The 55565-nt window shown below is 68.5% G+C and carries 52 protein-coding genes (1 of these 52 running past the window's edge); 19 read left to right on the forward strand and 33 right to left on the reverse strand.

The window, feature by feature from the left end:
• The 3 genes from U5771_RS06070 to U5771_RS06080 form a co-directional block, all read right to left on the reverse strand.
• On the reverse strand, positions 1–883 hold an 883-nt coding region (locus U5771_RS06070), incomplete at its 3' end, for a glutamine synthetase family protein (protein WP_322023153.1).
• Between the two features lie 29 nt (positions 884–912).
• Positions 913–1698, reverse strand: a complete 786-nt coding sequence (locus tag U5771_RS06075; RefSeq protein ID WP_322023154.1) for a gamma-glutamyl-gamma-aminobutyrate hydrolase family protein — start codon at positions 1696–1698, stop codon at positions 913–915.
• Positions 1699–1993: 295 nt separating this feature from the next.
• Positions 1994–2176 carry a hypothetical protein gene (locus U5771_RS06080; protein ID WP_006402789.1) on the reverse strand — a complete coding sequence of 61 codons (183 nt, stop codon included), beginning with the start codon at positions 2174–2176 and terminating at the stop codon, positions 1994–1996.
• Between the two features lie 479 nt (positions 2177–2655).
• Between U5771_RS06080 and U5771_RS06085 the strand changes: the two genes are divergently transcribed.
• Positions 2656–3207 (forward strand): cupin domain-containing protein, encoded by a 552-nt coding sequence (locus U5771_RS06085; RefSeq protein WP_014895828.1) that lies wholly within the window; start codon positions 2656–2658, stop codon positions 3205–3207.
• A gap of 86 nt (positions 3208–3293) precedes the next feature.
• Positions 3294–4784 (forward strand): aldehyde dehydrogenase, encoded by a 1491-nt coding sequence (locus tag U5771_RS06090; RefSeq protein ID WP_322023155.1) that lies wholly within the window; start codon positions 3294–3296, stop codon positions 4782–4784.
• A 49-nt stretch (positions 4785–4833) separates the two neighbouring features.
• Here U5771_RS06090 and U5771_RS06095 read toward each other — a convergent pair whose 3' ends face one another.
• Positions 4834–5034, reverse strand: coding sequence for a heavy-metal-associated domain-containing protein (locus tag U5771_RS06095; protein ID WP_322023317.1), 201 nt, complete (start codon positions 5032–5034; stop codon positions 4834–4836).
• Between the two features lie 333 nt (positions 5035–5367).
• Between U5771_RS06095 and U5771_RS06100 the strand changes: the two genes are divergently transcribed.
• Entirely contained in the window at positions 5368–5700 is a 333-nt protein-coding gene (locus tag U5771_RS06100) for a cupredoxin domain-containing protein (protein WP_011353437.1), read from the forward strand.
• 12 nt (positions 5701–5712) lie between these two features.
• Positions 5713–6549: an FTR1 family iron permease gene (locus tag U5771_RS06105; RefSeq protein WP_322023156.1), complete on the forward strand. Its 837-nt coding sequence runs from the start codon at positions 5713–5715 to the stop codon at positions 6547–6549.
• An 86-nt stretch (positions 6550–6635) separates the two neighbouring features.
• Here the strand turns inward: U5771_RS06105 and U5771_RS06110 are convergent, their stop codons facing one another.
• The 7 genes from U5771_RS06110 to U5771_RS06140 all read right to left on the reverse strand — a co-directional run bounded on the left by U5771_RS06110 (position 6636) and on the right by U5771_RS06140 (position 12970).
• Positions 6636–6854 carry a hypothetical protein gene (locus tag U5771_RS06110; RefSeq protein WP_321806723.1) on the reverse strand — a complete coding sequence of 73 codons (219 nt, stop codon included), beginning with the start codon at positions 6852–6854 and terminating at the stop codon, positions 6636–6638.
• Complete coding sequence (locus U5771_RS06115; protein WP_322023157.1) at positions 6854–7336, reverse strand: hypothetical protein; 483 nt, start codon at positions 7334–7336, stop codon at positions 6854–6856. The genes U5771_RS06110 and U5771_RS06115 overlap by 1 nt, the downstream gene beginning before the upstream one ends.
• A 50-nt stretch (positions 7337–7386) precedes the next feature.
• A complete protein-coding gene (gene glmS, locus U5771_RS06120; RefSeq protein WP_322023158.1) occupies positions 7387–9204 on the reverse strand; it encodes a glutamine--fructose-6-phosphate transaminase (isomerizing) in 1818 nt (605 codons plus the stop codon).
• Between the two features lie 51 nt (positions 9205–9255).
• Complete coding sequence (gene glmU / locus U5771_RS06125) at positions 9256–10617, reverse strand: bifunctional UDP-N-acetylglucosamine diphosphorylase/glucosamine-1-phosphate N-acetyltransferase GlmU (RefSeq protein WP_322023159.1); 1362 nt, start codon at positions 10615–10617, stop codon at positions 9256–9258.
• A 134-nt stretch (positions 10618–10751) separates the two neighbouring features.
• The gene (gene ttcA / locus U5771_RS06130) at positions 10752–11747 is read right to left on the reverse strand and encodes a tRNA 2-thiocytidine(32) synthetase TtcA (protein ID WP_322023160.1); all 996 of its coding nucleotides are present in this window, start codon (positions 11745–11747) and stop codon (positions 10752–10754) included.
• On the reverse strand, positions 11744–12148 hold the full coding sequence (locus U5771_RS06135; RefSeq protein ID WP_059450683.1) for a dihydroneopterin aldolase: 405 nt from the start codon (positions 12146–12148) through the stop codon (positions 11744–11746). Before U5771_RS06135 ends, ttcA begins: the two co-directional genes overlap by 4 nt.
• Positions 12149–12226: 78 nt before the next feature.
• The gene (locus tag U5771_RS06140) at positions 12227–12970 is read right to left on the reverse strand and encodes an SDR family oxidoreductase (protein WP_322023161.1); all 744 of its coding nucleotides are present in this window, start codon (positions 12968–12970) and stop codon (positions 12227–12229) included.
• 13 nt (positions 12971–12983) lie between these two features.
• On the opposite strand from U5771_RS06140, the gene U5771_RS06145 reads away from it, so the two are divergent.
• Together U5771_RS06145 and U5771_RS06150 are read left to right on the forward strand one after the other, a co-directional pair.
• On the forward strand, positions 12984–14174 hold the full coding sequence (locus U5771_RS06145; RefSeq protein ID WP_322023162.1) for a class I SAM-dependent methyltransferase: 1191 nt from the start codon (positions 12984–12986) through the stop codon (positions 14172–14174).
• Positions 14175–14186: 12 nt separating this feature from the next.
• Entirely contained in the window at positions 14187–14381 is a 195-nt protein-coding gene (locus U5771_RS06150) for a DUF2905 domain-containing protein (protein ID WP_057928625.1), read from the forward strand.
• Between the two features lie 79 nt (positions 14382–14460).
• On the opposite strand, the gene U5771_RS06155 is transcribed toward U5771_RS06150, so the two are convergent.
• The 6 genes from U5771_RS06155 to U5771_RS06180 form a co-directional block, all read right to left on the reverse strand.
• Entirely contained in the window at positions 14461–14682 is a 222-nt protein-coding gene (locus tag U5771_RS06155; protein WP_027785622.1) for a hypothetical protein, read from the reverse strand.
• A gap of 98 nt (positions 14683–14780) precedes the next feature.
• Entirely contained in the window at positions 14781–15689 is a 909-nt protein-coding gene (locus tag U5771_RS06160) for a carbohydrate kinase (protein WP_322023163.1), read from the reverse strand.
• Positions 15686–16966, reverse strand: coding sequence for an AGE family epimerase/isomerase (locus U5771_RS06165; protein ID WP_322023164.1), 1281 nt, complete (start codon positions 16964–16966; stop codon positions 15686–15688). The genes U5771_RS06160 and U5771_RS06165 overlap by 4 nt, the downstream gene beginning before the upstream one ends.
• Positions 16963–17982 (reverse strand): LacI family DNA-binding transcriptional regulator, encoded by a 1020-nt coding sequence (locus tag U5771_RS06170; RefSeq protein ID WP_322023165.1) that lies wholly within the window; start codon positions 17980–17982, stop codon positions 16963–16965. The genes U5771_RS06165 and U5771_RS06170 overlap by 4 nt, the downstream gene beginning before the upstream one ends.
• A gap of 357 nt (positions 17983–18339) precedes the next feature.
• On the reverse strand, positions 18340–20178 hold the full coding sequence (locus U5771_RS06175; protein ID WP_322023166.1) for an EAL domain-containing protein: 1839 nt from the start codon (positions 20176–20178) through the stop codon (positions 18340–18342).
• 312 nt (positions 20179–20490) lie between these two features.
• Entirely contained in the window at positions 20491–21534 is a 1044-nt protein-coding gene (locus tag U5771_RS06180) for a bile acid:sodium symporter family protein (RefSeq protein WP_322023167.1), read from the reverse strand.
• Positions 21535–21892: 358 nt separating this feature from the next.
• Between U5771_RS06180 and U5771_RS06185 the strand changes: the two genes are divergently transcribed.
• From U5771_RS06185 to U5771_RS06195, 3 genes are all read left to right on the forward strand, one after another.
• On the forward strand, positions 21893–22390 hold the full coding sequence (locus U5771_RS06185; protein WP_322023318.1) for a peptide-binding protein: 498 nt from the start codon (positions 21893–21895) through the stop codon (positions 22388–22390).
• A gap of 368 nt (positions 22391–22758) precedes the next feature.
• A complete protein-coding gene (locus U5771_RS06190; RefSeq protein WP_059465836.1) occupies positions 22759–23835 on the forward strand; it encodes a porin in 1077 nt (358 codons plus the stop codon).
• A 173-nt stretch (positions 23836–24008) separates the two neighbouring features.
• On the forward strand, positions 24009–24971 hold the full coding sequence (locus tag U5771_RS06195) for a LysR family transcriptional regulator (RefSeq protein WP_098550411.1): 963 nt from the start codon (positions 24009–24011) through the stop codon (positions 24969–24971).
• A gap of 113 nt (positions 24972–25084) precedes the next feature.
• Here the strand turns inward: U5771_RS06195 and U5771_RS06200 are convergent, their stop codons facing one another.
• Positions 25085–26044 carry a nitronate monooxygenase family protein gene (locus U5771_RS06200; RefSeq protein WP_322023168.1) on the reverse strand — a complete coding sequence of 320 codons (960 nt, stop codon included), beginning with the start codon at positions 26042–26044 and terminating at the stop codon, positions 25085–25087.
• Between the two features lie 279 nt (positions 26045–26323).
• Between U5771_RS06200 and U5771_RS06205 the strand changes: the two genes are divergently transcribed.
• Complete coding sequence (locus U5771_RS06205; RefSeq protein WP_322023169.1) at positions 26324–27220, forward strand: alpha/beta hydrolase; 897 nt, start codon at positions 26324–26326, stop codon at positions 27218–27220.
• Positions 27221–27298: 78 nt separating this feature from the next.
• Here U5771_RS06205 and U5771_RS06210 read toward each other — a convergent pair whose 3' ends face one another.
• Complete coding sequence (locus tag U5771_RS06210) at positions 27299–27790, reverse strand: Lrp/AsnC family transcriptional regulator (protein WP_034177375.1); 492 nt, start codon at positions 27788–27790, stop codon at positions 27299–27301.
• A gap of 113 nt (positions 27791–27903) precedes the next feature.
• On the opposite strand from U5771_RS06210, the gene U5771_RS06215 reads away from it, so the two are divergent.
• The gene (locus U5771_RS06215; protein WP_322023170.1) at positions 27904–28806 is read left to right on the forward strand and encodes a DMT family transporter; all 903 of its coding nucleotides are present in this window, start codon (positions 27904–27906) and stop codon (positions 28804–28806) included.
• A gap of 284 nt (positions 28807–29090) precedes the next feature.
• Here the strand turns inward: U5771_RS06215 and U5771_RS06220 are convergent, their stop codons facing one another.
• From U5771_RS06220 to U5771_RS06250, 7 genes are all read right to left on the reverse strand, one after another.
• Positions 29091–29576 carry a hypothetical protein gene (locus U5771_RS06220; protein ID WP_322023171.1) on the reverse strand — a complete coding sequence of 162 codons (486 nt, stop codon included), beginning with the start codon at positions 29574–29576 and terminating at the stop codon, positions 29091–29093.
• Entirely contained in the window at positions 29576–30328 is a 753-nt protein-coding gene (locus U5771_RS06225; protein WP_322023172.1) for a hypothetical protein, read from the reverse strand. The genes U5771_RS06220 and U5771_RS06225 overlap by 1 nt, the downstream gene beginning before the upstream one ends.
• 295 nt (positions 30329–30623) lie before the next feature.
• Complete coding sequence (locus U5771_RS06230; RefSeq protein ID WP_322023173.1) at positions 30624–30830, reverse strand: DUF1289 domain-containing protein; 207 nt, start codon at positions 30828–30830, stop codon at positions 30624–30626.
• Positions 30827–31333 (reverse strand): YbaK/EbsC family protein, encoded by a 507-nt coding sequence (locus U5771_RS06235; RefSeq protein ID WP_322023174.1) that lies wholly within the window; start codon positions 31331–31333, stop codon positions 30827–30829. Before U5771_RS06235 ends, U5771_RS06230 begins: the two co-directional genes overlap by 4 nt.
• Positions 31334–31355: 22 nt before the next feature.
• The gene (locus U5771_RS06240; RefSeq protein ID WP_322023175.1) at positions 31356–32288 is read right to left on the reverse strand and encodes a hydroxymethylglutaryl-CoA lyase; all 933 of its coding nucleotides are present in this window, start codon (positions 32286–32288) and stop codon (positions 31356–31358) included.
• Positions 32289–32318: 30 nt separating this feature from the next.
• Positions 32319–33260, reverse strand: a complete 942-nt coding sequence (locus U5771_RS06245; protein ID WP_322023176.1) for a glyoxylate/hydroxypyruvate reductase A — start codon at positions 33258–33260, stop codon at positions 32319–32321.
• A gap of 4 nt (positions 33261–33264) precedes the next feature.
• Positions 33265–33702, reverse strand: coding sequence for a VOC family protein (locus tag U5771_RS06250; RefSeq protein ID WP_322023177.1), 438 nt, complete (start codon positions 33700–33702; stop codon positions 33265–33267).
• A 245-nt stretch (positions 33703–33947) separates the two neighbouring features.
• Here U5771_RS06250 and U5771_RS06255 point away from each other — a divergent pair, with 245 nt between their 5' ends.
• The gene (locus tag U5771_RS06255; RefSeq protein ID WP_322023178.1) at positions 33948–34571 is read left to right on the forward strand and encodes an alpha/beta hydrolase; all 624 of its coding nucleotides are present in this window, start codon (positions 33948–33950) and stop codon (positions 34569–34571) included.
• A gap of 54 nt (positions 34572–34625) precedes the next feature.
• Here the strand turns inward: U5771_RS06255 and U5771_RS06260 are convergent, their stop codons facing one another.
• From U5771_RS06260 to U5771_RS06270, 3 genes are all read right to left on the reverse strand, one after another.
• Positions 34626–36746 (reverse strand): phosphocholine-specific phospholipase C, encoded by a 2121-nt coding sequence (locus tag U5771_RS06260; RefSeq protein WP_322023179.1) that lies wholly within the window; start codon positions 36744–36746, stop codon positions 34626–34628.
• Between the two features lie 51 nt (positions 36747–36797).
• Positions 36798–37079 carry a hypothetical protein gene (locus tag U5771_RS06265; protein WP_322023180.1) on the reverse strand — a complete coding sequence of 94 codons (282 nt, stop codon included), beginning with the start codon at positions 37077–37079 and terminating at the stop codon, positions 36798–36800.
• 160 nt (positions 37080–37239) lie between these two features.
• On the reverse strand, positions 37240–38160 hold the full coding sequence (locus U5771_RS06270) for a LysR substrate-binding domain-containing protein (protein WP_322023319.1): 921 nt from the start codon (positions 38158–38160) through the stop codon (positions 37240–37242).
• A 112-nt stretch (positions 38161–38272) separates the two neighbouring features.
• Between U5771_RS06270 and U5771_RS06275 the strand changes: the two genes are divergently transcribed.
• Positions 38273–38911, forward strand: coding sequence for a glutathione S-transferase (locus tag U5771_RS06275; protein ID WP_322023181.1), 639 nt, complete (start codon positions 38273–38275; stop codon positions 38909–38911).
• 76 nt (positions 38912–38987) lie between these two features.
• Here U5771_RS06275 and U5771_RS06280 read toward each other — a convergent pair whose 3' ends face one another.
• Complete coding sequence (locus tag U5771_RS06280) at positions 38988–40244, reverse strand: MFS transporter (protein WP_322023182.1); 1257 nt, start codon at positions 40242–40244, stop codon at positions 38988–38990.
• 107 nt (positions 40245–40351) lie between these two features.
• On the opposite strand from U5771_RS06280, the gene U5771_RS06285 reads away from it, so the two are divergent.
• Positions 40352–41398, forward strand: coding sequence for a LysR substrate-binding domain-containing protein (locus tag U5771_RS06285; RefSeq protein ID WP_322023183.1), 1047 nt, complete (start codon positions 40352–40354; stop codon positions 41396–41398).
• Between the two features lie 67 nt (positions 41399–41465).
• On the opposite strand, the gene dapA is transcribed toward U5771_RS06285, so the two are convergent.
• Positions 41466–42359, reverse strand: coding sequence for a 4-hydroxy-tetrahydrodipicolinate synthase (dapA, locus tag U5771_RS06290; RefSeq protein ID WP_322023184.1), 894 nt, complete (start codon positions 42357–42359; stop codon positions 41466–41468).
• A 452-nt stretch (positions 42360–42811) separates the two neighbouring features.
• On the opposite strand from dapA, the gene U5771_RS06295 reads away from it, so the two are divergent.
• Together U5771_RS06295 and U5771_RS06300 are read left to right on the forward strand one after the other, a co-directional pair.
• Positions 42812–43831, forward strand: coding sequence for a sulfate ABC transporter substrate-binding protein (locus U5771_RS06295; protein ID WP_322023185.1), 1020 nt, complete (start codon positions 42812–42814; stop codon positions 43829–43831).
• Positions 43832–44019: 188 nt separating this feature from the next.
• A complete protein-coding gene (locus U5771_RS06300; RefSeq protein ID WP_322023186.1) occupies positions 44020–44988 on the forward strand; it encodes an ion channel in 969 nt (322 codons plus the stop codon).
• A 74-nt stretch (positions 44989–45062) separates the two neighbouring features.
• Here the strand turns inward: U5771_RS06300 and U5771_RS06305 are convergent, their stop codons facing one another.
• On the reverse strand, positions 45063–45677 hold the full coding sequence (locus tag U5771_RS06305) for a glutathione S-transferase (RefSeq protein WP_322023187.1): 615 nt from the start codon (positions 45675–45677) through the stop codon (positions 45063–45065).
• Positions 45678–46149: 472 nt separating this feature from the next.
• Between U5771_RS06305 and U5771_RS06310 the strand changes: the two genes are divergently transcribed.
• Positions 46150–46707, forward strand: coding sequence for a sugar O-acetyltransferase (locus tag U5771_RS06310; protein WP_322023188.1), 558 nt, complete (start codon positions 46150–46152; stop codon positions 46705–46707).
• 2098 nt (positions 46708–48805) lie between these two features.
• Complete coding sequence (locus tag U5771_RS06315; protein WP_322023189.1) at positions 48806–52378, forward strand: indolepyruvate ferredoxin oxidoreductase family protein; 3573 nt, start codon at positions 48806–48808, stop codon at positions 52376–52378.
• Between the two features lie 90 nt (positions 52379–52468).
• On the opposite strand, the gene U5771_RS06320 is transcribed toward U5771_RS06315, so the two are convergent.
• The gene (locus U5771_RS06320) at positions 52469–54136 is read right to left on the reverse strand and encodes a Na+/H+ antiporter (RefSeq protein ID WP_322023190.1); all 1668 of its coding nucleotides are present in this window, start codon (positions 54134–54136) and stop codon (positions 52469–52471) included.
• A 292-nt stretch (positions 54137–54428) separates the two neighbouring features.
• Here U5771_RS06320 and U5771_RS06325 point away from each other — a divergent pair, with 292 nt between their 5' ends.
• Positions 54429–55565, forward strand: the 5' portion of a protein-coding gene (locus tag U5771_RS06325) for an EAL domain-containing protein (protein ID WP_322023191.1). The gene runs 150 nt beyond the window's last position; the window shows 1137 of its 1287 coding nt (coding positions 1–1137); its start codon is at positions 54429–54431; the stop codon falls past the right edge of the window.

Below are 55565 nucleotides of genomic sequence, written 5' to 3' on the forward strand. Positions count from 1 at the left end.
ACGCGGGCGTGTACTTCTGCAGCCCCGCGAGGTAGTTGTAGAACATCGACGTCGCACCGCCCGTTTCCGGCGACGTGAACAGGTTCTGGCCGGTTTCCTCGTCGACGATGCTCTGGTGCACGTGCATCGCGGAACCCGGCTCGTCTTCCATCGGCTTGGCCATGAAGGTCGAGTACATGTTGTGGCGCAGCGCGGCCTCGCGCACCGTGCGCTTGAACAGGAACACCTGGTCGGCCAGCGACAGCGCGTCGCCGTGCATGAAGTTGATCTCCATCTGCGCGGCGCCGACTTCGTGGATCAGCGTGTCGATGTCGAGGTTCTGCGCTTCGCAGTACGCGTAGATGTCCTCGAACAGCGGGTCGAACTCGTTGACCGCCTCGATCGAATACGACTGGCGGCCCGTCTCCGGGCGGCCCGTGCGGCCGACCGGCGGCCGCAGCGGCAGGTCCGGGTCCTTGTTCATGTCGACCAGGTAGAACTCGAGCTCCGGCGCGACCACGGGTTTCCAGCCCTTCGCCTTGTACAGGTCGAGCACGCGGCGCAGCACGTAGCGCGGCGAGATCTCGACCGGCGAGCCGTCGAAGTGCACGCAGTCGTGGATCACCTGCGCGGTCGGATCGACGGCCCACGGGATCAGGCGGATGGTCGACGTGTCGGGCACGCACACCATGTCGGGATCGGTCACGCCGGTCAGCGAGCCGTCTTCCGGATACTCGCCGGTGACGGTCTGCACCATCACGGCTTGCGGCAGGCGCATCGATTCGCCGGACGTGAACTTGTTGCGCGGCGTGATCTTGCCGCGCGCGATGCCGGCCATGTCGGGAATGATCGCTTCGATCTCGGTGATCCGGTGCTGCTTCAGAAAGTCTTCGATGTCTTGCATGTCTGTTCTCGTTATGTGGGTCGGCGCGCTCAGGCGAGCGCGGCGGCGGCCGCGGCACGCGTGCGGGCGTTGCGGCGCGCACGGCATGCGTCGCCGAAGGCGCGGAAGATCGCGCTCGACAGCGGGTCATGTGCATGGCGCCATTCCGGGTGCCATTGCACGGCGACGGCGAAGGCCGGGGCATCGACGACGCTGACGGCCTCGATCAGGCCATCCGGCGCGACGGCTTCGACGGCGAGGCCGGAACCGAGCTGCGCGAGGCCCTGCTTGTGCAGCGAGTTCACCTGCACGTCGTCGCGGCCGCCGGCGAGCGTGTGCAGCACGCCGCCGGGCGTCAGGCGCACGACGTGCGCGGGGCCGTATTGCGTGTCCATCGGCGCGTCGTCGTCCTCGCGGTGATCGGCGAGGCCCGGCACTTCGTGCACGCGCTGGTGCAGCGTGCCGCCGCAGACGACGTTCAGCTCCTGGAAGCCGCGGCACACGGCCAGCACGGGCACGCCCGCGACGATCGCCGCGCGCAGCAGCGGCAGCGTCGTCGCGTCGCGTGCGGGATCGTGCTTCGTGCCGGGCGCGCTCGGCTCGCCGCCGTACAGGTGCGGCTCGACGTTCGAGTAGCTGCCGGTGAACAACAGGCCGTCGACCGTATCGAGCACGTCGTCGACCGACTGGCGATCGCCGAGCGCGGGCAGCACCATCGCGAGCGCGTGTGCGCCGTCGACGATCGCCGCGACGTACTTGTCGCCGACCGTGTGCGACGCATGTGCGCCGATTTGCGTGAAGTCGGCGGTGATGCCGACGAGGGGTTTCCTTTCCATGACATCAATCAGTTGTCCGTAGGGATGTGTCATGCGTTGCGCAGGAAAACCGCAAAACGCAGGCGCGACACGGCCCCGCAGCCTGGCGAAAAGCGCCAGGGCCGCTGGTGAATGGGCGCAACGGGTTCGCAAGGCGATCCGCGCTGCGCGCGACGGTCAGGCCGTCGTTCGTTTCGTTGCGCTGCGTCGCGTTGTATTGCGCGGCAATGGATACGCGAACGCGTTCCGTCACCGCGCGGACGACGCGGCTAACGAGCAGGCAGCTGAAACGAACGACGAGAAAGGGGGAGAGGCGCTATGGCAGCAGCGACGCGACTTCGTCGGTATCGACGGCCACGAACGCGCGTGCGGAAACGGCGTTGTGACGCCGAACGGAACGACGGGACAGGATGGTGTAGATCGACAGATGCAGCAGGCGAGGACTATGCCAGCCGCAACTGCCATCGGAAGCGGGAGCAGCGCTGCGCAAACTTCGCACATCGCCTCGATCCCACCTCACCAGAGGGCCACGGACTCTCACGATTACACTCGACTGGTTTGTTGAAAGTATTGAACACCTGATCGTTTCGGCGCATGGGGCGTTTAAAATAATCAAGGTGCCGGGCCTGCGTCATTTACATCGATGGGCATCAATTTTTACGTTGCATTAACGTTTTTCGGTGCCGATGAATGGCCAATGACGCTGACCTGAGAGCCAGCATATACGAGCCAAAAACGGCGTCAAATGTTTTTTGACGCTGTCGTGTCAGGGCTTTCCCGAGGCACTGCGAACAAAAGATTCTCAAATGGAATGGCGCGCGGGGTGTTCATTATTTCGATCGCCTTTCAGGGTTTTCCCCGCTGATGCGCGGCATAAAGTGATTAGAATATTCAACGGCTGCCTAATGCTGTCGAACGGCTGTCCACCGCGTCGTTTCACTTTTTCACCGCACTCCTATCGTGTCCGAAACCGAATCGATGTCCACCGAAGTCGCCGAGCGCCTGCGTTTCGTGCGCAACAAGCATGGTCTGTCGCAGCGTGAACTCGCGAAGCGGGCCGGCGTGACCAACGGCACGATCTCGCTGATCGAACAGGGGCGCGTGAGCCCGTCGGTCGGCTCGCTGAAGAAACTGCTCGAATGCATCCCGATGAGTCTCGCGGAGTTCTTCACGTTCGAGCTGGTCGAATCGCGCTCGGTCGTGTCGCGACGTGACGAGATGCCGAACCTCGGCAACGACGCGCTCGCGTTTCACCTCGTCGGCGCGGGCGTGAAGGACCGCAACATGTGCATCATGCGCGAGATCTACCAGCCGCTCGCCGATACGGGGCCCGAGATGCTCGTGCACGCGGGGCACGAGGGGGGCGTGGTCGTGTCGGGCCGGCTCGAGCTCACCGTCGACGGCGCGACCTGGCTGCTCGACCCCGGAGACGGCTACTACTTCGAAAGCCGTTTGCCGCACCGTTTTCGCAATCCCAGCGCGGAACAGCTCTGCGAGGTCGTGTCGGCCAATTCGCCGGCCACCTTCTGACCGCGCATCACCGCATTCGCCGCCGGCCGTGTTGCCGTTGTGCGGCGTGCCATCGCGCGAATGCCACAACCATTGAGGCATCCTGAATGAACAAGTTGACTTTGGCTGACTGGCAGGACAAGGCGGCGTCGCTCGCGATCGAAGGGCGTGCATTCATCGACGGCGCGTCGCGCGACGCGCACGGCGGCAAGACGTTCGACTGCGTGAGCCCGATCGACGGCCGCGTGCTCGCGAAGGTGGCCGATTGCGGCGAGGCCGACGTGAATGCCGCCGTCGCGGCCGCACGCCGCGCGTTCGACGCGGGCGTGTGGGCCGGGCTGAACCCGCGCGCGCGCAAGGCCGTGCTGCTGCGCTGGGCCGCGCTGATGCGCGAGCATCTCGACGAACTGTCGCTGCTCGAGACGCTCGACGCGGGCAAGCCGATCGGCGACACGACGACGGTCGATGTGCCGGGCGCCGCGTATTGCGTCGAATGGTTCGCCGAAGCGATCGACAAGGTCGGCGGCGAAGTCGCGCCGGCCGATCATCATCTCGTCGGTCTCGTCACGCGCGAGCCGGTCGGCGTGGTCGCGGCCGTGGTGCCGTGGAACTTCCCGATCCTGATGGCGGCATGGAAGTTCGGCCCGGCGCTCGCGGCCGGCAACAGCGTCGTGCTGAAGCCGTCGGAGAAATCGCCGCTGACCGCGATCCGCGTCGCGCAGCTCGCCTACGAGGCCGGCATCCCGGCCGGCGTGTTCAACGTCGTGCCCGGCGCGGGCGAACCGGGCAAGCTGCTCGCGCTGCATCGCGACGTCGACTGCATCGCGTTCACCGGTTCCACCGCGGTCGGCAAGCTGATCATGCAGTACGCCGCGCAGTCGAACCTGAAGCGCGCGTGGCTCGAGCTCGGCGGCAAGTCGCCGAACATCGTGCTGCCCGATTGTCCGGATCTCGACCGCGCCGCGCAGGCCGCGGCCGGCGCGATCTTCTACAACATGGGCGAGATGTGCACGGCCGGCTCGCGCCTGCTCGTGCATCGCGACATCAAGGACGCGTTCATCGAGAAGCTGGTCGCGGCCGCGCGTGCGTACGTGCCGGGCAACCCGCTCGATCCGTCGGTCTCGATGGGCGCGATCGTCGACGGGATCCAGCTCGAGCGCGTGCTCGGCTACATCGACGCCGGGCGCAAGGAAGGCACGCTCGTCACGGGCGGCGCACGCGTGAAGGAGGAGACGGGCGGCTTCTATGTCGAGCCGACGGTGTTCGAGGTGAAGCCCGATGCGAAGATCGCGCGCGAGGAGATCTTCGGTCCGGTGCTGTCGGTGATCGTGTTCGACGATGTCGACGAGGCGGTGCGGATCGCGAACGACACCGAGTATGGGCTGGCCGCGGCCGTGTGGACGTCGGACCTGACGACCGCGCACGACGTGTCGCGCCGGCTGCGGGCGGGCACGGTGTGGGTGAACTGCTACGACGAGGGCGGCGACATGAACTTTCCGTTCGGCGGCTACAAGCAGTCGGGCAACGGCCGCGACAAGTCGCTGCACGCGCTCGAGAAGTACACCGAGCTGAAGTCGACGCTGATCCGGCTGCGCTGACGCGGCCGGGGTGCGGGCGCGGTGCCGACGGGCGCCGCGCCCGCGCGCGTCAGGCCGAGCGCAGCGCCGGGTGGAAGCCCGCGGCTTCGATGATCGATTGCACGCGTTCGGCGCCTTGCGACGATTCGACCTTGACCGTCTTCGCGGCCACGTCGATGTCGAGCTTCGCGGCGGGGTCGGCTGCGGTCACGGCGCGCGTGATGGCATTGGCGCAGCCGCCGCAGGTCATGTCCTGGACTTCGAATTCCATCGTGTTCTCCTGGGTTGATTGGCGATTCACAAGCATCGCCAGCATGAAGCTTGCCATGGTGGGAAGGTCAAGCCCGTTCGCAGCGTTCGGCATTGCGAAAGAAATTTGTAAAGATGAAGTCAGACGAATCGTAATCCGCTTGTGCGCGTCAGTCCGAATTTTTCCCGATTGACGGTTGTGCATTGTCGGCGAAATCTGGCGGAGCCTTGCAGGACAAGGTGCGTGTCACATCGATGGCGCATGATGTCCATATCCGGAGTAAGGGTACTCCGAGGTGATAATGCGAATCGATCTTACTATCGGTTCCCTTCGATATTTCATTTCGTTACCCATATGAATCGTTTCGCTTTCGGCTTCGCGCTCGCCCTGCTCGGCGCATCGGCAACGTCCGCATTCGCTGCCGACGACGTCGTCAACCTGACCCTGAAGGACCACAAGTTTTCGCCCGACGGCGTGACGATTCCGGCCGGCAAGAAGGTGAAGTTCGTCGTGAAGAACCTCGATGCAACGCCCGCGGAATTCGAAAGCGACGATTTCAAGGCCGAGAAGGTCGTGCCGGCCGGCAAGTCGGTCGAGATCCTGGTCGGGCCGCTGAAGGCCGGCACCTACGAGTTCCACGACGAGTATCACGAAGCGCAGTCGAAGACGCACCTGACCGTCAAGTAAGCGGATATCGCCATGCTGTCTACCGCCCTGATCGTCTTTCGTGAAGTGCTCGAGGCCGCGCTGGTGGTCTCGATCGTGATGGCCGCCACGAAGGGCGTGCCGCGGCGCGGCTGGTGGGTCGGCGGCGGGCTCGTCGGCGGTGTGATCGGCGCCGGCCTGATCGCCGCGTTCGCCGACGTGATTTCGCAGTGGGCGTCCGGCATGGGGCAGGAAGTCTTCAACGCCGGCGTGATGTTCGTCGCGACGCTGATGCTCGCGTGGCACTGCATCTGGATGAGCCGCCACGGCCGCGAGATGGCGCTGCACATGGGCGAGGTCGGGCGGGCCGTCGCGGCCGGCAGCCGGCCGCTGACGGGGCTCGCGATCGTGGTCGGTGTCGCGGTCCTGCGCGAAGGCTCCGAGGCCGTGCTGTTCCTGTACGGCATCGCGGCGGGCGATCCGGGACAGACGCCGCAGATGATCGTCGGCGGGCTGCTCGGCGTGCTCGGCGGCGCCGGGCTCGGCTATGCGATGTATGCGGGCCTGCTGCAGATTCCGCTCAAGCGCCTGTTCTCCGTCACCAACGCACTGATCGTGCTGCTCGCGGCGGGGATGGCGAGCCAGTGCGTCGGCTTCCTGCTGGCCGCCGGCCTCGTGCCGTCGTGGGGCGATGCGGTCTGGGATACCTCGTGGCTGCTCAAGGAAACGAGCATCGTCGGCAAGGCGCTGCATACGCTGATCGGCTATACCGCGCGTCCGGCGGGGATCCAGATCGTCGCGTACGTCGTCACGCTGGTCGCGATCGTCGTGCTCGCGCGGTTCGTCGGCCGGCCCCGGACGGCCGTGCCGCCGCCGCGGCCCGTCGCCTGAGCGGGCGGGGGCCGAATGCAAGAAGGGGCGTCGTGGACGCCCCTTTTTCTTTGCATTGACGGTTCGCGCGCAGCCGCGCGGCCCGTTCAGCGATGGCTGTCGATCCACGCGCGGGCCCATTCGAGCCCCGCGTCGCGCGCTTCGTCCTCGGTATCGAACACGCCGAGCACGCCCGACGCTTCGACGAGCCGGTTGTTCTGCGTGATCGTGCCGCTCGCCGCGAAGCGCTCGGGCTGCAGGATCTCGTCCTGCTGCAGGATCGAATGGCCCCAGATCTGGTAGCCGTGATAGGTCTGCGCTTCCATTATCGCGTCACCTCCGCGGAACGGCGGCTCGTGCCGACGCGCAGCACGTTGCCGTCCGGCGTGTATTGCCGCGGGATGTTGGAGAAACCGAGCGTGCGCGGCGTGTCGGGCTCGGCCGGCTGCATCACCGTGAGCCGGCCCGGCGCGGGTTGCGCGACCGGGTGCGGTGCGGCCGGCGCATCGACCGTCGCGGCGGGCGGACGATGCGGAGCGGCTTTCACGGTTTGCACGACGCGGCGCTTGTGCGGCTTGACCGCAGCCTTCGGTTGCACGCTCGCGTGCTTTTCCGCGGACTTGCCGGCGTGCGCGTCGGCGCCCGTGCGCGCGGCCGGCATACGGGCATCCGGCGTACGGGCATCCGGCGTGCGTGCCGCGGGCGTGCGCGCCTCGGGCGGGTTCCAGACTTCGACGTAGTGCTCGGCCGCCCAACCCGTCGACGCGAAGGTCAGCGCCAGCAATCCGCATCCAAACAGTCTTACCATGGTCTCTCCGTCAGTCTCGTCGGCGCGCCGGACTGCGCTGCGCCGATTGCTTACTCCACTGTCACCGACTTCGCGAGGTTGCGCGGCTTGTCGACATCGGTGCCGCGCGCGCACGCGGTGTGATACGCGAGCAACTGCAGCGGCACGACGTGCAGGATCGGCGACAACTGCCCGTAGTGTTCCGGCATCCGGATCACGTGCAGGCCGTCGTCGTTGACGATCTGCGTGTCGGCATCCGCGAACACGTACAGCTCGCCGCCGCGCGCGCGCACTTCCTGCATGTTCGACTTCAGCTTCTCGAGCAGCGTGTCGTTCGGCGCGACCGTGACGACCGGCATCGCTTCCGTGACGAGCGCGAGCGGCCCGTGCTTCAGTTCGCCGGCCGGATAGGCCTCCGCGTGGATGTACGAGATTTCCTTCAGCTTCAGCGCGCCTTCGAGCGCGATCGGGTAGTGCAGGCCGCGGCCGAGGAACAGCGCGTTTTCCTTGCGTGCGAATTCCTCCGACCACGCGATGATCTGCGGCTCGAGCGCGAGCACGCTGTTCAGCGCGGCCGGCAGGTGGCGCAGTTCCTTCAGGAATTGCGCTTCCAGCGCGGCGTCGACGTGCCCGCGCAGTTTGCCGAGCGTCGCGGCCAGCACGAACAGCGCGACGAGCTGGGTCGTGAACGCCTTGGTCGACGCGACGCCGATCTCGGTGCCCGCGTGCGTCAGGAACTGCATCTCGGTGAGGCGCACCATCGCGCTCGTTGCGACGTTGCACACCGCGAGCGTATGCGTGTGGCCGAGCGACTGCGCGTGCTTGAGCGCGGCGAGCGTGTCGGCCGTCTCGCCCGACTGCGAGATCACCAGCACGAGCTGGCGCGGGTTCGGCACCGACTCGCGATAGCGGTATTCGCTTGCGATCTCGACCTGGGTCGGGATCTTCGCAATCGATTCGAGCCAGTATTTCGCGGTGAGGCCCGAGTAGTAGCTCGTGCCGCACGCGAGGATCAGCAGGCTGTCGATGTCCGCGAACGCGGCGGGGGCCGCATCGCCGAACAGCGTCGCGTCGAACGCTTCGGTTTGCGGCACCGTGTCGCTGATCGCGCGCGGCTGCTCGAAGATTTCCTTCTGCATGAAGTGGCGATACGGGCCCAGCTCGACCGCGCCGCCGTACGCGCTGACCACGCGGATCTCGCGTTGCGCGAGCGCGCCGTGACGGTCGACGATCTTCACGCCGTCGAGCGACAGCTCGCACACGTCGCCTTCCTCGAGGAAGGTGAAGCGGTCGGTGCTGCCGGCCAGTGCCAGTGCGTCGGAGGCGAGGAAGTTCTCGCCGTCGCCGTGGCCGACGACGAGCGGCGAACCCTGGCGCGCGCCGACGACGGTGTGCGGCTGGTCCTTGTGGGTCACCGCGATCGCATACGCGCCGTGCAGCTGCTGCACGGCTTCGCGCACGGCCTCGAACAGGTCGCCGCGATACAGGCTGTGCACGAGGTGCGCGATCACCTCGGTGTCGGTCTGCGACACGAATTCGTAGCCCTTCGCGCGCAGCGCTTCGCGCAGCGTCTCGAAGTTCTCGATGATGCCGTTGTGCACCAGCGCGAGCGCGTTCGACGAGAAGATCGGGTGTGCGTTGTGCGTGACGGGCGCGCCGTGCGTCGCCCAGCGCGTGTGTGCGACGCCGGTCGCGCCTTCGAGATGCGATTCGCGCACCTGCGCGTCGAGATCGGCGACGCGCGCGACGCTGCGCGCGCGCTTCGGCGCGTCCGGCTCGAGCACGGCGACGCCGCACGAATCGTAGCCACGGTATTCGAGGCGCCGCAATCCTTCGATCAGCACCGGAACGATATTACGCTGCGCAACTGCGCCGACAATGCCGCACATGAAAATCTACCCTCTATGTGGATGCGGGCGCCGCGCGGCGCCCGCATGATGTTAATTTTTCTTCTTGACCGGGCGGACGTAGCCGCTCTTGGCGGTCTGCGTCTTCTCGTTCAATGCGAGGACGCCCTCGGCGACGTCCTTCCAGATCGTCGTGCCGGCCGCGATCGTTACGCCGCGGCCGATGCGCACCGGCGCGACGAGCTGCGTGTCCGAACCGACGAACACGTCGTCCTCGATCACGGTGCGGAACTTGTTCGCGCCGTCGTAGTTGCAGGTGATCGTGCCCGCACCGATGTTCACGCGCGCGCCGATGTCGGCGTCGCCGATGTACGTCAGGTGGTTCGCCTTCGAGCCGTGGCCGATCACCGCGTTCTTCACCTCGACGAAGTTGCCGACGTGCGCTTCGTCCGCGAGCTGCGCACCCGGGCGCAGCCGCGCGTACGGGCCGATCACGGTGTTCGCGCCGAGCTCGGCGCCGTCGATGTGCGTGAACGCGTCGATGCGCGTGCCCGCGCCGACCGACGCATTGCGGATCACGCAGTTCGCGCCGATCGTCACATTGTCGGCGAGTGTTACGTTTCCTTCGAACACGCAGTTCACGTCGATCGACACGTCGCGTCCGCAGCGCAGCGTGCCGCGCACGTCGAGGCGCGCCGGATCGGCGAGCGTGACGCCGTCGACGAGCAGCGCATCGGCGACGTTGCGCTGATGGATGCGCTCGAGTTCCGCGAGCTGCGCCTTGCTGTTCACGCCGAGCGTTTCCCATTCCTCGTCGGGCTGCGCGGTGACGATCTCGAAGCCGGCCTCGATCGCGAGTTCGACGACGTCGGTCAGGTAGTACTCGCCCTGCGCGTTCTCGTTCTTCAGCGCGCCGAGCCACATCGACAGCTGTGCCGTGGGCGTGACGATGATGCCGGTGTTGATCTCGGCGATCTTCAGCTGCTCGGGCGACGCGTCCTTCTGCTCGACGATGCGCGTGACGAAGCCGGACGCGTCGCGCACGATGCGGCCGTAACCGGTCGGATCGTCGAGCGTGACGGTCAGAATCCCGTAGCGGCCCTCGCGCGCGGCGTCGACGAGACGCCGCAGCGTCGACGCGCGGGTGAGCGGCACGTCGCCGTACAGCACCAGCGTCGGTTGCGCGGGATCGAGCAGCGGCAGCGCCTGGCGTACCGCGTGGCCGGTGCCGAGCTGTTCGGCCTGCACCGCGAACTGCACGTCGGGCGCGGCGACGGCGGCCTGGACCTGCTCGGCGCCATGACCGACCACGACGACGAGCCGCGACGGCTGCAGCGTGCGCGCGGTGGCGATGACGTGGGAGAGGAGCGGCCTGCCGGCCAGGGGATGGAGCACTTTCGGCAGCGCGGAACGCATGCGCTTGCCGGTGCCTGCCGCCAAAATCACGATATTCATGGCGCCAGCTTGTCAGAGGAGTTCGAAGCCGTCCATTTTAGCATGCGGCCCCTGGCGTTCCGGGCCTGTCGCGGCGGGGCGACAGCGCCGGAAAGGGGGCTTGCGCCCCGCTCCGGCGGGTGTTCCGGCCCTGCTTAAAGGTCGTCGAACTGGACGATCGAGATCGGTTTCGCGGCGCCCGGTGCGGCGGTGCCTTCGCCGGATGCGCACGGCTCCTCGTCGAACGCGATGTCGCCCTGCGGATCGGCTTCGCCTGTCGCGCGCAGCGACGCGAACGGGAACTGGGTCGTGTCCATCAGGTGCGACGGCACGACGTTCGCGAGCGCGCTGAACATGTTGTCGACGCGGCCCGGGAAGCGCTTGTCCCATTCGCGGATCAGCGCCTTCATTTCCGCGCGCTTCAGGTTCGGCTGGCTGCCGCACAGGTTGCACGGGATGATCGGGAATTCGCGCAGCTCCGCGAATTTCTCGAGATCGGTTTCCTTCACGTACGCGAGCGGGCGGATCACGACGTTCCTGCCGTCGTCCGACTGCAGCTTCGGCGGCATCCCCTTCAGCTTGCCGCCGTAGAACATGTTCAGCAACAGCGTCTGCAGGATGTCGTCGCGGTGGTGGCCGAGCGCGATCTTGGTCGCGCCGAGCTCGCCGGCCACGCGGTACAGGATCCCGCGGCGCAGCCGCGAGCACAGCGAGCAGGTCGTCTTGCCCTCGGGCACGAGCCGCTTGACGATGCTGTAGGTGTCCTGGTTCTCGATGTGGAACGGCACGCCGATCTGCGTCAGGTACTCGGGCAGCACGTGCTCGGGGAAGCCCGGCTGCTTCTGGTCGAGGTTGACCGCGACGATGTCGAAGTCGATCGGCGCGCGCTCGCGCAGGCGCAGCAGCACGTCGAGCATCGCGTAGCTGTCCTTGCCGCCCGACAGGCACACCATCACCTTGTCGCCCTGCTCGATCATGTTGTAGTCGCCGATCGCCTGGCCGACCTGGCGCACGATCCGCTTGAACAGCTTGTTATTCTCGTACGCTTCCTTCTGCTCGCGGCGCGTCAGCGCGCGGCGGCCGGTGTCGGCGACGGTGGCTTCGATGGCGGCGCCATCGGCCGCCGCGTCATTCATGTGGGGGGCGTTCATGCGCGCTCCTCGTCCTTGATGCGAAAGACTTCGACGCCGACGGCGTCGCAGTCCGGATAGGCGTCCGGTTTCTCGGTACAGACGCGTACCGCGCGCACGGCGTCGTGCGCCAGCAGGTTCGCGGCGATCGCGTCGCACAGCGTTTCCTGCAGGTGGATGTGGCCGCGCGCCACGCACTGCGCGACGCTCTGCTTCATCAGGTCGTAGTCGACGACTTCATGCAGCCGGTCGTCGACGGGGGTGGACAGCGCGAGCGGCACGAACAGGTCGACGTTGATGACGACGCGCTGCTCGCCGCGCTTCTCGTGTTCGAAGGCCCCGATGTTGATGTGCACCTCGTAGTCGCGCAGGTAGAGCCTGCGGCAGTCCGCGAGGCGGGGGTGCAGGAGAGCGGAAAACATGGTCGTCCCAGTCAAATTGGCGTGCGCGCACGCAAAGCGGCGCGGGCGGCGGCAATCAGGCCGCGCGATCCGCGCAGTTCATTCATTCGGGCCGGCGGCGGGCGGCACCAGGTGCTCGCCGCCGTCGACGGTCAGCGTCGCGCCCGTGACGCCGGGCGCGCTCGCGAGATAGCAGGCCGCCGCCGCGATGTCGTCGGCGTGCGGTGCGTGGCCGCGCACGAGCGCCGCGACCCGCACCTTCGGCGCGAGAGACAGCGCCAGCGCGGACGTCGCGCGGTTCAGCGCGGCCTGCATCAGCGCGTGCGACAACCGGGCCGGCGCCGGGTGAAACAGGGCCTGATCCAGCACGTGGATCGCGCAGGCGCGCAGCGATTCGTCGTCGCGCGCGGCGTCGGGCGTCGCGTCGGCGAGCGCGCGGGCCAGCGCGAGCGGCGCCGTCACGTTGCGCGCGAGCGCGCCGGCGAGCGACGCGCCGTCCACGGTGTGCGCGTCGTCGGTGCCGGCGCATGCGCTCACGAACACCACGCAGGCGGGCCGGCCGAGCGCCGCGCCGCACGCGGCGACGAGCGCGGCTGCGTCGGCTTCCAGGGCCAGATCGGCGTCGAGCACGGCCGCGCGGCGGCCGTGTGCGGCGACTTCGGCGACGAGCGCGTCGGCGGCCGCGCGCGGCGCGCCGGGGCTGCGCTGCAGCGCGACGTCCCAGCCGCGCTGCGCGAATCCGGTCGCGAGCGCGCGACCGAGCGACGCGGCGTCGGCCGCGCTGCCCAGCGCGCCGGCGACGAGCGCGATGCGCGGGGGCGACGTATCGGTTGAAACGGTCATTTACAATGCCGGGATGAACCCGAAAGCTCACGAACCCGCTAGTTTACCTGCTCCCGGCCCTGACGCGCTCGCGCAGTCCGAAACCCTCGCCGCGCAACTGCGCGACGAGATCGCGGCGGCCGGCGGCTGGCTGCCGTTCGACCGCTTCATGGAGCGTGCGCTGTACGCGCCCGGCCTCGGCTATTACAGCGGCGGCGCGCGCAAGTTCGGGCGCCGCGCCGACGACGGCAGCGACTTCGTGACGGCTCCCGAGCTGTCGCCGCTGTTCGCGCGGACGCTCGCGAATCCCGTCGCCGACGCGCTCGCGGCGAGCGGCACGCGCCGCGTGATGGAATTCGGCGCGGGTACGGGCAAGCTCGCGGCCGGGCTGCTCGCCGCGCTCGATGCGCTCGGCGTCGAACTCGACGAATACCTGATCGTCGACCTGTCCGGCGAGCTGCGCGAACGGCAGCGCGACACGATCGCGGCGGCCGCGCCGGCCCTCGCCGGGAAGGTGCGCTGGCTCGACGCGCTGCCCGAGCGCTTCGACGGCGTCGTGGTCGGCAACGAGGTGCTCGACGCGATGCCGGTGCGCCTTTTCGCGAAGGCGGGCGGCGCGTGGCTCGAGCGCGGCGTCGCGCTCGACGCGCGGCACGCGTTCGTGTTCGACGACCGGCCCGCCGGCGCGGCCGGCCTGCCGCCGGTGCTCGCGACACTCGGCGTCGACGACGGCTACCTGACCGAGACGCACGAAGCCGCGCTGGCGTTCACGCGCACAGTGTGCACGATGCTCGGGCGCGGCGCGGTGCTGCTGGTCGACTACGGCTTTCCCGCGCACGAGTACTACCACCCGCAGCGCGACCGCGGCACGCTCATGTGCCACTATCGCCACCATGCGCACGACGACGCTTTCCTGTACCCGGGGCTGCAGGACATCACCGCGCACGTCGAATTCACCGGCATCCACGACGCGGGCGTCGCGACCGGCGCGGACCTGCTCGGCTACACGTCGCAGGCGCGCTTCCTGTTGAACGCGGGCATCACCGACGCGCTGGCCGCGATCGATCCGTCCGACGTCCATCAGTTCCTGCCGGCCGCGAACGCGGTGCAGAAGCTGATCTCCGAAGCCGAGATGGGCGAACTGTTCAAGGTGATCGCGTTCTCGCGCGGCATCGACGGCACGCTCGACGCGTTCGCGCGCGGCGACCGCTCGCACGCGCTCTGACGGGAGCCTAGGATGCTGCGCTGGCTGATGGCGTCGTTCGTCGCGGTGATGATCCTGACGCGCTGCTGGCCGTGGCTCGGCAAGTTCGGCATCGGGCGGATGCCGGGCGACGTCACGCTGACGCTCGGCGGGCGGCGCTACCCGTTCCCGTTCATGTCGACGCTGGTGCTGACGATGCTGGTGTCGATGGTGGCGCGGCTGCTCTGAGTCGTGCCGAATGCGGCGGCGCGTCGCGGTCCGGCCGCGGCGCGTGCGTGATGGTTCGGCGCATTACGGGGTTCGCGCATCACAGCTCGATTTCGCCGAGGATCCGGTGCGCGAGCGCCTTCGCCTCGTCGAACGCCTCTTCCTCGCTCGGGCTCGTCGAGTGGACGTCGTAGCGCATGTTCTCCGTGTCGTCGCCGTCGTCCCGCGCGAGGATCACGTAGCCCTGGAACTGGCCGTTGCCCGCGTGCTGCGTATGCGCCTTGGCCGTGTAGATGCCTTTCGTGAACGTGTTCGTGTCCATCGTGCCTCTCCCGCAAAAGGACACTTCATCGTAGCACTGCGGCGCAGCATGTACAGCGCCGCTTATCGGCGACCGATCAGCGCGCCGTCATCCTCCCGTCACCGTTCGAGCAGCGCGACGACCTCGTCGAGCGTCGGCGCGTGCGCGCCCGTATGCCGGCACGCGGCGGCGCCCGCCGCGAGCGCGAACGCGAGATGGTCGCGCCACGACCGCTGCGGCGCGGCCATCAGGCTGAACAGCATGCCGCCGATCGACGCGTCGCCCGCGCCGACGGTGTCGACCACCTCGACACGCGGCGGGCTGGCCTCGAGCACGTCGCCGTCCGCGTGGAGCGTTGCCGCCTGCGCGCCGCGCGTGACGAGCACGGCCGCCCGCGGATTCAGCGCGCGCACCGCCGCGACCGCGTCGGGGCCGTCGCCGCCGAACAGGTGGCGCAGGTCCTCGTCGGACACCTTGATCAGGTCGGCGAGCGCGGCCATCTTCTCCAGCGTCGGCCGGTACGCGGCCGTCATCAGGTTCCGGTAGTTCGGATCGAAGCTGATCTTCACGCCGCGCGCGTGCAGGTCGGCCGCGAGCGCGACGAGCGTGCCCGCGAGGGGTTCGCGCACCAGGCTGATGCAGCCGAAGTGCGCCCATTTCACGTGGTCGGCCCAGCCGGCCGGCAGCCGCGCCGGGTCGAACGCGAGATCCGCGCTCGCTTCGCCGATGAAGAAGTACGCGGGCGGCCGCGTCTCGTGGACGATCGCGAGCAGCGGCGCACGCGGCACGCGCTGCAGGAAGCGCAGGTCGAGCCCGGCGGCCTCGCTGGTGCGCCACAGCACGTCGGAGAAGCAGTCCTCGCCGATCGCGCCCGCGAGCGCGCTCGGCAGGCCGAGCCGCGCGACCGCGCGCGCGACGTTCCAGCCGGCGCCGCCCGGCACCGACGTCCACTGCGCGTCGCCCGCGCGCACCATGTCGGTCAGGATGTCGCCCGCCGACACGAAGGCCGGAAAGGTGCCGCCGCTCATTGCGTCGGCTCGCTGCGCGCCGCGCGCGCGAGGGTCGCGAGCACGTCGTAGCATGCGCCCATCGTGTGATAGTCGGTCTTGCCGGCCGGGCTCTTCTCGTCGCTGTACTTGCGGTTGTCGCAGGTGAGGATCCGGTACCACGCGCCGTAGCGGTGATCGACGAAATGCGCCCAGCTGTAGCGCCAGATCTCGTCGTACCAGTCCCAGAAGCGCTCGCTGCCGGTGCGCGCGCCGAGCATCGCGGCCGCCGCGAAGGTTTCCGCCTGCACCCAGAAATACTTGTTGTGGTCGCAGATCGTGAAGTCGGGGCCGAAGCCGTAGCAAAGGCCGCCGTGATCGGCGTCCCACGCATGCGTGAGCGCCGCGTCGAACAGCTCGGCCGCGCGCGGCACGAGCCAGTCGAGCGGGCGGTGCCGCTCCAGGATCAGCAGCAGCTTCGCCCATTCGGTCTGGTGCCCGGGCTGGAAGCCCCACGGACGGAAGATGTTCGAGCTGTCTTCCTTGTTGTAGTCCCAGTCGACCGCCCAGTCCGCATGGTAGTGCTCCCACACGAGGCCGCCCGACAGCGCAGCCTGGCGCTGCGTGATGTGGGTCGCGAGCTTTTCCGCGCGATCGAGGTAGGTGAGGTGGCCGGTCGCCTCGTAGGCGGCGAGCAGCGCTTCCGTCATGTGCATGTTCGCGTTCTGGCCGCGATACGACGACACGTTCCAGTTCGGCGTCGCGTCGTCCGCGTAGAGGCCGGCGGCCGCATCCCAGAAGCGGTGTTCGGCGAGCTCGTAGGTCGACGCGATCAGCGCGCGCGCTTCGTCGATGCCGGCCATCGTCGCATGCGCGGCGGCCAGCAGCACGAACGCGAGCCCGTAGCAGTGGCGCGTGCCGTCGAGCGTCGCGCGCTTCGCGCCGTCGCGCCAGTCGAGTTCCCAGTCGTAGCCTTGCAGCGCTTCGTCCCAGTGCGCGTCGCGCAGGAAGCGCAGCCCGTGGCGCGCGTAGTCGAGATGGCGCGGATCGCCGAAATGCCGGTACGCCATCGCGTAGTTGAAGACGAACCGGCAACTGCTGACCAGGTGCCGCGAGGTGCGGTTGTAGATGCTGCCGTCGTCGCGGAAGTAGTGGTAGAAGCCGCCCGTCGGGTCGAACGCGTTCGTCGCGTAGAACCGCAGCGTGTCCTCGACGTGCGACAGCAGGAACGACGGATCGCGGAAGCTCGCGACGAACGGTGCCGCTTGCGCGTGGTTGGCCGGCGTGGCCGTGCGGGATTGGACCGGGGGCATGTTCATGATTCGGTGACCGTGGCGGTATCGAGTGCCGGTGAGCCGGCGGGCTGGCTGCTGGCCCGTACGATTAGCTCGACGGGCAGGGAGATCTCGGTGCGCTCGGGCGCTTCGGCGAGCAGCAGTTCGACGCCGCGGCGGCCGAGCGCTTCCTTGTCGACGGCGAGCGTCGTGAGCGGCGGGTTTGCATGCGCGGCGGCCGGGATGTCGTCGAAGCCGACGATCGCGATGTCTTCCGGGATCCGCACGCCGCGCGCGATGCACACGCGCTGCGCGGCCAGCGCGGCGGCGTCGTTGTACGCGAACACGGCGTCCGGGCGCGGGCCCGGCGCGTCGAGCAGCTGCTGCATCGCCCGCGCGGCGCCGGTGTCGGGGTCGAGCCCGGCGTCGATCGTCACTTCGTACGCGGGATCGAACAGCCGCCCGGCCTCGAAGAACGCGCGACGATAGCCGATCGCGCGCTGCGCGATGCTGTAGTGCGCGGCCGAGCCGCCGATGAACGCGATCCGCGAGCGGCCGATGGCGAGCAGGTGGCGCATCGCGAGCGCCGCGCCCGTCGCGTTGTCGATGTTCACCGAACGCAGGCCGGGCGCCCACAGGTCGATCAGCACGAGCGGCCGGCCGGTCGCGGCGAGCGCCTCGATCGTCTCGGGCTCGATGAAGCCGGCCACCGCGATCGCGTCGGGCGCGTGCGGGCGCATCTGGCGCAGCACGTCGTCGTTCGGGCCGACCGTGAGCAGCGTCGGCACGATGCCGCGCTCGCGGCACGCGTCCTCGACGCCGTGCAGCACGTGCGAGAAGAACGGGCTGGCGGGAAAGCGGTTGTGCTGGCGGTGCAGCAGGAAGGTGAGCCGGCGGATGCGCGGGCGCAACTGGGCCGGGTCGTAGCCGAGCCGCTGCGCGATCTCGACGATGCGCGCCCGCGTGGCTTCGGACAGGCCCGGCTGGTTCTTCAGCGCGCGAGAGACGGTGCCGATCGAGACCTCTGCCGCCCGCGCTATGTCGCGAATGGTGGTGCCCATCGTTCGGGGTTCGGTTTGTTTAGGGTGACGGCGATTGTATAGTAAAACGTAGTGCCTAATTCGGGTCGGATAACCGGGGAATACCCGGAAATAACGGGTTTTTACGCGCTAATCTGCGAAAACGCCGTTACTAAAAATACTAAACAAAATGCGAAAAAGGCAAGGTGATCGCACGGGATGAGGGGGCGGGAGGCGGCGCGTCGCGTGCGTTCGGATGTTCGCCGCGGAAGGGGCGGGCGCACGGCAGACCCTTCTGCAGATCGGGGCGGCAGGGGCGCTGCCCCGGCAGTGTCGTTCGGGCAACGGGATGTCCGTCCGCGGCCGGCGACCCGCGTGCGGATTGCCGCTGGCCGCTGTTCAGCCTGCCGCCGCGTGCGGCGGCTCGCCGTGATCGCGCAGCGCCGCGCGGCCCGCGTCGAGATCGACGACCGCGAGCCCGCCCGGCTGCTGTTTCGCGCGCCGCTTCGCGAGCGCCGCGACCGACGCGATCTCGTCGCTGCCGTAGCGCATTGCGCCGTTCGCGCCGGCCGGCACGCCGACCGCGCCGATCGCCATCGTCACGAAGCCGAAGAACGCGGGGTTGCCGTGGCGGTCCTCGCCGCGCAGCCCGCCCGCCAGCCGGTCTGCCTGCGTGTAGAAGCGCCGCGCGCCGTCGTTGAAGCGCGCGATCGCGTCGGCCGCGCGCGTGCGCCAGTCGTCGCGCTGGAACAGCACGAGGAAATCGTCGCCGCCGACATGCCCGAGAAAGTCGCGCTGCGGATCGCACACGCCGGCCAGCACCGTCGCCGCGAACTTCAGCACTTCGTCGCCCTGCCAGTAACCGTACTGGTCGTTGAACGGCTTGAACTGGTTCAGGTCGACGTAGCACGCGTGGAAGCCGGCATCGCGCGCCAGCAGGCGCTCGATGTGCGCGCTGATCGGAATGTTGCCGGGCAGGAACGTCAGCGGATTCGCGTAGCGCGCGGCCTCGATGCGCATCTCGGTCACCGCGCGCACGAGGCTCTCGCCGGTGCCGAGGCCGACGTAGCGGCCGTGCTCGGTGATCACGAAGCCGTCTGCGAGATAGCGCTGATCGTGGCTCGCGAGCAGCATCGCGAGCTGCTCGACCGTCGTCGCGTTGTCGATCATCAGCGGCGCGTCGTTCGCGAACTGCAGGCACGGCTTCTTCCCGAACACCTCGCGGTGGTACGGCAGCGCGAAGCGGTCGATGAAGCCGCGCCGGTTCACCAGCGCGACCGGCCGCCCGCGTTCGACGAGCGCGACCGCGTGCAGGGCGGGCATCCGGTTGAACAGGTCGAGCACGTCGTTGCTGGTCGCATCGCGCGGCAGCGCCGGCGCGGCGACGAGCATCTTCGCCGCGATCGTGCCGGCCGGCCGCACGGCGCGGGTCGCACCGGGAAACACCGCGATGTGCGGGGTGCGGATCGCGTCGCGGGCGGCCGGCGCGACGACCGGCGACGGTTGTGCGTCCGGCCGGCCGAGCAGGAAGCCCTGCACGCAGCAGATGCCCATGTCGCGCACGACGATCAGGTCGCACTCGTTCTCGATGCCTTCCGCGATCAGCTGCGCGCCGCTCGAGTGCGCGAAGTGCTGCATCGCCCTGACCGCCTCGAACTTGAGCGGATCGCGCGCGATGTCATGGATGAAGAAGCGGTCGATCTTCACGACATCCGGGTGCAGGCGCAGCCACAGGTTCATGCTCGCGTTCGCGGTGCCGTAGTCGTCGAGCGCGAACTGGATGCCGGCGTCGCGCAGCGATGCGACCGCCGGCCCGATGCGCGCGACGTCCGGCAGCGCGGTCTGCTCGGTCAGCTCGATCACGATGCGCTCGGCGCCGATCCGCGCACGGACGAGCAGTTGCCGCGCGCGCTCGCGTTCGCGCGCGAGTTGCACGATCGTACCCGCGCTGAAGTTGAGGAACAGCTTGCCGTCGCAGCCGAGCGCCGCGAATGCGTCGAGGCAGGTGAGCGCGGCCGCCTGTTCGAGCGCGACGGTCGTGCCGTCGCGGGCGGCCTGCGCGAATAGCGCGGCCGGCTGTTCGAGGTCGGTGCCGTGCGGGCCGCGGATCAGGCCTTCGTAACCGACGACCGTGCCCGACCCGAGGTCGACGATCGGCTGGAACACGGCCGCGAGCGCGCGCTCCGCGATCAGGCGGGCGGTGGGGGCGGCGGGCGAATCGGGATGGGGCGCGGGCATGGGCGAGGGCGGCCGAGACGACGGGACGCCCGACTTTAACGGCAGCGCGCGCGGAGAATTGAATGAAGATTTCGTGACGCGATGCGCGTCGATGGTGCATGCGTCGTGTTGGGCGGGGGATTTGCGGCGGCGCGGCGGGGGAAGTGGGGGAAGCGGGAAGCGGGAAGCGGGAAGCGGGAAGCGGGAAGCGGGAAGCGGGAAGCGGGAAGCGGGAAGCGGGAAGCGGGAAGCGGGAGGCGGGAAGCGGGAGGCGGGAGGAGAAAGACGAATACACCCGCGCGGCCAGCCATGCCGGCCGCGCTGCCACCCGCGTCAGCGCTTGCCCGGGCTCAGCGCACCGCGCCCGCGTGCGGCACCGTCCGCACCCTCGTCGCCGTCGCGCTCGCCGCTCATGTCGCGCGCGCCCCAGCGCTGCGCGAGCGCCGCGCAGGCCATCAGCTGGATCTGGTGGAACAGCATCAGCGGCAGCACGATCGCGCCGACCGCCTGCGCGGAGAAGATCACCTTCGCCATCGGCACGCCGGCCGCGAGGCTCTTCTTCGATCCGCAGAAAATGATCGTGATCTGGTCGGCCCGGTTGAAGCCGAGCCGCTTGCTGACGAACGTGGTCAGCACCAGCGCGATCACGAGCAGCACGACGTTGACGACCAGCAGGCCGCCCAGGGCGCGCGCCGGAATCTGGTGCCACAGCCCCTGGTTCACGGCCTCGCTGAACGCGACGTAGACGACGAGCAGGATCGAGCCCTGGTCGACGAAGCGCAGCACGCCGCGGTTGCGTTCGATCCAGCGGCCGATCACGGGCCGCAGCAGCTGGCCGGCGATGAACGGCACGAGCAGCTGCATCACGATGCTGCCGACGGTGCTCCACGGCGACGCCGCCGCGGCCGACTGCGACGTGATCATCAGCCCGACGAGCGCCGGCGTCACGAAGATCCCGAGCAGGCTCGACGCGGACGCCGCGCACACGGCGGCCGGCACGTTGCCCTTCGCAATCGACGTGAACGCGATCGACGACTGGACGGTCGACGGCAGCGTGCAGAGGAACAGCACGCCCGCATACAGCGTCGGCGTGACGAGCGGCTGCAGCACGGGCTTCAGCGCGAGGCCGAGCAGCGGGAACAGCGCGAACGTGCTGAGCAGCACGACCGCGTGCAGCCGCCAGTGGGTCGCGCCCGCGACGACGGCTTCGCGCGACAGCTTCGCGCCGTGCAGGAAGAACAGCAGGCCGACCGCGATGTTGGTCGCCCAGTTGAACGCATGGGCGGCCGGGCCGCGACACGGCAGCAGGCTCGCGAGCACGACGGTGCCGACGAGCGCGAGCGTGAAGTTGTCGGGAAGGAAACGGGGACGGGCCATCGGGAAACTCGATTCGGAAACGGCGGGCGCGCATGTCGCGCGCGCGAAGCCGATATTGTCCCGGTTGGTCATTCAATACACAAATTCATTGTATGAATCCATTGATGAGCCGGTCGCATGCTGCGGCCGCGCAACAGTGCGCGCCCACGGACGCCCGGCGATGCGCAAAACGGCAGAAGAATGTTCTGTCGCGATCGCGCCCTGAAGTGAAAAAACCTAGCAGTAACATGGTGTTACACCCATGCCGGCGACCTAACACTTTTTGGCTCGACACCGTTTCGGACGGCTCATAAATTACTGCTGAAAGGCTTGCGTCGGCCGGAAACAGTCGGCAGCGAGCGGCAACAGGCACTGAATGATGACGGAACGGGTGAAACTGAAGGTCGGACGATGGGTGGCAGGCGTGCTCGGCGCGCTGCTGATGCCGCTCGCGCTCGCGCAACCGCCGCACGGCGGCCAGGCGTTCGGCGGCGGTCACGGTTTCGGTCATGGTTTCGGTGGCGGCGACATGCGCACGTACGGCCAACCGGCCGGCAACGCGCAGGTGTGGCGCCGGGCGCTGCCGCCGGGCGGCGCGCGTGCCGGCGGCGTGAGCGGCTACGGTTCCCGCTGGGGCCTGCGGCCGACGCCGTCTTACGGCCATTACGCCGCGCAGAGCCCGTATCGTCCGATCAGCGCCGATTCCCGCCAGATGCCGCGCCCGCAGGGCGGCGGCAACGTGCCGCTGCGGGCCGGCTCGATCCGCGCCGACGTCGCGCGCTACAACGAAGAGCGCGGCGGGCGTCCGATGCCGCCGCCCCGTGCGCAGGAAGAGCCTTCCCACTCGCCGTTTTTCTCCCCGTTCTACCGAAACTGAGCGCCCCGCGCGCTCGCCGAGCGCCTCGCGCGTTCGCTCCCCCAGTCGGCTGTGATGCGAATTCGCCACAGTCGCGCGCAGATTTCCGCTGATTTTCCCGTCGCATTGCGCTATCTTTCGCGCCCGGCACGCGCGCGCCCCGCGGCCGTCCCGTCGCGTGCCCGCTCCGCGCGGGGCCGCTGCGGCGCGCCTCGCCATGTGCCGATTCCGCGAAGTTAATGCTGCCGCTATACCCGCAATAAGTGTGCGCAATTTTGACCGGACGCACGATCCGTAAAGATGGCTGCGCCCCATACGACGCAAGCAATCGGCTCCAAAAAACAACGCTCGCGCCACTTATCGTCTGTTCGACAAATCCTGGAGATCCCATGAAAGCATTCGCTCGCCGTGCGTCGCGCACGTCCGTCAAGCTGATCGCCGCGGCCGCCTGCGTGGCGGCAACCGCACCCGTCCACGCGCAATCGAGCGTCTCGCTCTACGGTCAGGTCGACGAATGGGTCGGCGCAACGAAGTTCCCGGGCGGCAATCGCGCATGGAACGTGTCGGGCGGCGGGATGTCGACGTCGTACTGGGGCCTGCACGGCGCAGAGGATCTCGGCGACGGCTACAAGGCGATCTTCACGCTGGAAAGCTTCTTCCGTGCGCAGAACGGCCAGTTCGGCCGCTTCCAGGGCGACACGTTCTTCGCGCGCAACGCGTACGTCGGCGTCAGCTCGCCGTACGGCACGGTGACGGCCGGCCGCCTGACGACGCACCTGTTCCTGTCGACGATCCTGTTCAACCCGTTCTACGATTCGTACACCTTCTCGCCGATGGTGTACCACGTGTTCCTCGGCCTCGGCACGTTCCCGACCTATCCGAGCGACCAGGGCGCGGTCGGCGATTCGGGCTGGAACAACGCGCTGTCCTACACGTCGCCTTCGTTCGGTGGCCTGAATTTCGCGGCGATGTACGCGCTCGGCAACACGGCCGGCGACAACCGTTCGAAGAAGTGGAGTGCGCAGTTCAACTACGCGAACGGCCCGTTCGCGGCGACCGCCGTCTATCAGTACGTGAACTTCAACAACGGCCCGCAGGACCTGAGCTCGCTCGTGACCGGCATGAAGAGCCAGGGCATCGGGCTGGTCGGCGCGACCTACGACCTGAAGTACGTGAAGCTGTTCGGCCAGTACATGTATACGAAGAACGACCAGGTCGCCGGCAGCTGGCACGTGAACACCGCGCAGGGCGGCGTGTCGGTGCCGCTGGGCGTCGGCAACGCGATGGCGTCGTATGCATACTCGCGCGACGGCGGCGGCCTCGACCAGACGCGCCAGACCTGGGCCGTCGGCTACGACTATCCGCTGTCCAAGCGCACCGACGTCTACGCTGCGTACATGAACGACCACATCAGCGGCCTGTCGAGCGGCAACACGTTCGGCGCCGGCATCCGCGCGAAGTTCTGACGATTCGTTTTTTCGGACGCGCGCGAGCACCGCGCGTCCCGCCTGCCGGCATTCCGCCCCGAAACGGCGCCGTTTTTCGCGGCGCCGTTTTGCCTTTGTTGACCTTTTTGTTTCCTCGCCTTTGTTACCCTATCTCGTAATTGCATGATTCCCAGGAATTGCGAGCTAGTTCGATGGATACCCTCGTCAGCATGAATGTGTTTCGCTACGTCGTCGAAGTGGGCAGCTTCGTCGGCGCGGCCGAGCGCATGCAGATGTCGGCCGCGATGGCGAGCAAGCACGTGATGCATCTCGAGCAGCAGCTCGGCGCGCGGCTGCTGCATCGCACGACACGACGCGTCGCGCCGACCGAGGCGGGACGCGAATACTATGAGCGCCTCGTGCAGGCGCTGTCGGAACTCGACGAAGCCGGACAGGCGGTCGGCGCCGCGAGCGTCGTGCCGCAGGGCCGCCTGCGCGTGACGTCGCTGTCCGCGTTCGGATTGCGGCACGTGATGCAGGCCGTCACCGATTATGCGGGCCGGTTCCCGGACGTGACCGTCGACATGACGCTGTCCGATCGCGTGGTCGACCTGATCGAGGAAGGCTACGACGTCGCGGTGCGCGCGGCGCCGAACGGACTGAAATCGTCGTCGCTGGTTGCGCGGCAGATCGCGACCGCGCACATCCTGCTGGTCGCGTCGCCCGAGTATCTCGAGAAGCACGGCACGCCTCAGACGATTGCCGATCTCGCGCACCACAACTACCTGCGTCGCGATTCGAATTCGACGATGCTCGATTCGCTCGTGATCGACGCGGCCGCCGCGTCGCGCGTGAACCTGAACGGCAACCTGATCGTGAACCATCTCGAGGGGCTGCGCGCGGCCGTGCTCGCGGGCGCGGGCATCGCGCTGCTCGGCACCGAGGTGGTGGGCGACGACATCGAATCCGGCCGGCTCGTGCCGGTGCTGCTCGACGCCGTGCCGCCGCACGAGGCGCCGATCTATGCGGTGTACGCGAGCCGTCGCCACGTGTCCGCGAAGGTGCGCTCGTTCGTCGACTTCCTCGCCGCGCGTTTCGAAGGGCAGTCGCTATGCCCGTCGATCGAGTCGCGCCTGCGCGTGCTGCCGATCACGCGGATCAAGCGCGCGGGCTGACCGGCGCCGGCCGCCCGCGGGCGGACATCAAAAAAGCGCGAGCCTTGCGGTTCGCGCTTTTTTGTTTTGTCCGGCGTCATGCGCGGCGGTGGCGCAACCCGCCGCCGCTTGCGTCAGCGGGCGATGCCGAGCCGCGCCTTCGCTGCGTCGTACTCGCCCTTCAAGCGCTCGACGAGCGCGCCCACGCTCGGCAGGTCGTCCATCAGGCCGACGCCCTGGCCGGCACCCCAGATGTCCTTCCACGCCTTCGCCTTGTCCCCGCCGAAATTCATCTTCGACTTGTCCGATTCCGGCAGCGCTTCCGGATCGAGGCCCGCCTTCTCGATGCTCTCGCGGATGTAGTTGCCGTGCACGCCGGTGAACAGGTTCGTGTAGATGATGTCCGAGGATTTCGCGTTGACGATGGCACGCTTGTAGTCCTCGACCGCGTGCGCTTCCTGCGTTGCGATGAAGCGCGTGCCCATGTACGCGAAGTCGGCGCCCATCGCCTGCGCGGCGAGGATCGAGCCGCCGTTCGCGATGGAGCCGGACAGCACGATCGGGCCGTCGAACATCTTGCGCACTTCGCCGACGAGCGCGAACGGCGACGTCGTGCCCGCGTGGCCGCCGGCGCCGGCCGCGACGAGGATCAGCCCGTCGACGCCGGCTTCGAGCGCCTTCTGCGCGTGGCGCAGGTTGATCACGTCGTGCAGCACGATGCCGCCGTAGCCGTGCACCGCGTCGACGATCTCGCGCGCCGGCGCGCGCAGGCTCGTGATGAAGATCGGCACCTGGTGGTCGACGCACACGCGCACGTCATGCTCGAGCCGGACGTTCGACTGGTGGACGATCTGGTTGACCGCGATCGGGCCGATCACCGCGTCCGGGTGCTTCGCCTTGTGGTCGGCGAGCTCGGACTGGATCTGCGTGAGCCACTCGTCGAGCAGTTCGGCCGGACGGGCGTTGAGCGCGGGGAATGATCCGACGATACCCGCCTTGCATTGCGCGAGCACGAGTTCGGGGTAGCTGACGATGAACATCGGCGACGCGATGACGGGCAGCGTCAGGTTCTGCAGGACGGCGGGCAATGCCATGTGATGTCTCCAGTCTCGAGGGGCGGCCGGATCCGGCGCGATCGCGTCGGATCCGGCATCCATGCTTGGCGGTCGAACGGTGTTTCGAGTGTAGCGTTGCAGCGGCACATTCATATTAATACGAACGGTCGTGCGATTCTACGCGAGCTTAACAAACTGCGCGGCATGGCGACAATCGAGTGAGTGTTCTCTTTCTAGGCATTCGGGCATCTGGCGCGCGCAGCAGTCGGCCGGGCGCTCCTACAATAGCCGCCATAACAAACCAACGAGAAACAAACCATGTCGTTTGAGGCGTTTGCACCGTTTCGCGTGACGGTGCAGGACACCGACATCTTCGGTGTCAAAGGAGGCGCGGGGCCGCCGCTTCTGTTGCTGCACGGCCACCCGCAGACCCACATGATCTGGCATCGCGTCGCCGCGACGCTGGCGAATCACTTCACGGTGGTCGCGACCGACCTGCGCGGCTACGGCACGTCGGGCAAGCCGCCGAGCGACGCGCGGCATGCGCCGTATTCGAAACGCGCGATGGCGGCCGACCAGGTCGCCGTGATGCGGCATTTCGGCTTCGAGCAATTCCACGTCTGCGCGCACGATCGCGGCGCGCGCGTCGCGCACCGGCTCGCGCTCGATCATCCGGCGGCCGTCGAGCGGATGATGCTGCTCGACATCGCGCCGACGCTCGCGATGTACGAGCAGACCGACCGCGCGTTCGCGACCGCGTATTTCCACTGGTTCTTCCTGATCCAGCCGGCGCCGCTGCCCGAAACGCTGATCGAAGGCCGCACCGACGCGTACATCGAGCGCGTGATGGGCAACCGTTCCGCCGGGCTCGCGCCGTTCGCGCCGGAGGCGCTCGCCGCGTATCGTGCCGCGCTTGCCCAGCCGGGCGCCGTGCATGCGATGTGCGAGGACTACCGCGCGTCGGCGACGATCGATCTCGAACACGATCGCGCGGATCTCGAGCGCGGCAACAAGGTCGCGTGTCCGCTGCGCGTGCTGTGGGGCGAAAACGGGATCGTCGGCCGTTGCTTCGATCCGCTCGACGAATGGCGGCGCGTCGCGCGTGATGTCAGCGGCCGCGCGCTCGATTGCGGGCACTACATTCCGGAAGAGGCGCCCGTCGCGCTGATCGACGAGCTGCTCGCGTTCTTCGAGGCGCGCGACGCGGCCGCGTGAGCGGTGCCGGCCGCCGCGGGCAGGGCGGCGCTTGCTGCATATTGACGGTCGGCGGCGGCCGGCGACCGTCAGCGACCGTCAGCGGCGCGCGGCGTCGTCTTCGACGAGCGGCGGCAGGCGGCGCGGCACGGGCGTCGACTTCACGATCGCCGTGCTGGTTTCGGCGCGCTCCGTCACCTTCGACAGGATGTCGTCGAGGTGCTCGATCGTGCGCAGGTAGAGCCGGCAGATGAAGCAGTCCTCGCCGGTCACCTTGTCGCATTCGACGAATTCCGGAATCCGCCGCAATACTTCCTCGACGAGATGCAACTGCCCCGGCAGCGGCTTCACGCGGACGATCGCCTGCAGCGTGTAGCCGAGCGCGCGCGGGTCGAGCTCGACGGTGAAGCCCGCGATCACGCCCTGCGCTTCGAGCCGCCGCACGCGGTCGGCGGTCGCGGGCGCCGACAGCCCGATCTGTCGCGCCAGTTCGCTGGTGGCGATGCGCGCATCCTCGGCGAGCGCCGCGAGGATCGCGCGGTCGGTCGCGTCCAGTGACGCAACGGCGGGCGGGGAAAGGCGTTTCGACATGATCGCTTTTCTTTCGAAGGTGAATCGGTTGTTTCGCTTCAGTTTAGCCGTGGATGCACGGAAAGCAAGTTCCTAGAATCGAAGTCATCCCCTCTCGTCAAACGGAGTCCATGATGGCCTCGAACGAAATCCGCCGCGGTGCCGCCGAGATGGTCGTCGCGATGATGATGTCCGGCACGATCGGCTGGCTCGTGATGTCGTCGCAGCAACCGCTCACCAACGTCGTGTTCTTCCGCTGCCTGTTCGGCGCCGCGACGCTCGCGATCGTCTGCGCGGCGCTCGGCTTCCTGCGCCGCGCGCTGTTCTCGCCGCGCATGCTCGCGCTCGCGACGCTCGGCAGCGTCGCGATCGTCGCGAACTGGCTGCTGCTGTTCGCCGCCTATTCGCGCGCGTCGATCTCGATGGCGACCGCCGTCTACAACACGCAGCCGTTCATGCTCGTCGCGCTCGGCGCGATCGTGTTCCGCGAACGGATCAGCGCGTCGACGATCGCATGGCTCGCGCTCGCCTTCGTCGGGCTCGTGTGCGTGGTGCGTGTCGAGCCGGCCGTGCTCGCGGTGCCCGGCGAATATCTCGAAGGCGTCGCGCTGTCGCTCGGCGCGGCGTTCCTGTACGCGGTGTCGTCGATCGTCACGAAGCATCTGAAGGGCACGCCGCCGCACCTGCTCGCGCTGCTGCAGGCCGGCCTCGGCATCGTGCTGCTCGCGCCGTTCGCGCACTTCGGCACGTTGCCCGCGACGGCCGCGCAGTGGCTCGACCTCGTCGTGCTCGGCGTCGTGAACACCGGTCTGATGTATGTGCTGCTGTACGGCGCGATCCAGAAGCTGCCGGTCGCGATGACGGGCGCGCTGTCGTTCGTCTATCCGGTCGTCGCGATCATCGTCGATCGCGTCGCGTTCGGGCAGACGCTCGCGTGGACGCAGGTGCTCGGCGCGTTGCTGATCCTGCTCGCGGCGGCCGGCGTGAACCTCGGCTGGCGCATCGTGCCCGCGCGTCGCGCGGCGGTCGGGAACTGAAACGGTCGTGCGATTCGGTCGCTACGGCCTGCCGCTACGGTTCGCCGCTGCGGCTTGCCGGCAACGCCCGTCGGCGCCGCGTCCTGGAACGGGGATCGCGCGCGAAAAATGCTGTAAGAAGTTGTAGGGAAACACCCGATGCGACGCTGCAGCGTCGCTCGTATGATGCGGGCTGTGACGTTGATCACGTTCACAGGATTCCGATCTCATGCCGTTCGCCAGACAGGCCGAACGGCATTTTTTTATGCGCGACCCGTGAATGGCTTGTTCGGCATCGGATCGTTTTACGCGAGCGAATCGGGATCGATCCGGCCGCCCTCGATCACGAAGTGCGGGCCATCGACACTCGGGGCGAACAGTCGCCAGTCCTCTTCGTGGGCGATGCCGGCGGGCGTGATCGCAAGGCCGATCCCGCCGGACAACGTGATCCAGGCTTGCCCCGATTCGCCGCCAAGCACACGTTCAACGACCATCGGGCCCTGCTTGATCAACAACGCATCGAGTCGTTCCACCATGTTGCGCGCGTTGTCGTCGGACCCGGAAAGATCATTCCGGGTCGCGACGATATTGTTTGCTCGCCGGACTTGCCAATCGCATTGAATGTGCAGTGCCCAGGCTCCGACCCATTTCACCGTACCTTTTCGGGTGGTGGTCTGCCGCATCTGGCCGAACTGTATCGTAAGCATGTCGGCTGCGTGATTGATGCCGCCGATGTCGAGACCTTCGAGAACAGCGAGGTGCCGGGTGATCTGTTCGTGAATGCTGCTCATTAGCTCCCCCCAAACATGTCTTGTGCACGCTCGAGGATTTCATGATATCCGAGCCCTTCTCCGCTTATCTCTTCGTGCAGCAACCGTGCCTGACGCTTATTCAGATCCATCAATTTGACAACGGCCTTGAATTGCCTGTTTTGTGCTTGATTGTTGCCGGGCAGGCCATCGCTGCCCGCTAGTTGAAGGACTTCATTGACGATTGGTGCGTCGGATCCATATTCAAACGGTTGCGCACGAGTTAGCGCTCTCGCAATGCTGCCGTCTGGCAGCCTGTCTCCGGGATTCGCTCGCCATATTGCAATTCCATCGTCGGCGGGACGCCTCAGCCTCGTGCGGATGGGCAGGCCGAAACTGGCCGCTGTACGGGCCGGGCGCTTGAATAACTGGGATGGCGTAAATGTGACCGAGTACGACTGCCGCTCGTCATTGGCGCGACCGGGAGTTCCGGACGGGCGTGCCTGTTCGATGACCGCGACGACATCGCCGTTGCTCACTGCGCGTTGTAGCGCCTGTGCCAGTCGCCGCGGATCGGTACGATCGACATAATGGTCGGCGCGGCAATCCTGCAGAAACCTGCGAAGGGCCGCCAATTGCGCGGTATCGCGTGCCAGATCTCCCGCGCTGATTACCTGTACCCGATCCTTCCCGGCCTTTTCACCCGGTGAGCCTGTAGGGAAGCGCGAACGATATTCGCTACGACCGTAGAGCGAGCAGCGCTGGCCAACTCCCACTGAAAGTTCAAAGGACATGGACCCTCTCTGTGAAGAGGGTTCAAGCAACCACTGACGCTCGCTGTCAGCCCTCGTCGCAACTTACGGAGAGGGCAGATCGTAAGATGACCGCGCGCACAACCACGATTCACAGTGTCGGTCGAGCGGGCTGAAATCCGTTGTTGGGGGCCTGAAACACCGGCGCAGCGTGGCGGTGTCCGATTTTGCGAATGCGTTGCAGGGCTCGAACAAGGTTAGCGAGTGTCATGCACGTCAGGTGCGACTGCGGCGCAGACGGTTTCGATCCGGGAGCCACGCTTACGTCTGGGGATCTTTATGCGCCGCTCCGGGCGAGCAGGCGCCGCCGCGCGTCGAGGCGCGCGAGCAACGCGCGTCTCGCGTCGTCGTCCGACGCGCGCCATCCCTTGATCTCGTCGCGCGTGCGCAGGCAGCCGGCGCACCAGTCGGTGCGCGGGTCGATCCTGCAGACGTCGGTGCACGGCGACGCGACCGTGCCGACCGATACCGGCACGTCGCTCATGCTTCGTCGCGCAGCGCGACGTCGGCGACCGGCGCGCCCGTCAGCGACACGAGTTCCTGCGGCGACAGGTTGAACACCGCATGCGGATGGCCGGCGGCCGCCCACAGGCTGTCCAGCTCGAGCAGGTCGGCGTCGATCAGCGTGACCGGTTCGACGAGATGGCCGATCGGGCAGACGCCGCCGATCGCGTAGCCGGTGTTGTCGCGCACGAACTTCGCATCGGCGCGGCCGACCGCGCCGACCTGGGCGGCGACCTTCTTCTCGTCGACGCGGTTCACGCCGCTCGCGACGACGAGCACCGGCAGGCCGTCCGATTCGCGGCGAAACAGGATCGACTTCGCGATCTGCGCGACGGAGCAGCCCAGTCCGGCCGCAGCCTCGGCGGAGGTCTTGCCGGTTTCGGCGAGCATCACGATGCCATTCGCATGCCCGCGCTCGCGCAGCAGCAGCGCGACGCGTCGCGCGGAATCGGGGAGAGAGTCGAATGAAGCGGGTGTCGTCATGGGGGATCCGTGAATGTCGGGGTCAGACGCAGCTCGGCGTGTCGGCCGCGCTCTGCGCCTTGGCGAGCAGCGCGCGACCGGCGCGCGACACGTTCGCGCGGCCGATCGCGTTCGAGATGAAGTCGCCGGCGGCGACCACCTGCGCGAGGTCGATGCCGGTGTCGATGCCGAGGCCCTGCAGCAGGTACAGCACGTCCTCGGTCGCGACGTTGCCGGTCGCGCCCTTCGCGTACGGGCAGCCGCCGAGGCCGGCGACCGACGCGTGGAAGATCTCGATCCCTTCGAACAGCGCCGCGTAGATGTTCGCGAGCGCCTGGCCGTAGGTGTCGTGGAAGTGGCCCGACAGCCGTTCGCGCGGGAACACGCGCGTGACGGCCGAGAGCACTTCGCGCGTGCGTTTCGGCGTGCCGACGCCGATCGTGTCGGCGATGTCGATCTCGTCGCAGCCGAGCGCCGCGAAGCGTTCGACGACGTCGACGACCGAGGCGACCGGCACCTCGCCCTGGTACGGGCAGCCGAGCGTGCACGACACGCTGCCGCGCAGCCGCAGGCCGGCGTCCTTCGCGGCCTTCGCGACCGGTTCGAAGCGCGCGATGCTTTCCGCGATGCTGCAGTTGATGTTCCGCTGCGAGAACGCCTCGCTCGCCGCGCCGAAGATCACCACTTCGTCGGCGCGTGCGGCGAGCGCGTTCTCGAAGCCCTTCAGGTTCGGCGTGAGCACCGAATACACGGTGCCCGCGCGACGTTCGATGCCGGCCATGACTTCGGCGCCGTCGGCCATCTGCGGCACCCATTTCGGCGACACGAACGACGCGGCCTCGACGTTGCGGAAGCCGGCGCGCGACAGCCGGTCGACGAGCGCGATCTTCACGTCGGTCGGCACGAAGGTCTTTTCGTTCTGCAGCCCGTCGCGCGGGCCGACTTCGACGATCTTGACGGCGGTGGGGAACGTCATGGTTGTCTCCAATGTTGTATAGGGCGGAATTCAGTAGCCGCGTGCGTAGTCGACGATGCCGCCGACGCGCTCGCCGCGCTCGAGCGCGCGGATCTTGCGGGCGATCTGTTCGACGGCTTCGTCGCGCAGCGTCTCGGCCGAGCTGTGCGGCGTGATCGTGATGCGCGGTGCGTGCCAGAACGGATGATCGACCGGCAGCGGCTCGTGGTGGAACACGTCGAGCGTCGCGGCGGCGACCCGGCCGCTCGCGAGCGCGTCGAGCAGGTCGGCTTCGACGAGGTGCGCGCCGCGTGCGACGTTCACCAGATAGGCGCCCGGCGCGAGCCTGGCGAAGGTGCGCGCCGACAGGATCCCGTCGGTATCGTGCGTGCTCGGCAGCAGGTTCACGAGCACCTTCGCGCCGTCGATGCACGCGTCGAACGCGTCGTCGCCCGCGAAGGTCTCGACCCCGTCGAGCCGTTTCGGGCTGCGGCTGTAGCCGCGCACCGGCAGGCCGAGCGCGGCGAGCGCCTGCGCGACCTGCGCGCCGAGCACGCCGAGGCCGAGCACCGCCACGGTGAAGCTCGCGCGCGGATGCGGCTCGAGCACCTGCCAGCGGCGCTCGCGCTGCAGCGCCTCGTATTCGTCGAAGCGGCGCAGGTAGCGTAGCACCGCGTGCGTCACGTATTCGATCATCTGCCGCGCCATGCCCGAATCCTCGAGGCGCACCAGCGGCACGTCGCGCGGCAGCGTGCCGGGATGCGCGCGGTCGAGCGCGAGCAGCGCATCGACGCCCGCGCCGAGGTTGAAGATCGCGCGCAGGCCGTCGCGCGGCGCGAACAGCTCGCGCGGCGCGCGCCACACCAGCGCGTAGTCGGCGGCGGCCGTGTCGCCCGGCTGCCACGCGCGCAGCTCGGCGTCGGGCAACGCCTGCGCGATCGCGTCGCGCCATGCGTCGGCTTCCTGATGCGGCGAGTGGAACAGGATCTTCATGCGCTTACTTCGCGAACAGCTGGCCGATGTCGGCGAACGCCTTGAACTCGAGCGCATTGCCGCACGGATCGAGGAAGAACATCGTCGCCTGCTCGCCGACCTCGCCCTTGAAGCGGATATGCGGTTCGATCACGAAGCGCGTATCGGCGGCCTTCAGTTTGTCGGCGAGCGCATGCCATTCGTCCATCGACAGCACGACGCCGAAATGGCGCACGGGCACGTCGTCGCCGTCGACCGGATTCACCGCGCTGTTGCCGGTTTCGTCCGGCGCGAGGTGCGCGACGAGCTGGTGGCCGAAGAAATCGAAGTCGACCCAGTGCTCGGAGCTGCGCCCCTCGGGGCAGCCGAGCAGGCTGCCGTAGAACGCGCGCGCGCCGGCGAGGCTCGACACGGGGAAGGCGAGATGGAACGGGCGCAGCGCGCCGGCGGGCGTAGCGGACATCGGGGGTCTCCTGTCGATCGGAACCGGCGCGGCGGCGCGCGGCATCGATCCGATGCATGGCAAGCGGGAAGCCAACATTCTACGGTTTCGCGGCGCGTTGCGCCGCCGCGAGGCGGGCGGCCCGCACCGGCGGCCGTCCCGGCAGCCGTCCCGCGCACAAGCAAAGCACAAAATATTGGTTCGGCCGCCGCGCGCGCCACGCCACAATCGAACCTCGTCTCCAAGCAAAGCAAGCGAGGGCAATCATGCGCGCATGCAGCAAATCGGCGTGGCCGCCGCGGCTCGTGACCGTTCCTGGCCTGCACGGCAGCGAAGGCGCCCACTGGCAGACCTGGCTGGAGCGGCAGTTCCCGCGTTCCCTGCGGGTCGAACAGGCCGACTGGGACGCCCCCGATCTCGCGCGCTGGGCGCAGTCGGTGCGCGCGCTGCTCGACCGCGAGCGCGGCCCGTTCGTGCTGGCCGCGCACAGTTTCGGCTGCCTCGCGGCCGCGCACGCGCTCGCGCAACGGCCGCAGGCGGCCGATGTCGCGGGCGTGCTGCTCGTCGCACCGGCCAGTCCGCTGAAATTCACGTTCGCCGGGCCGTTCGACGCGCGCCGGCTCGCGGTGCCGTCGATCGTGATCGGCAGCGAGACCGATCCGTGGATGCCGCTCGCCGATGCGCGCACGCTCGCGCAGCGGCTCGGCAGCGCATTCGTGAACCTCGGCGACGCGGGGCACATCAATACCGCGGCCGGCTTCGGGCCGTGGCCGCGCGCGAAGTATTTCATCGACACGCTGGTGCATTGCGCGGCGCCGTTGCGCTTTCGCGACGCGGACGACGGCTTCGACGCCGCGCTCGTCGACCGCGCGCTCGCGCACGCGATCTGACACGCACGGGCACGCGCTGCGCGGCGAGTGCCGCGCACCGTCGTGCCGCCGTGCTTACGACGCGGCGACCGGCCGCACCGCGGCCGGATCCGAGTAGCTCGACCGGCCATTCTCGACGTGGCCCGCGAAGCGGCGCGAGAACGTGCCGTCCGCACCGTCGCTCACCGTCACGTCATACCAGTGGTGGCTCGACGCGAGCGCCCATTGCTCGACGTGTTCGTCGCCGCCGTGCAGCGTCACCTGGCGCGCGGGCGTGCCGTACGCGTTGTCGGTCAGCGTCAGCGTCACGTGACCCGCGCCATGGTTGCGCAGCTTCAGGTACAGGTTGCCGTTCGCGATGTCGTAGCCGGCCTTCACTTCCGGCTGCGCATGGTTGCGGCGGCGCGCGGTCGCGGCCGACACGTTGCCCGCGAACATCCGCACGAAGCCGTTCGGCCCGTACACCGAGAACGCATACGCGCCGTTCGTCTCCGTCAGGTCGAAGTCCGCGTGCAGCACGCGGCGCGCGCCGACCGTATAGCGCCACGGGCCGTCGGTGCGGTTCGACGCGTACACCTGGAAGTGCGCGCCCTGGTTGCCGCGGTTCGCGAACTCGATGCGCAGCGTGGTGCCGCCGTAGAGGCTCGCGTTCACATGCAGTTCGTACGGCAGCGCGCGTGCGGGGCGCACGCCGGGTTCCTGCGGATCGATCTGCGACGGCGTCGCGGGCACGGTCGGCGCCGGTTGCGACGTGCATTGCTGGTCGGCGATCGAGCGGTACTGGCTCGTATCGGGCAGCGTCGGGAACGTCGCGTCGGACGAGCGGAAGTCGAACGCGGCGGTGAGGTCGCCGCAGACGGTCCGGCGCCACGGCGTGATGTTCGGCTCGTCGACGCCGAAGCGCTCGCCGATGAAGCGGATCACCGACGTGTGGTCGAACACCTGCGAGCACACGAAGCCGCCCTTCGACCACGGCGACACGACCGTCATCGGCACGCGCGGCCCGAGGCCGTACGGCAGCCCGTCGGCCGTGTAGCTGCCGCCGCGGCCGGGATTCACGACCGTATGCAGCTCGCCGTCGGTCGTCACGGTCGATGCGCCCTGCGCGGCCGACGTCGGCGGCTGCGGCGGCACGACGTGATCGAAGAAGCCGTCGTTTTCGTCGTACATGATGAACAGCACGGTCTTCGCCCACACGTCCGGATTCGACGTCAGCGCGTCGAGGATCTGCGACGTGTAGTTCGCGCCGTACGCGGGCGTGTATTTCGGATGCTCGGAGAACACGGCGGGCGGCAGCAGCCACGACACCTGCGGCAGCCGGTCGTTGATCACGTCGTCCTTCAGGTTGTCGAGCGTGCGCACCGTCTGCGCGCGCTGGTACAGCGACGAGCCCGGCTTCGCGTTGATGAAGTTCGTGAAGTTCTGCAGGATGTTCGTGCCGTAGTTGCCGTTGTACGGATCGGCCCACGTGAGCCCCTGCTGGTAGATCTGCCACGACACGCCGCGCGCCTCGAGCCGTTCGGGGAAGGTCGTCCACGACAGCAGCTGGTACGCGGGCGGCAGGTCGCCGTCGACGTAGTCGGCGTTGTCGAGCAGCGGGCCGCCGAACTTGCCGGTCGGATCGACCGTGCCCGTCATCAGGTACGAACGGTTCGGGTGCGTCGGGCCGGGCAGCGAGCAGAAGTAGTTGTCGCAGACGGTGAACGCATCGGCGAGCGCGTAGTGGAACGGGATGTCCTCGCGCACGTGATAGCCCATCGTCATGTCGGTCTTGTTCGCGGGCCACTGGTCGTAGCGGCCGCCGTCGATCGCCGCGTGGGTCTTCGCCCACGAGTGGTCGAGCGCGCCGAGGCACTGCGCGCTGGTCGTCTTCGTGTCGAGCCGGAACGGCAGCACGGGTTTCGTCGGGTCTTCCTTCGACGGCTGGTACCACACCGGCTTGCCGTTCGGCAGCGGGATCGGGAAGCGGTCGTTGTAGCCGCGCACGCCGCGCAGGTGTCCGAAGTAATGGTCGAACGAGCGGTTCTCCTGCATGAACACGACGATGTGCTGGACATCGCGGATCGTGCCGGTACCGCGTGCGGCCGGAATCGCGAGCGCGCGGCGGATCGATTCGGGGAACGCGTTGAGCGCGACGGCCGCGCCCGCTGACTGTGCGACGGTATGCAGGAAACGGCGGCGGCTGGATGACGTCATGTTATTTCACCTCGGTTCTGCGATCGGGGGACGGGGACGGGAACGGCGGGATCAATGCGCCGACGAGGCGGCGACGCCGGATGCGCCCGTGTTCGTCGCGGGCTTGGCGTCGTCGTCATCGTCGGGCGGGTAGTGGACGACGGGCGGCGCGAGCGGTGCGGCATCGGAGGCGGCGTTCGCGCTTGCGTCGCTGTTGAATGCGCTCGCGGAGCCGGACGAGGCGCCGGCCTGTTGCGAGGCGTCGGCCGCGTGCGCGTCGTGCGGCGCATCGTCGCTGCAGGCGGCGACGAAGGTGGCGGCACATAGAACGACGACGAGGGCAACACGACGCATCACTTCTCTCCTGGCAGGCGGATCGGGAAACGTTTTCGAGTATGCCGATGCGATGCGACGATTCGGTGAATCGTTTGCGACCGGAGCATGATCGCGAATGGCTTTCGTCGAGCCGACTAAATGCTTTCGCATGCTTTGCCGCGCAGGCGGGGGCGGTGTTTCAGCGTCGCGGCGTGCGGCGCCGCACCTCGCTGCGCAGCCAGTCGAGCCACGTGCGGATCGCCGCTTCGTGCGGATGATCGGGGCGCCACACCACGTAGTGCGCATACACGTCGGTCACGCGCACCGTCGACACGCGCACGAGCGTGCCGGCCGCGAGTTCGGGTTCGATCAGCGAGCGGCGCGCGAGCGCGACGCCGCGTCCTTTCAGCGTCGCGTCGATCAAGGCATTCGCGTCGGTGAAGCGCGGCGCGCGCGCGGATTCGGTGAGGTCGAGCCGTGCGGCCTGGAGCCACGGTTCCCATGGTTGCGCGGGATGGCGCAGCAGCGTCGCGCGCACGAGATCGGCCGGCGCGCGCGGCGCGATGCCGTCGCGATTGCGGTACGCGGGGCTCGCGACCGGAAAGACCGTCTCGTTCATCAGCTTCTCGGCGACGACGCCCGGCCAGGTGCCGGGCCCGTAGCGCAGCGCGACGTCGATGCGGTCGCGCTTGCGCAGCGGCGCGAGCGCCGCATCCGGGTGCAGCACGATCGCGATGTGCGGATGCGCGGCCGCGAAGCGCGGCAGGCGCGGTGCGAGCCAGCGCTCGGCGACGCTCGGCAGCACGCTCACGTTCAGCGTGACGTCGCGGGTGCGCGGGCGGCCGCGCACGGCGAGCGCCGGCTCGAACGCGCGTTCGAGCACGCTCAGGCCCTGGCGCACCTGCAGCACGAGCGCATGCGCGGCATGGGTCGGCGTCGCGCCGTTGCGCTCACGCGTGAACAGCGGATGGCCGAGCTGCGCTTCGAGCGCACGGATGTGCTGGCTGACCGCGCCCTGCGTGAGCGCGAGTTCGTCGGCCGCGCGCGTGAAGCTCTGCAGCCGCACGGCGGCTTCGAACGCACGGAGTGTCTGCAGCGGGGGAAGGTGGATGCGTCGCATCACGCATTAGTAACACTCATGCCCGAGCACGACAATTCATCGTTTGCGGCGGCGGGCCGTGCGTTCCTACACTCGGTCCCGTCTTTCAACAGGCCCGCCGGGCAACACCATCATGAACGCATATCGTCTCTATCTTTCGCCGGGCGCGTGTTCGCTCGCCGCCCACATCGCACTCGAGGAAATAGGCGCGCCGTTCGACGTCGAGATCGTGTCCGTGCGCGAGCAGCAGAACCTCGACGCGCGCTATCTCGCGATCAACCCGAAGGCGCGGGTGCCCGTGCTCGCGATTCCGGGCGAGCCGCGCGTGTTGACCGAAACGCCCGCGATCCTCACGTATCTCGCGCGGCGCCATTCGGACGCGCAGTTGCTGCCGCTCGACGATCCGCTGCGCGAGGCACGCTGCCACGAATGGCTCGCCTGGCTGGTCGGTTGGGTGCACGGCGTCGGCTACGGCACGCTGTGGCGGCCGGGGCGTTTCATCGGCGATCCTGCGCTGCACGGTGCGATCAGCGCGCACGGGCGCGCGCTGATCGATGCCGCGAACGCAACGATCGAAGCCGCGCTCGCCGACGGCCGCACGTGGGCCGAGCCGGGCGGCCATTCGATCGTCGATCCGTTCCTGCTGGTGCTGTATCGATGGGGTGTCGCGATCGGGCTCGACATGACGCGGCATCCCGCGTGGACCGCGCATGCGCGGCGCGAGGCCGAGCGGCCGGCCGCGCGGCGCGCGCTGGCGCGCGAGGCGGCATGACGGTGCGCGGACGTCGCGGCGCGTGCGGTATGGGCGTGATGGACGGCGACGTCCGCGCGTTCCGGGCGATGACGCGCTATCGCGCAAACAGCGGGTAGGTCGCGCCGGCGATCAGCGCGGTCACGAGCCAGACCACGCTCCACGAACTGACGGCGAGCAGCGGCGGAATCGCGAGCGGGGTCGCGAACAGCCCGAGGTAGACGATCGTGTTCGCCATCCCGAGCGCGGTGCCTGCGTGGTTCGCGCCGGCGAGCGTCGCGAGTTCGGTATACGCGACGCCGTGCCAGGCCGACACGCAGATGCCGGCGAACACGAGAATCGCGACGATCGCGGCGAGCGGCACGTGCGGGCTGCCGGCGGTCGCGGCCGCGAGCAGCGCGAACGATCCGGCCGCGACGCAGACCGACCCGCGCAGGTACGCACGCCGGTTGCCGTGCCGGTCGGTATGGCGGCCGCTCCACACGCGCATCACCATGGCGCCGAGCTGCAGCGCGACCATCGCCGCGCTGATGCCGGCGAGGCCGAGCCGGCCGAAATCGTGCAGGAACACGGTCGCGAACGTGAGCACCGCGAACTGCGGCGCACAGAGCGCGCCGATGCCGAGCACGATGCGCCACACGCGGCCGCTGGCAAGCGGGCTGCGCGTGGGCGCGTCCGGCAGTTGTCGCGCGACGGGGCGGTGCGCGGCGGCCGGCGCGGCGGGTGGTTCGTGCAGCCAGCGCCACGTCAGCGCGGCCGACCCGGCGCACAGCAGCATCAGCGTGCCGTAGACCGCGGCGAAGCCGGCATGCGACGCGAGCGATGGCAGCAGCGCCGCGCCGCCGCCGCCGCCGAGCGGCACGGCAGTCTGCCGGATGCTCATCGCGAGCCCGCGTTCGCGCTCGCCGAACCAGCGCATCACCGCGCGTCCGCTCGATCCGTTCACGCTGCCGCCGAGCAGGCCGACGCAGCACATCGCCGCGACGACGCGCAGCAGCGGCGGCACCGCGTGCGCGGTCGGGACGATCGTGGCCACCATCAGCGCCAGCATCGCGGCGGTCGCGACGAGTCCGGTGAGCAGCACCCGGCGATCGCCGAAGCGGTCGGCGGCGATCCCCCACGGCAGCTCGGACAGCGCGACGCCGAAGCCCAGCGCACCGAGCACGAGGCCGAGCGCGCCGTTGTCGAGGTGGTAGGCCGAGCGCATCCACACGGCGGTGGTCGGAATGCCGGCCGCGGCGGCGGAAAAGCTCATGTTCGCGGCGACGCCGGCCGCGAGCACGCGCCAGCGATGGGCCGGGCCGCGCGTGTCGCGCGCGGGCGAGGACGGGGAAGCGAGGCAGGAGGTATCCATGGCGACAGGGCCCGTTTGGAAATTGACATCGCCAGTGTGGCGACCTACATTCATCCTGAAAATCGGAAAGTTTTTGATGAATCGTTCGATAAAACGGGATGATTGAGATGTCCGGACAAGACCCTGCCCATGGCGCGACGTCGCTCGCGGCACCCGACGCCACGCTGGCCCGGCCGAACTTCGACGTCGCGGCGTTGCGCAGCCTGGTCGCGGGCGTGGATCTCGGCAGCTTCGCGAAGGCCGCCGATCGCGTCGCGCGTTCGTCGTCGGCGGTGAGCGCGCAGATCCGCAAGCTCGAAGAGCAGGCCGGCACGCCGCTGTTCGTGAAGGCCGGGCGCGGGCTCGCGCTGACCGACGCCGGCGACGCGATGCTGCGCTATGCGCGGCGGATGATCGAGCTGAACGACGAAGCGGCCGCGGCCGTGCGCGGCGTGAATCTCGACGGCTGGGTGCGGGTCGGCCTGCAGGAGGACTTCGGCGAAGCGATCCTGCCCGACGTGCTCGGGCGTTTCGCGCGTGCGCATCCGAAGGTGAGGATCGAGGCGCGCGTCGCGCGCAACGCCGAGCTGCTCGAGCGGCTCGACGCGAACCAGCTTGATCTCGCGCTCGTGTGGGGCGACCCGGCGTCGGCGACGCTGGTGTCGCGCGCCGGCATCGACAGCGACGCGATCGCGCAGGTGCCGATGCAGTGGATTGCGGCAGTCGGCGCGGGCGGCTTCGGCATGGCCGACGGCGACGGACAGGGGGAGGCGGCGGACGACAGCGCCGCGCGACTTCGTGCGATCCGCGGATCGGGCGAGCCGCTGCCGCTCGTCGTATTCGACCGGCCGTGCCGCTTCTTCGGCGCGGCGACCGACGCGCTGGATCGCGCGGGCGTGCCGTGGCGCGTCGCGTTCACGACGCCGAGCCTGGCCGGGCTGTGGGCCGCGGCGGCGGCCGGCCTGGGGCTGACGGTGCGCTCGCACTACGGGCTGCCCGCGTCGGTGCGCGTGCTCGATGCGGCGTCGTGCGGGCTGCCGGCACTGCCGAGCCTGCCGCTGATGCTGCTGCGGCGGACGTCGTCGGCGACGCCGACCGTCGAGCGGCTCGCGCGGATCGTCACGCAGGCGGTGCGGGATGCGACGGCGGGGGAGGTGGGGGCGCTGGCGGCTTGATATCGATCGACACGCATGCGCATCGGCTGGAATTTTGACGGTCTGAAACGGTTTCGGGCGTGAAACCCTACGCTGCCGCGACAACGTGCGCCGACGCCTCCAGCGCTGCACACAGCCTGCCCAGTCTCTCCCGCAACCCCTCGCTCGCCGGCACGAACGGCAGCCGCAACCCGTCCTCGCACCACCCCTGCGCGGCCAGCACCGCCTTCACCGGCGCCGGATTCGGCTCCGCGAACAGCGCCGCGACGAGCGGCTGCAGCGCGACCGACAGCCGTCGCGCGTCGGCGAGCCGGCCGTCGCGCAGCAGCGCGTGGATGCGCACGTGCCATTCGGGCAGCACGTGCGCGCTGCTGGCGATCGCGCCATGCGCGCCGGCACACAGCGCGGCGAAGTTCTGGTTGTCGTCGCCGGAGAGGATCGCGAGCGGCGTGTCGTGCACGAGCCGGCTCATCCGGTCCAGCGTCCCGCCGCATTCCTTGATACCCGCGACGCGCGGATCGCGCGCGAGCGCCTGCAGCGTCTCCAGTTCGACGTTCACGCCGGTGCGGTACGGGATGTTGTAGACGAGGACGGGCAGGTCGGCCGCGTCGACGATCGCCTCGACGTGGCGGCGGATCCCGTCCTGCGTCGGCCGAACGTAGACGGGCGGCGTGACGAGCAGCCCGTCGGGCCGCAGCGCGGCGAGTTCGCGTGCGCGGGCGGCCGCGAAGTGCGTCGCGCTCGCGGTGAGTCCGACGACGATCGGCAGGTCGGGCACCGCATCGCGCAGCGTCGCGAACACGGCGTCCTGTTCGCGCGCGTCGAGCAGCACGCCTTCACCGGTCGTCGCGCCCGCGACGAAACCGGCGATGCCCGCCGCCGCATAGTGACGCGCGAGCCGCGCGAGCGCGCCGTGGTCGACCGCGCCGTCGTGGAACGGCGTGATGAGCGGCAGCCAGATACCTTCGAAACGTGTGTGCATGCAAAGCCTCATGGTGGAAACGGAGTGGGAAGGAACCGTTCCGCCGGCGGGGTGCCGGAGCGAGGCGTGCGAGCAAGGAGAATGAAACGACCTGCGGGCATCCCGTCCGGCATTCGCCTGACGGGACGCGACGTCCCCGTCAGTCGAGGAGTCGTTTTTTCAGTTTCAGCCCGGCCGCGCGCGCACCTGCCGCGATGGCGGCAAGGATCGACGAGGCGCGCAGGGCAGCGGACATGGATGAACCGTGAAAAGGGCTGAGCGGCGATCTTAACACCGGATCCGGCGCGTACGCGAGCGACGCGTGCCGTTTAGCAGGATTCGAGATTTGCTTTGCACGACAGATTGGAAAGCGCGTCGCGCCCCGCCGCTAGAATGCCCGCTTACGTTTCGATGACAGCGCGTACGCGTGCCGTCACGCACATTCACCACCACTGGAAACGGGGCATATCACGATGGCAAGCATCAAGGGGATCGGCCGCTGGCTGCACACGGGCACCGCGGCGGCGCTGGTCGTGGCGGCAACGGCCGCGCAGGCGGACACGTCGATCCTGAACGTGTCGTACGACGTCACGCGCGAGCTGTACAAGGACATCAACGCGAGCTTCGCCGCCGCCTACAAGCAGCAGACGGGCGAAACGGTGACGATCAAGCAGTCGCACGGCGCGTCGAGCGCGCAGGCGCTGTCGGTGCTGCAGGGGCTGCAGGCCGACGTCGTGACGATGAACCAGCCGAACGACATCGACCTGCTCGCCGAGCGCGGCCAGTTGTTGCCGAAGGACTGGCGCGCGCGCTTCCCCGACGCCAGCTCGCCGTACTCGACGACGATGGTGTTCCTCGTGCGCAAGGGCAACCCGAAGGCGATCAAGGACTGGAGCGATCTCGCGAAGCCGGGCGTGCAGGTGATCATCGCGAACCCGAAGACGTCGGGCAACGGCCGCTACGCGTATCTCGCCGCGTGGGGCTACCAGAAGCAGAAGGGCGCGACCGACCAGCAGGCGCTCGACTTCGAGAAGGCGGTGTTCCGCAACGTACCGGTGCTGGACTCGGGCGGCCGCGGCGCGACGACGACCTTCACGCAGCGCGGCATCGGCGACGTGCTCGTCACGTTCGAGAACGAAGTCGCGCTGATGGACACGGGTGCGTCGGGTGCCGAATTCGACGCCGTGTACCCGTCGGCGAGCATCCTCGCGGAGCCGCCCGTCGCGGTCGTCGACAAGGTTGCCGACAAGAAGGGCACGCGCAAGGTCGCGCAGGCGTATCTCGACTACCTGTACACGCCGCAGGCGCAGGAGATCATCGCGCAGCACCATCTGCGCCCGCGCGACGCGAACGTGCTGAAGAAGCATGCGGCCGAGTTCAAGCCGCTGAAGACGTTCAGCGTCGAGCAGGTTTTCGGCAGCTGGGCGAACGCGCAGAAGACCCACTTCGCCGACGGCGGCACGTTCGACCGCGTGATCGTCGACCGCAAGTAAGCACCTCGCACCTCGCACGCCGCACGCCGCGCGCCGCGCGCGTGCGCGCAGGATCACCGCGAAGCCGGCCGCCCATGCGGCCGGTTTTTTTCGTGCCGCACGCGCGGGCCTGCTCCGCATTGCCGCGCATTCCCGGCCGCCGCCTTCGCGTGCTACGCTCATCGCCTCCTTGCTCCAGGCCTCGCGCGATGAACGTCGATTCGTCCTCCCCAGCCTCCCGCGGCCGTGGCCGCAAGATCTGGTCGGGCACCCGCCCCGTGATCGCGTACGGGATGCCGCCGCTCGGCTGGCGCGACCTCTATCACCGTGCACTGACGGTGAGCTGGCCCGTATTCTTCCTGTCGCTCGCGCTGCTGTTCCTGCTGCTCAACGGCGGCTTCGCGACGCTCTACCTGCTCGGCCGCGCACCGATCGCGAACCAGTCGCCGGCCGGGTTCGCCGGCGCGTTCTTCTTCAGCGTCGAGACGCTCGCGACGGTCGGCTACGGCGACATGCATCCGCAGACCGTCTACGCGCACCTCGTCGCGACCTTCGAGATCTTCATCGGGATGTCGGGCATCGCGCTGGCGACCGGCCTCGTGTTCGCACGGTTTTCCCGGCCGCAGGCGAAGATCCTGTTTGCGCGTTACGCGATCGTGCGCCCGCTGAACGGGCGGATGACGCTGATGGTGCGTGCCGCCAATGCGCGCCAGAACGTGATCGCCGAAGCACAGGCGAAGCTGCGGCTGATGCGCGTGGAAGGCACGCACGAGGGCTATACGCTGCGCAAGATCCACGACCTGTCGCTCGTGCGCAGCGAGCATCCGATCTTCCTGCTCGGCTGGAACCTGATGCACGTGATCGACGAAACGAGCCCGCTGTTCGGCGAGACGGCCGAGTCGCTGGCCGCGCGCGACGCGTCGCTGCTGATCACGATCGAGGGCTCCGACGAGACGACCGCGCAGGTCATGCAGGCGCGCTACTCGTGGGAGCATGCGGACATCCGCTGGCGTCACCGCTATGTCGACCTGATGCACGACGAAGGCGGGATCACGCACATCGACTACACGCATTTTCACGAGGTCGTGCCGGTCGACGCCGATACCGACGAACGCGGTTCGCCGGGCGTGGTGGTCGAGGCCGGCGCGGCGGGGCAGGCGCCCGGGCCGGCTGCGTGACGTTGGCGGGCGGCGCGAACCGGCGCAGGCATTCGGGGGCGACGGCCGCAACCGAATGCCGCGCAGCTCACGCGTCACGCATGCAGCAGGCGCGCCGCTTCGCGCTGTTCGACCGCCACCGCGCGGCGGTAGCCGTCGCGGTCCTCGGCGCGCGCGACATAGTCGCCGAGCACGCCGTCGTGCGGCAGCAGGTGCGCGTCGAGCGCGATCTTCAGCGTGCTGGCGAGCAGCAGGTCGGCCGCGGTGAAGCGATCGCCGACGAGCCAGCGGCCATGGGCGAGCGTTTGCGCGAGCGCACGCTGCACGCGCGTGATGTTGCCCCAGCCGAAGGCGACCGGATTGCCCGACGCACCGGTGAATTTCTCGGCCATCGCCGGCTCGAGGCAGGTGGGCGTGAAGAACATCCACTGCAGGAAGCGGCCGCGCAGCGGATCGTCGGGTGCGATGCCGAGCCCGGCGCCCGGGCAGCGATCGGCGAGATACAGCAGCACGGCGCCGGATTCGGCGAACGGTTCGCTGCCGTCGTCGAGCGCGGGCAGCTTGGCCATCGGATTGACCTGGACGAACGCGTCGCTGCCCTGTTCGTGCGAGCGCAGGTCGATCGGCACGAGCTCGTAGACGGCGCCGATTTCCTCCAGCATCCACAGCGCCCGGAATGCCCGGGTCTTCGGCCAGTAGTAGAGCTTCATCGCGCCTCCGCGTATGGGTGTGCGTGTCGGTTCGGTGGATGCTCAAGCGTACCCGAGCCGGACAGGTTCGGACAGGGGCGGGCGGTGGACGCGGTCGACCCTGGCTCGGTGGTGGCGCGCGGGTTGTATGGGTTCGGTCGAGTGCGAAGGGGGAGCAAATTTCCCGCAAAAGCCACGTGTCATCTGAGTTCATGGATTAACTAGTTATAAATTAACTAGTTTGAGACTGGCGTATGAATGCGCGGCTGAAGCGGCCACGGCTGCACCGTTCCGCCGGCAGTGCGGCAGCGTCGGCGGCCGGCCGCACGAGCCTGGGCGATGGTCGTCGGCGCGGCACGAATCGCGGAAACCGGGTCACCCCGCGCGGGGCGGCCGAATGATGGAATTCAAGGCGATGCGATCGCATTCGGCGAGTCGGGCGCTGCGTGATGCGCCGCGCGTCGATTCGATCGCGCACGGAGAACGGCAACGAATGGCGAACGACGATCGCACCACGATCATTCCCCGGCGCACGCCGGAATCGGCCGCGATGCGCGCCGAACTCGAGCGGACGATGGCGATCACCGCGCGGCTCAACCGTCTGACGTTCGACGATGCGGACGAGGTCCGGACATTGTTCGGCGAACTGATCGGCAAGACGATGGACGACGGTTTTCTGCTGATCCCGCCGTTCCATGCGACGGGCGGTGCCGATACGCGGATTGGTCGCAACGTGTTCGTCAACCAGAACTGCACGTTCCATGACCTCGGCGGCCTCGACCTCGGCGACGACGTGATGATCGGGCCGAACGTCAGCCTCATCACGTCGGGCCATCCGGTCGAGCCGTCCCGCCGGCGCGACGCAGTCGTCGCCCGGCCGATCGTGATCGGGAGCAACGTGTGGATCGGCGCGGGTGCGACGATCATCGGCGGCGTGACGATTGGCGAAAACTCGGTTGTCGGCGCGGGTGCCGTCGTGACGCGCGACGTTCCGCCGAATACGCTGGTTGGCGGAAACCCGGCGCGGATCATCCGTTCGATTGCCGAGTGACGGCGCTCGCGGGCGCCGCCCGCTGCGGAGCGGGTGTGGACAACCGGCCTTTCCACTCACTCGAAATGCTGTGGATGCGAACGGTGAGCGCGCGTCTGGAGGCCGAATTCAAGGGGCTTCCGGGCATTTGACGCTGATCGCGGACAGGAGCATGAACCGACGTCGCCGATGCGCTGGCGGTAAATGTTCGCGCAACGTCGGTTGTGGATATCCCGGCCTTCAAACCACTCGGCACGCTGTGCATTTCACCGGTGAGTGTGAGCGCATGCCGCCGGATGCGCGACGCAGGGTGTGGACAACTGGCGCCCGCAACGACGAAAAATGCTGTGCCTTTGAACGGTGAGCGCCGCCGACCGACTGCGCGTGAGACTTGCCTGGTGCGGACTTCCGGGCGTCGAACGAAATTCGGAGCGCCGCGCATTCTAACGGCGCGCGCGGATCGGCGATAGATCCGCACGCGTGTCGCGGTGGGGATATCCTGCCGCAGGATTCACTCGAAGCGCTGTGTATTTCAAGGGTGAGTGTCGGCACCCGGTCGAATCGGGTGCCGGCATGCGCGCCCGTGCGCGATCTTCGACGCGGCTTCGAGGGTCGCGCATTCTAACCGCACTCGCGATCGCGCGTTCCATTCGATTACTTGCCGCGATGTGGATATCCGGTCGCCGAAACCAGTCGACGTACTGTGTATTTCAGCGGTGAGGGCGGGGGCGGGCTGCTCGGCGGCGTCCGCGCGAGTCCGGATGCGCGGGCCTCGGCGTGGTTTCCGGGGCCGTTGTTCGCGCGTGAATCACCGCCTTTGTGCGATACCGTGCCGACGCTCACCGTTGAATTTCACAGCGTCTCGAGTGGTCTTGGATCGAGCTGTCCACACCCGAGTCGGCGCCATCGTTCGATCGCCGTGTCGTCGCTCACTGTTGAATTTCACAGCGTCTTGAGTGGTCTCGGATCGAACTGTCCACACCCGAATCGGCGCCATTGTTCGATCGCCGTGCCGACGCTCACCGTTGGAATTCACAGCGTTTTGGGGCGTCGTGCGTCGAGCTATTCACACCCGAATCGGCGCTCTCGATTGATCGGGTGCTGTCGCTCACCGTCGAGATTCACAGCGTTGCGAGTCGTCGTGGGTCGGGCGATCCACACCTGAGTCGGCATCCTCATTCGATCGCGTGCTGGTGCTCACCATCGAAATTCACAGGGTTTTGAGTGTCTGGTGGTGGCGATATCCACACCCGTACCGGCCCCTCGTTTGGCTGCGCAACGGTACGCACTGGTGAACCCCAAGGCCCCGCGAGGGCTTGCGGATGGGCGCCCATCCACCCTGAAGCCAGCACCCGGCACGCACCCGCCGAACACGCGTCATCCTGCGACGCCCCGTCGCCCCGTCGCCCCGTCGCCCCGTCGCCCCGTCACCCCGTCACCCCGTCACCCCGAAACGTCGCGAGGGTCGACCGCGGTGTGGATATCCCGCCGCTGAATCGACTCGCAATCCTGTGTATCCGACAGGTGAGCGCGAACGTCGGATCGGCGGGACGGGGATCCGACGATGTGGATATCTCCAGCCGACATCGACTCGCCGCGCTGTGGATTTCAACGGTGAGCGTCGGCATCCGCCCGCCCTGCGGACCGATCGAGGTGTGGACATCCGGCCTCCGACGCGACTCGAAACCCTGTGCAATCGACTGGTGAGCGCACCCGCCCGCCGCCCCGGCGTTGTGGACATCCCGCACCCGCGACCAATCCGAACGCTGTGCAATCCACGGGTGAGGACGCGTCCGTTCCGCCGCCGGAACCCTTGTCGCACGGGCCTCGAGCGCCCGTCGCCGCGCCCGGGTCCGCCTCCCGCGCAGCGCCGCCTTTCCGAGGCAACCGGCCCACCTACCCCGACACGCCCCCAAAGGCCGCCGGCCACCCCGCGCGAAAACTCTCTCAATTCCCGGTCAAAACCTGCGCAGTTTTTCTCACTCCGGCGTCGCCCGAGCAAGATGAGAAAAAACTTTCTCGTCTCCCCGCGAAAAAATAGAGCCATCCAGCCGCCCCCGGCCGGCGTCGCCCGACGCCCCGGTGCGCGGCCCAGAACACACAATCAGGAGACATCCCCATGACCGCCCGCCTGCCCGTCGACGGCACGCCCGCTCTATCCGACTACCGTCTGACCGACAACCTGACCGCCACGCGCGGCCGGATCTTCCTGACCGGCACGCAGGCGCTGGTCCGCCTGTTGCTGATGCAGCGCGCGTCCGACACCGCGCAGGGGCTGAACACGGCCGGCTTCGTCAGCGGCTACCGCGGCTCGCCGCTCGGGATGGTCGACCAGCAGCTGTGGAAGGCGCAGAAGCTGCTCGACGGCAGCGGCGTGCGTTTCCTGCCGGCCATCAACGAGGAACTCGGCGGCACCGCCGTGCTCGGCACGCAGCGCGTCGAAGCCGACCCGGAGCGCACCGTCGATGGCGTGTACGCGATGTGGTACGGCAAGGGCCCCGGCGTCGACCGTGCCGGCGACGCGTTGAAGCACGGCAACGCCTACGGTTCGTCGCCGCACGGCGGCGTGCTGGTGGTGGCGGGCGACGACCATGGCTGCGTGTCGTCGTCGATGCCGCATCAGAGCGACTTCGCGATGATCGCGTGGCACATGCCGGTCGTGAACCCGTCGAACATCGCCGACATGCTCGAGTTCGGCCTGTACGGCTGGGCGCTGTCGCGCTACTCGGGCGCATGGGTCGGCTTCAAGGCGATCTCCGAGACCGTCGAGTCGGGCTCGACCGTCGATCTCGACGCGCTGCAGACGCAATGGCCGGCGCCGGCTGGCTTCACGCCGCCGGCGGGCGGCCTGCACAACCGCTGGCCCGACCTGCCGAGCCTCACGATCGAGGCGCGCCTCGCCGCGAAGCTCGACGCGGTGCGCCATTTCGCGCGCACCAACAGCATCGACAAGTGGATCGCGCCGGGCGCGCAGGCGAACGTCGGCATCGTCACCTGCGGCAAGGCGCACCTCGACCTGATGGAAGCGCTGCGCCGCCTCGACCTGACGGTCGCCGATCTCGACGCGGCCGGCGTGCGGATCTACAAGGTCGGCCTGTCGTATCCGCTCGAGATGACGCGCATCGAGACCTTCGTCGACGGGCTCGCCGAAGTGCTGGTGATCGAGGAGAAGGGCCCCGTCATCGAGCAGCAGATCAAGGACTACCTGTACAACCGCACGGACGGCGCGCGCCCGCGCGTACTCGGCAAGCACGATGCGCAGGGCGCCTGCCTGCTGACCGAACTCGGCGAACTGCGCCCGTCGCGGATCCTGCCGGTGTTCGCCGAATGGCTCGCGCGGCACAAGCCGGCGCTCGATCGCCGCGAACGCGTCGTCGATCTCGTCGCGCCGCAGATCCTGTCGAACGAGGCGGACGCGGTGAAGCGCACGCCGTACTTCTGCTCGGGCTGCCCGCACAACACGTCGACGAAGGTGCCGGAAGGCTCGATCGCGCAGGCCGGCATCGGCTGCCATTTCATGGCGTCGTGGATGGAGCGCGACACGACGGGCCTGATCCAGATGGGCGGCGAGGGCGTCGACTGGGCCGCGCACGCGATGTTCACCAACACGAAGCACGTGTTCCAGAACCTCGGCGACGGCACCTACTTCCACTCGGGCATTCTCGCGATCCGCCAGGCGGTCGCCGCGAAGACGAACATCACGTACAAGATCCTCTACAACGACGCGGTCGCGATGACGGGTGGCCAGCCGGTCGACGGCAGCATCTCGGTGCCGCAGATCGCGCGGCAGGTGGAGGCGGAAGGCGTGTCGCGCTTCGTCGTGGTGTCCGACGAACCGGAAAAGTACGACGGCCATCACGGGCAGTTCCCGTCGGGCACGACGTTCCACCACCGCAGCGAGCTCGACACGGTGCAGCGCGAGCTGCGCGAGACGCCCGGCGTCACCGTGCTGATCTACGACCAGACCTGTGCGGCCGAGAAGCGTCGGCGCCGCAAGAAGGGCGAGTTCCCCGACCCGGACAAGCGCCTGTTCATCAACGACGCGGTGTGCGAAGGCTGCGGCGACTGCGGCGTGCAGTCGAACTGCCTGTCGGTCGAGCCGCTCGAGACGCCGCTCGGCCGCAAGCGCCGCATCGACCAGTCGTCGTGCAACAAGGACTATTCGTGCGTGAACGGCTTCTGCCCGAGCTTCGTGACGGTCGAAGGCGCGGCGCTGAAGAAGGCCGCGGGCGCGGCGTTCGACGAGGCGGTGCTCGCCGTGCGCGTCGACGCGCTGCCGGTGCCCGCGACGCATCTCGACGCGGCGCCGTACGACATGCTCGTGACGGGCGTGGGCGGCACGGGCGTCGTGACGGTCGGCGCGCTGATCAGCATGGCCGCGCACCTCGAAGGCAAGAGCGCGTCGGTGCTCGACTTCATGGGCTTCGCGCAGAAGGGCGGTTCGGTGCTGTCGTTCGTGCGGATCGCGTCGAGCGACCGATGGCTGAACCAGGTGCGCATCGACACGCAGCAGGCCGACGTGCTGCTCGCGTGCGACATGGTCGTCGGCGCGAGCGCCGAGGCGCTGCAGACGGTGCGCCACGAGCGCACGCGGATCGTCGTCAACACGCACCGGATTCCGAATGCGTCGTTCGTGCAGAACCCCGACGCGAACCTGCATGCGGATGCGCTGCTCGAGAAGATGCATCACGCGGCCGGCGACGGCTACCTGTCGAGCTGCGACGCGCAGGCGCTCGCCGCGAAATTCCTCGGCGACTCGATCGGCGCGAACATCCTGATGCTCGGCTACGCATGGCAGCTCGGCCTCGTGCCGGTGTCGCTCGCCGCGATGATGCGCGCGATCGAACTGAACAACGTCGCCGTGCCGATGAACAAGCTCGCGTTCGCGATCGGCCGGATGGCGGCCGGCGACGCGGCGGGTCTCGACGCGTTGTGGAACGCGCGTCACGCGGTGGCCGTGCAGGTCGTGCCGGAGACGCTCGCCGAACTGATCGCCGATCGCGAAGCGCGCCTCGACGCATACGGCGGCGTGCGTTACGTCGAGCGTTACCGCGCGCTGGTGAACGCGGCGCGCGCGAAGGGCGACGACGCGCTGACGCGTGCGGTCGCAACGACCTTCTATCGGCTGCTCGCGGTGAAGGATGAATACGAGGTCGCGCGGCTTTACGCGGACGGCGCATTCCGCACGGCGCTCGAAGCGCAGTTCGAAGGCGTGCCGGGGCAGGACTATCGCGTGAAGTTCAACCTGGCGCCGCCGACGGTCGCGAAGGCCGGCCGCGACGGCAGCGTGCCGAAGAAGCGCGTGTTCGGCCAGTGGATGTGGCCGGTACTCGGCACGCTCGCGCGCGTGCGCAGCCTGCGCGGCACGTGGCTCGATCCGTTCGGCCGCACCGCCGAGCGCAGAATGGAACGCGCGCTCGCGGACGACTACGAGACGACGCTCACGCGTGCGTTCGCCGCGACGACCGCCGGCAATGCAGCGCAGGTCGCGCAGCTGGCCGACCTGCATGCTCGCGTGCGCGGCTTCGGACACGTGAAGGTGCGCAACCTCGCGGGCGTGAAGCGTGCGGAGCGCGAGCTCGCGCTGCAACTCGGCATCGACGCGGCGACGAGCGCGGCCGTGCAGCACGCGCTCGACGAGATGAAGGGCGCGGGGATGCTGAAGGGGATTCCGGTGGTCGTCGCGAAGTAGCGCGAAAGCGTGCGGAAGTGAAAACGGCGACGCTTGTGCGTCGCCGTTTTCATATCGGGAAGCCGTCCGGTCGCCCCACGGCGCAGCCGCTCAGATGATCCCTTTCTTGCGCGTCGACAGCGCCGTTTCCGACAGGTCGATCTCGCGGATCAGCTTCGTCAGCGTCTCGTCGGAAATCCTGCTTTCGCCGCGCAGCCGGTACAGCACCGAACGTTCCGCGCGCACCGCCGCGATCCGCATCTGCAGTTCCATCGTCTCGGTCTGCTTCGCTTCCGCGCGCGGTGTCGGGCCGTCCTCGGCGAGCGCGGCGAGGCGCCGGCGGTACTGGTCCATCACGCGCGCGGAGATGTCCGCGCAGCGCGCGGCGCCCGATTCGTCGAGATCGGCCGAGATCGCGTCGTGCGACGAGTCGATCGCCCGGATCGCGGCCTGCGCGGCGGCCGCGCGCGCGGTGCGCTCCTCGTCGGCGAGCGGATTGCGCGTCGAGCGCACGCCGCGCAGCAGCAGCGGCAGGCCGATCACCGCGACGATCAGCGAACCGAGAATCACCGCCGACGCGACGAAGATCGCGGTGTCGCGCCCGGGCAGCGGCGCGCCGTCGGACAGCGCGACCGGGATCGACAGCACACCCGCGAGCGTGACCGCGCCGCGCACGCCGCCGACCGTCATCACCGCGATCGTGCGCACGCCGGCCATCGTGCCGGCGAGGCCGTGGCGCGCGGCGCGGCGGCTCGCGATCCAGCGCAGCAGCCAGACCCACAGGAAGCGGATCGCATACAGCGCGAGCATCATCGCGCACACGTTGAAGATCATCCGGCCGACGAGCGCGTCGCTCGTGTGGTGCGCGTCGACGAGCGCGCGGCCGATGATGTGCGGCAGCTGCAGCCCGAGCATGATGAACACCATGCCGTTGAACACGAACTCGATCATCGCCCACGTGCTTTCGGCCCGCACGCGCGACGCGACGGTGCTTTTGCGGGAGAAGCTCGTGTAGTTCATCATCATCCCGGCCGACACGGCCGCGAGCACGCCCGACAGTTCGAGGTGCTCGGCGAACAGATAGGCGGCGAACGGCACGAGCAGCGTCATCACGATGCCGGGGGCCGGATCGCCTTCCTGCTCGGCGTTCAGGATGCGCGTCGACAGCGCGCTGAACACCCACGCCACGATCGCGCCCGTCGCGAGCCCGCCGGCGGCGACGATCACGAACGTGACCGATGCGGCGCGCAGCGAGAACATGCCCGTGAGCGCGGCCGCGACCGCGAACTTCAGCGCGACCAGGCCCGACGCGTCGTTCATCAGCGCCTCGCCTTCGAGGATGTGCATCAGTTGCGGCGGGATCCGCCCCTTGCCGGCGATGCCCGACAGCGCGACCGCGTCGGTGGGCGACAGCACGGCCGCGAGCGCGAACGCGATCGGCAGCGGCAACTCGGGTATCAGCCAGTGCGCGAAGTAACCGACTGCGAGTACCGTCATGAACACGAGCCCGAACGCGAGCATCAGGATCGCGCGGCGCTGCAGGTACAGCTCGCGTTTCGGAATCCGCCAGCCGTCCGCGAACAGCAGCGGCGGAATGAACAGCAGCATGAAGATTTCGGGATCGAACGTGACGTGCAGGTTCAGCTTCGGCCAAGCGAGCATCGCGCCGAACGCGATCTGCATCAGCGGCAGCGGCAATTGCAACGGCAGGATGCGCGTGACCGCGCCGGACAGCGCGACGGTCAGCAGCAGGATCAGGACTGTGAAGACGATTTCCATCGATACGGCAATTGTGGAGAATGAAACGACCGTACGGAGTTTAGCGTGACGGCGTGACGGGTGCGCTCGCGTGCGCCGGTGCGCATGCACGCAAACGGTGCATCCGGCCTGCGCCACGCTGGTGCGCCGCCGCCGCACGCAGGCGTGGCGCGCGTGTTCAGCGCTTGCACGGAGCTTGCTTGATGCTTGCGTACCGTCCGGCATCGGCCGGACAACCGAGGATTCCAACCATGACAATGCGCACGCCGTCCCGTTCACCCGCCGCGTTCGGCCGCATCCCCAGGAGGACGCCATGACGATCGCGCAACAGGAGCGTCCGGCCACCGCATCGCCGTATCGTTTCGAGCGGGAGATGAGCTCCGGCCTCGAACGCCTGGCGACGCAGCATCGCGACCTGACGCTCACGACCGTGTTCCAGCCGATCTTCAGCCTGTCGCACCAGCGTGCGGTGGGCTACGAGGCGCTGTTGCGCGCGCATGACGCGCTCGACCGCGCGGTGTCGCCGCTCGACGTGTTCGGCGAGGCCGCGCGCCAGGGCGAGCTGCTGCAGCTCGACCGGCTCGCGCAGGCGCTGCATCTCGAGAACTTCACGCTGCTCGGCGCCGAGCGCGAGTGGCTGTTCCTCAATGTGCATCCGGGCGTGCTGACCGATCCGTTCCAGGCCGCCGCGCTGCTCGCGAACCTGAAGCGGATCGGCATGCCGCCGCGCCGCGTCGTACTCGAAGTGCTCGAACAGCGCGCCGAAGACATCGAGCGGCTCGCCGACGCCGTGCGCGAATTCCGCGCGCAGGGCTTCCTGATCGCGCTCGACGATTTCGGCGCCGGTCACTCGAACCTCGAGCGGATCTGGCAACTGAACCCGGACATCGTGAAGCTCGACCGGATCATGCTGTCCCACGCGGCGCACCGCACGGGGCTCACCGCGATCCTGCACGGGCTCGTCACGCTGCTGCACGAGGCCGGCAAGCTCGTGCTCGTCGAGGGGATCGAGACCGAGCACGACGCGCAGATCGCGCTGTCGTGCGAGGCCGATTTCGTGCAGGGCTATTACTTCGGCCGTCCGGCGCCCGGGCTGCCCGACAGTGCGACGGCGACCGGCTGCATCGGCGAGCTGACCGAGCGGTTTCGTCAGCAGACCGAAGCGCGCGAGCGGCGCGACGCGCAGCGGCTCGCGCCGTACCTGCGCGCGTTCGAGCGCGCGGCCGAGCGGGTGGCGGCCGGCGAGCCGCTCGACGAGGTGTGCTGGAACTTCCTCGCGCTCGACGACGCCGCGCGCTGCTTCCTGCTCGACGCGCGGGGCCGGCAGGCCGGCCGCAACGTCGTGTTGCGCGCGGACCGCGCGCTCGCCGAGGCGCGCTTCTCGCCGCTGTCGGATGCGCAGGGCGCGAACTGGCTGCGCCGGCCGTATTTCCGCACGGCGATCGCCGAG

Origin of the sequence: Burkholderia sp. BCC1977 (genome assembly GCF_905339595.1) — a bacterium.
In the GTDB taxonomy this organism is placed as follows: domain Bacteria; phylum Pseudomonadota; class Gammaproteobacteria; order Burkholderiales; family Burkholderiaceae; genus Burkholderia.

What these genes read in the sequence shown, in the direction of transcription:
- U5771_RS06185 (WP_322023318.1), top strand. Translation starts at nt 21,893, where the DNA reads ATGACGGAACGGGTGAAACTGAAGGTCGGACGATGGGTGGCAGGCGTG.
- U5771_RS06215 (WP_322023170.1), top strand. Translation starts at nt 27,904, where the DNA reads ATGGCCTCGAACGAAATCCGCCGCGGTGCCGCCGAGATGGTCGTCGCG.
- U5771_RS06220 (WP_322023171.1), bottom strand. Translation starts at nt 29,576, where the DNA reads ATGAGCAGCATTCACGAACAGATCACCCGGCACCTCGCTGTTCTCGAA.
- U5771_RS06145 (WP_322023162.1), top strand. Translation starts at nt 12,984, where the DNA reads ATGAACCCGAAAGCTCACGAACCCGCTAGTTTACCTGCTCCCGGCCCT.
- U5771_RS06090 (WP_322023155.1), top strand. Translation starts at nt 3,294, where the DNA reads ATGAACAAGTTGACTTTGGCTGACTGGCAGGACAAGGCGGCGTCGCTC.
- U5771_RS06155 (WP_027785622.1), bottom strand. Translation starts at nt 14,682, where the DNA reads ATGGACACGAACACGTTCACGAAAGGCATCTACACGGCCAAGGCGCAT.
- glmS (WP_322023158.1), bottom strand. Translation starts at nt 9,204, where the DNA reads ATGTGCGGCATTGTCGGCGCAGTTGCGCAGCGTAATATCGTTCCGGTG.
- U5771_RS06160 (WP_322023163.1), bottom strand. Translation starts at nt 15,689, where the DNA reads ATGAGCGGCGGCACCTTTCCGGCCTTCGTGTCGGCGGGCGACATCCTG.
- U5771_RS06285 (WP_322023183.1), top strand. Translation starts at nt 40,352, where the DNA reads ATGTCCGGACAAGACCCTGCCCATGGCGCGACGTCGCTCGCGGCACCC.
- U5771_RS06085 (WP_014895828.1), top strand. Translation starts at nt 2,656, where the DNA reads ATGTCCACCGAAGTCGCCGAGCGCCTGCGTTTCGTGCGCAACAAGCAT.
- U5771_RS06275 (WP_322023181.1), top strand. Translation starts at nt 38,273, where the DNA reads ATGAACGCATATCGTCTCTATCTTTCGCCGGGCGCGTGTTCGCTCGCC.
- U5771_RS06175 (WP_322023166.1), bottom strand. Translation starts at nt 20,178, where the DNA reads ATGCCCGCGCCCCATCCCGATTCGCCCGCCGCCCCCACCGCCCGCCTG.
- U5771_RS06300 (WP_322023186.1), top strand. Translation starts at nt 44,020, where the DNA reads ATGAACGTCGATTCGTCCTCCCCAGCCTCCCGCGGCCGTGGCCGCAAG.
- U5771_RS06260 (WP_322023179.1), bottom strand. Translation starts at nt 36,746, where the DNA reads ATGACGTCATCCAGCCGCCGCCGTTTCCTGCATACCGTCGCACAGTCA.
- U5771_RS06100 (WP_011353437.1), top strand. Translation starts at nt 5,368, where the DNA reads ATGAATCGTTTCGCTTTCGGCTTCGCGCTCGCCCTGCTCGGCGCATCG.
- U5771_RS06110 (WP_321806723.1), bottom strand. Translation starts at nt 6,854, where the DNA reads ATGGAAGCGCAGACCTATCACGGCTACCAGATCTGGGGCCATTCGATC.
- U5771_RS06310 (WP_322023188.1), top strand. Translation starts at nt 46,150, where the DNA reads ATGGCGAACGACGATCGCACCACGATCATTCCCCGGCGCACGCCGGAA.
- U5771_RS06190 (WP_059465836.1), top strand. Translation starts at nt 22,759, where the DNA reads ATGAAAGCATTCGCTCGCCGTGCGTCGCGCACGTCCGTCAAGCTGATC.
- glmU (WP_322023159.1), bottom strand. Translation starts at nt 10,617, where the DNA reads ATGAATATCGTGATTTTGGCGGCAGGCACCGGCAAGCGCATGCGTTCC.
- U5771_RS06225 (WP_322023172.1), bottom strand. Translation starts at nt 30,328, where the DNA reads ATGTCCTTTGAACTTTCAGTGGGAGTTGGCCAGCGCTGCTCGCTCTAC.
- U5771_RS06320 (WP_322023190.1), bottom strand. Translation starts at nt 54,136, where the DNA reads ATGGAAATCGTCTTCACAGTCCTGATCCTGCTGCTGACCGTCGCGCTG.
- U5771_RS06105 (WP_322023156.1), top strand. Translation starts at nt 5,713, where the DNA reads ATGCTGTCTACCGCCCTGATCGTCTTTCGTGAAGTGCTCGAGGCCGCG.
- U5771_RS06235 (WP_322023174.1), bottom strand. Translation starts at nt 31,333, where the DNA reads ATGACGACACCCGCTTCATTCGACTCTCTCCCCGATTCCGCGCGACGC.
- U5771_RS06250 (WP_322023177.1), bottom strand. Translation starts at nt 33,702, where the DNA reads ATGTCCGCTACGCCCGCCGGCGCGCTGCGCCCGTTCCATCTCGCCTTC.
- U5771_RS06305 (WP_322023187.1), bottom strand. Translation starts at nt 45,677, where the DNA reads ATGAAGCTCTACTACTGGCCGAAGACCCGGGCATTCCGGGCGCTGTGG.
- dapA (WP_322023184.1), bottom strand. Translation starts at nt 42,359, where the DNA reads ATGCACACACGTTTCGAAGGTATCTGGCTGCCGCTCATCACGCCGTTC.
- U5771_RS06195 (WP_098550411.1), top strand. Translation starts at nt 24,009, where the DNA reads ATGGATACCCTCGTCAGCATGAATGTGTTTCGCTACGTCGTCGAAGTG.
- U5771_RS06075 (WP_322023154.1), bottom strand. Translation starts at nt 1,698, where the DNA reads ATGGAAAGGAAACCCCTCGTCGGCATCACCGCCGACTTCACGCAAATC.
- U5771_RS06240 (WP_322023175.1), bottom strand. Translation starts at nt 32,288, where the DNA reads ATGACGTTCCCCACCGCCGTCAAGATCGTCGAAGTCGGCCCGCGCGAC.
- U5771_RS06205 (WP_322023169.1), top strand. Translation starts at nt 26,324, where the DNA reads ATGTCGTTTGAGGCGTTTGCACCGTTTCGCGTGACGGTGCAGGACACC.
- U5771_RS06295 (WP_322023185.1), top strand. Translation starts at nt 42,812, where the DNA reads ATGGCAAGCATCAAGGGGATCGGCCGCTGGCTGCACACGGGCACCGCG.
- U5771_RS06245 (WP_322023176.1), bottom strand. Translation starts at nt 33,260, where the DNA reads ATGAAGATCCTGTTCCACTCGCCGCATCAGGAAGCCGACGCATGGCGC.
- U5771_RS06140 (WP_322023161.1), bottom strand. Translation starts at nt 12,970, where the DNA reads ATGACCGTTTCAACCGATACGTCGCCCCCGCGCATCGCGCTCGTCGCC.
- U5771_RS06150 (WP_057928625.1), top strand. Translation starts at nt 14,187, where the DNA reads ATGCTGCGCTGGCTGATGGCGTCGTTCGTCGCGGTGATGATCCTGACG.
- U5771_RS06095 (WP_322023317.1), bottom strand. Translation starts at nt 5,034, where the DNA reads ATGGAATTCGAAGTCCAGGACATGACCTGCGGCGGCTGCGCCAATGCC.
- U5771_RS06170 (WP_322023165.1), bottom strand. Translation starts at nt 17,982, where the DNA reads ATGGGCACCACCATTCGCGACATAGCGCGGGCGGCAGAGGTCTCGATC.
- U5771_RS06210 (WP_034177375.1), bottom strand. Translation starts at nt 27,790, where the DNA reads ATGTCGAAACGCCTTTCCCCGCCCGCCGTTGCGTCACTGGACGCGACC.
- ttcA (WP_322023160.1), bottom strand. Translation starts at nt 11,747, where the DNA reads ATGAACGCCCCCCACATGAATGACGCGGCGGCCGATGGCGCCGCCATC.
- U5771_RS06135 (WP_059450683.1), bottom strand. Translation starts at nt 12,148, where the DNA reads ATGTTTTCCGCTCTCCTGCACCCCCGCCTCGCGGACTGCCGCAGGCTC.
- U5771_RS06165 (WP_322023164.1), bottom strand. Translation starts at nt 16,966, where the DNA reads ATGAACATGCCCCCGGTCCAATCCCGCACGGCCACGCCGGCCAACCAC.
- U5771_RS06230 (WP_322023173.1), bottom strand. Translation starts at nt 30,830, where the DNA reads ATGAGCGACGTGCCGGTATCGGTCGGCACGGTCGCGTCGCCGTGCACC.
- U5771_RS06270 (WP_322023319.1), bottom strand. Translation starts at nt 38,160, where the DNA reads ATGCGACGCATCCACCTTCCCCCGCTGCAGACACTCCGTGCGTTCGAA.
- U5771_RS06200 (WP_322023168.1), bottom strand. Translation starts at nt 26,044, where the DNA reads ATGGCATTGCCCGCCGTCCTGCAGAACCTGACGCTGCCCGTCATCGCG.
- U5771_RS06265 (WP_322023180.1), bottom strand. Translation starts at nt 37,079, where the DNA reads ATGCGTCGTGTTGCCCTCGTCGTCGTTCTATGTGCCGCCACCTTCGTC.
- U5771_RS06315 (WP_322023189.1), top strand. Translation starts at nt 48,806, where the DNA reads ATGACCGCCCGCCTGCCCGTCGACGGCACGCCCGCTCTATCCGACTAC.
- U5771_RS06280 (WP_322023182.1), bottom strand. Translation starts at nt 40,244, where the DNA reads ATGGATACCTCCTGCCTCGCTTCCCCGTCCTCGCCCGCGCGCGACACG.
- U5771_RS06180 (WP_322023167.1), bottom strand. Translation starts at nt 21,534, where the DNA reads ATGGCCCGTCCCCGTTTCCTTCCCGACAACTTCACGCTCGCGCTCGTC.
- U5771_RS06115 (WP_322023157.1), bottom strand. Translation starts at nt 7,336, where the DNA reads ATGGTAAGACTGTTTGGATGCGGATTGCTGGCGCTGACCTTCGCGTCG.
- U5771_RS06255 (WP_322023178.1), top strand. Translation starts at nt 33,948, where the DNA reads ATGCGCGCATGCAGCAAATCGGCGTGGCCGCCGCGGCTCGTGACCGTT.